Annotated in this window: 39 protein-coding genes, 4 tRNA genes and 1 pseudogene; 1 reads left to right on the forward strand and 43 read right to left on the reverse strand. The window is 63.5% G+C overall.

Annotated features, from left to right (window positions below):
- Positions 1-349 precede the first annotated feature (349 nt).
- Positions 350-1,579: a TolC family protein gene (locus tag ACVOLI_RS07560; RefSeq protein ID WP_481534131.1), complete on the forward strand. Its 1,230-nt coding sequence runs from the start codon at positions 350-352 to the stop codon at positions 1,577-1,579.
- Positions 1,580-1,791: 212 nt separating this feature from the next.
- Here ACVOLI_RS07560 and istB read toward each other — a convergent pair whose 3' ends face one another.
- The 43 genes and pseudogenes from istB to accD form a co-directional block, all read right to left on the reverse strand.
- Complete coding sequence (gene istB / locus ACVOLI_RS07565; protein ID WP_003097544.1) at positions 1,792-2,583, reverse strand: IS21-like element ISPa36 family helper ATPase IstB; 792 nt, start codon at positions 2,581-2,583, stop codon at positions 1,792-1,794.
- A complete protein-coding gene (istA, locus tag ACVOLI_RS07570; RefSeq protein WP_003097546.1) occupies positions 2,570-4,069 on the reverse strand; it encodes an IS21-like element ISPa36 family transposase in 1,500 nt (499 codons plus the stop codon). The genes istB and istA overlap by 14 nt, the downstream gene beginning before the upstream one ends.
- A gap of 119 nt (positions 4,070-4,188) precedes the next feature.
- Positions 4,189-6,126 (reverse strand): tyrosine-type recombinase/integrase, encoded by a 1,938-nt coding sequence (locus ACVOLI_RS07575; RefSeq protein WP_014744326.1) that lies wholly within the window; start codon positions 6,124-6,126, stop codon positions 4,189-4,191.
- Between the two features lie 224 nt (positions 6,127-6,350).
- Positions 6,351-6,426, reverse strand: a tRNA-Gly gene (locus ACVOLI_RS07580).
- 60 nt (positions 6,427-6,486) lie between these two features.
- Positions 6,487-6,562, reverse strand: a tRNA-Gly gene (locus ACVOLI_RS07585).
- 48 nt (positions 6,563-6,610) lie between these two features.
- Positions 6,611-7,225: a CDP-diacylglycerol--glycerol-3-phosphate 3-phosphatidyltransferase gene (gene pgsA, locus ACVOLI_RS07590; protein ID WP_481534132.1), complete on the reverse strand. Its 615-nt coding sequence runs from the start codon at positions 7,223-7,225 to the stop codon at positions 6,611-6,613.
- A gap of 7 nt (positions 7,226-7,232) precedes the next feature.
- Positions 7,233-9,080: an excinuclease ABC subunit UvrC gene (gene uvrC, locus ACVOLI_RS07595; RefSeq protein WP_481534133.1), complete on the reverse strand. Its 1,848-nt coding sequence runs from the start codon at positions 9,078-9,080 to the stop codon at positions 7,233-7,235.
- On the reverse strand, positions 9,077-10,492 hold the full coding sequence (locus tag ACVOLI_RS07600) for a hypothetical protein (RefSeq protein ID WP_481534134.1): 1,416 nt from the start codon (positions 10,490-10,492) through the stop codon (positions 9,077-9,079). Before ACVOLI_RS07600 ends, uvrC begins: the two co-directional genes overlap by 4 nt.
- Positions 10,489-10,980 (reverse strand): low molecular weight protein-tyrosine-phosphatase, encoded by a 492-nt coding sequence (locus tag ACVOLI_RS07605; RefSeq protein ID WP_481534135.1) that lies wholly within the window; start codon positions 10,978-10,980, stop codon positions 10,489-10,491. Before ACVOLI_RS07605 ends, ACVOLI_RS07600 begins: the two co-directional genes overlap by 4 nt.
- Positions 10,977-11,750, reverse strand: coding sequence for a 3-deoxy-manno-octulosonate cytidylyltransferase (kdsB, locus tag ACVOLI_RS07610; protein WP_481534136.1), 774 nt, complete (start codon positions 11,748-11,750; stop codon positions 10,977-10,979). The genes ACVOLI_RS07605 and kdsB overlap by 4 nt, the downstream gene beginning before the upstream one ends.
- Positions 11,751-11,786: 36 nt before the next feature.
- Positions 11,787-12,809 (reverse strand): tetraacyldisaccharide 4'-kinase, encoded by a 1,023-nt coding sequence (lpxK, locus tag ACVOLI_RS07615; protein ID WP_481534137.1) that lies wholly within the window; start codon positions 12,807-12,809, stop codon positions 11,787-11,789.
- Positions 12,809-14,554 (reverse strand): lipid A export permease/ATP-binding protein MsbA, encoded by a 1,746-nt coding sequence (gene msbA, locus ACVOLI_RS07620; protein WP_481534138.1) that lies wholly within the window; start codon positions 14,552-14,554, stop codon positions 12,809-12,811. Before msbA ends, lpxK begins: the two co-directional genes overlap by 1 nt.
- On the reverse strand, positions 14,551-14,973 hold the full coding sequence (locus ACVOLI_RS07625) for an ExbD/TolR family protein (protein WP_481534139.1): 423 nt from the start codon (positions 14,971-14,973) through the stop codon (positions 14,551-14,553). Before ACVOLI_RS07625 ends, msbA begins: the two co-directional genes overlap by 4 nt.
- Positions 14,974-14,977: 4 nt before the next feature.
- Positions 14,978-15,640 carry a MotA/TolQ/ExbB proton channel family protein gene (locus tag ACVOLI_RS07630; protein ID WP_282270584.1) on the reverse strand — a complete coding sequence of 221 codons (663 nt, stop codon included), beginning with the start codon at positions 15,638-15,640 and terminating at the stop codon, positions 14,978-14,980.
- A pseudogene (locus ACVOLI_RS07635) lies at positions 15,534-18,058 on the reverse strand (DNA internalization-related competence protein ComEC/Rec2). The gene ACVOLI_RS07630 and the pseudogene ACVOLI_RS07635 overlap by 107 nt, the downstream one beginning before the upstream one ends.
- Before the next feature lie 719 nt (positions 18,059-18,777).
- Positions 18,778-20,886, reverse strand: a complete 2,109-nt coding sequence (pnp, locus tag ACVOLI_RS07640) for a polyribonucleotide nucleotidyltransferase (protein ID WP_481534140.1) — start codon at positions 20,884-20,886, stop codon at positions 18,778-18,780.
- A gap of 146 nt (positions 20,887-21,032) precedes the next feature.
- Complete coding sequence (rpsO, locus tag ACVOLI_RS07645; protein WP_057626688.1) at positions 21,033-21,293, reverse strand: 30S ribosomal protein S15; 261 nt, start codon at positions 21,291-21,293, stop codon at positions 21,033-21,035.
- Positions 21,294-21,475: 182 nt separating this feature from the next.
- Positions 21,476-22,387 carry a tRNA pseudouridine(55) synthase TruB gene (gene truB, locus ACVOLI_RS07650; protein WP_481534141.1) on the reverse strand — a complete coding sequence of 304 codons (912 nt, stop codon included), beginning with the start codon at positions 22,385-22,387 and terminating at the stop codon, positions 21,476-21,478.
- A gap of 112 nt (positions 22,388-22,499) precedes the next feature.
- Positions 22,500-22,889, reverse strand: a complete 390-nt coding sequence (gene rbfA / locus ACVOLI_RS07655) for a 30S ribosome-binding factor RbfA (protein WP_481534142.1) — start codon at positions 22,887-22,889, stop codon at positions 22,500-22,502.
- 170 nt (positions 22,890-23,059) lie between these two features.
- Positions 23,060-25,684 carry a translation initiation factor IF-2 gene (infB, locus tag ACVOLI_RS07660; RefSeq protein ID WP_481534143.1) on the reverse strand — a complete coding sequence of 875 codons (2,625 nt, stop codon included), beginning with the start codon at positions 25,682-25,684 and terminating at the stop codon, positions 23,060-23,062.
- A 95-nt stretch (positions 25,685-25,779) separates the two neighbouring features.
- The gene (gene nusA / locus ACVOLI_RS07665) at positions 25,780-27,291 is read right to left on the reverse strand and encodes a transcription termination factor NusA (RefSeq protein WP_282268424.1); all 1,512 of its coding nucleotides are present in this window, start codon (positions 27,289-27,291) and stop codon (positions 25,780-25,782) included.
- Between the two features lie 4 nt (positions 27,292-27,295).
- Positions 27,296-27,883 (reverse strand): ribosome maturation factor RimP, encoded by a 588-nt coding sequence (gene rimP / locus ACVOLI_RS07670; RefSeq protein ID WP_481534144.1) that lies wholly within the window; start codon positions 27,881-27,883, stop codon positions 27,296-27,298.
- A gap of 197 nt (positions 27,884-28,080) precedes the next feature.
- Positions 28,081-28,157: transfer RNA gene (locus ACVOLI_RS07675), tRNA-Met, on the reverse strand.
- A gap of 202 nt (positions 28,158-28,359) precedes the next feature.
- The gene (gene nuoN / locus ACVOLI_RS07680) at positions 28,360-29,817 is read right to left on the reverse strand and encodes an NADH-quinone oxidoreductase subunit NuoN (RefSeq protein WP_282268420.1); all 1,458 of its coding nucleotides are present in this window, start codon (positions 29,815-29,817) and stop codon (positions 28,360-28,362) included.
- A gap of 36 nt (positions 29,818-29,853) precedes the next feature.
- Positions 29,854-31,365, reverse strand: coding sequence for an NADH-quinone oxidoreductase subunit M (locus tag ACVOLI_RS07685; protein ID WP_481534145.1), 1,512 nt, complete (start codon positions 31,363-31,365; stop codon positions 29,854-29,856).
- A gap of 19 nt (positions 31,366-31,384) precedes the next feature.
- Entirely contained in the window at positions 31,385-33,499 is a 2,115-nt protein-coding gene (nuoL, locus tag ACVOLI_RS07690) for an NADH-quinone oxidoreductase subunit L (protein ID WP_481534146.1), read from the reverse strand.
- A 7-nt stretch (positions 33,500-33,506) separates the two neighbouring features.
- Positions 33,507-33,812, reverse strand: coding sequence for an NADH-quinone oxidoreductase subunit NuoK (nuoK, locus tag ACVOLI_RS07695; RefSeq protein WP_054656949.1), 306 nt, complete (start codon positions 33,810-33,812; stop codon positions 33,507-33,509).
- Positions 33,809-34,462 carry an NADH-quinone oxidoreductase subunit J gene (locus ACVOLI_RS07700; RefSeq protein WP_282268411.1) on the reverse strand — a complete coding sequence of 218 codons (654 nt, stop codon included), beginning with the start codon at positions 34,460-34,462 and terminating at the stop codon, positions 33,809-33,811. Before ACVOLI_RS07700 ends, nuoK begins: the two co-directional genes overlap by 4 nt.
- A gap of 9 nt (positions 34,463-34,471) precedes the next feature.
- A complete protein-coding gene (gene nuoI, locus ACVOLI_RS07705; RefSeq protein ID WP_282268409.1) occupies positions 34,472-34,960 on the reverse strand; it encodes an NADH-quinone oxidoreductase subunit NuoI in 489 nt (162 codons plus the stop codon).
- Between the two features lie 3 nt (positions 34,961-34,963).
- A complete protein-coding gene (nuoH, locus tag ACVOLI_RS07710; RefSeq protein ID WP_282268407.1) occupies positions 34,964-36,058 on the reverse strand; it encodes an NADH-quinone oxidoreductase subunit NuoH in 1,095 nt (364 codons plus the stop codon).
- Complete coding sequence (nuoG, locus tag ACVOLI_RS07715) at positions 36,055-38,289, reverse strand: NADH-quinone oxidoreductase subunit NuoG (RefSeq protein ID WP_481534147.1); 2,235 nt, start codon at positions 38,287-38,289, stop codon at positions 36,055-36,057. Before nuoG ends, nuoH begins: the two co-directional genes overlap by 4 nt.
- Positions 38,286-39,623 (reverse strand): NADH-quinone oxidoreductase subunit NuoF, encoded by a 1,338-nt coding sequence (gene nuoF / locus ACVOLI_RS07720; RefSeq protein WP_481534148.1) that lies wholly within the window; start codon positions 39,621-39,623, stop codon positions 38,286-38,288. Before nuoF ends, nuoG begins: the two co-directional genes overlap by 4 nt.
- A gap of 3 nt (positions 39,624-39,626) precedes the next feature.
- Complete coding sequence (gene nuoE, locus ACVOLI_RS07725) at positions 39,627-40,154, reverse strand: NADH-quinone oxidoreductase subunit NuoE (protein ID WP_282268404.1); 528 nt, start codon at positions 40,152-40,154, stop codon at positions 39,627-39,629.
- Between the two features lie 91 nt (positions 40,155-40,245).
- A complete protein-coding gene (locus ACVOLI_RS07730) occupies positions 40,246-41,475 on the reverse strand; it encodes an NADH-quinone oxidoreductase subunit D (RefSeq protein WP_481534153.1) in 1,230 nt (409 codons plus the stop codon).
- 89 nt (positions 41,476-41,564) lie between these two features.
- Positions 41,565-42,317: an NADH-quinone oxidoreductase subunit C gene (locus tag ACVOLI_RS07735; RefSeq protein ID WP_282268403.1), complete on the reverse strand. Its 753-nt coding sequence runs from the start codon at positions 42,315-42,317 to the stop codon at positions 41,565-41,567.
- 31 nt (positions 42,318-42,348) lie between these two features.
- Entirely contained in the window at positions 42,349-42,903 is a 555-nt protein-coding gene (locus ACVOLI_RS07740) for a NuoB/complex I 20 kDa subunit family protein (RefSeq protein ID WP_017354657.1), read from the reverse strand.
- A complete protein-coding gene (locus ACVOLI_RS07745) occupies positions 42,894-43,250 on the reverse strand; it encodes an NADH-quinone oxidoreductase subunit A (protein WP_282268401.1) in 357 nt (118 codons plus the stop codon). Before ACVOLI_RS07745 ends, ACVOLI_RS07740 begins: the two co-directional genes overlap by 10 nt.
- 112 nt (positions 43,251-43,362) lie before the next feature.
- Positions 43,363-43,447: transfer RNA gene (locus ACVOLI_RS07750), tRNA-Leu, on the reverse strand.
- Positions 43,448-43,495: 48 nt separating this feature from the next.
- The gene (secG, locus tag ACVOLI_RS07755) at positions 43,496-43,942 is read right to left on the reverse strand and encodes a preprotein translocase subunit SecG (protein ID WP_481534149.1); all 447 of its coding nucleotides are present in this window, start codon (positions 43,940-43,942) and stop codon (positions 43,496-43,498) included.
- 29 nt (positions 43,943-43,971) lie between these two features.
- Positions 43,972-44,727, reverse strand: a complete 756-nt coding sequence (tpiA, locus tag ACVOLI_RS07760; RefSeq protein ID WP_481534150.1) for a triose-phosphate isomerase — start codon at positions 44,725-44,727, stop codon at positions 43,972-43,974.
- Positions 44,728-44,883: 156 nt separating this feature from the next.
- Positions 44,884-45,822 (reverse strand): isopenicillin N synthase family dioxygenase, encoded by a 939-nt coding sequence (locus ACVOLI_RS07765; RefSeq protein WP_282268395.1) that lies wholly within the window; start codon positions 45,820-45,822, stop codon positions 44,884-44,886.
- A gap of 73 nt (positions 45,823-45,895) precedes the next feature.
- Positions 45,896-47,254 carry a phosphoglucosamine mutase gene (gene glmM / locus ACVOLI_RS07770; protein WP_481534151.1) on the reverse strand — a complete coding sequence of 453 codons (1,359 nt, stop codon included), beginning with the start codon at positions 47,252-47,254 and terminating at the stop codon, positions 45,896-45,898.
- Entirely contained in the window at positions 47,254-48,135 is an 882-nt protein-coding gene (gene accD, locus ACVOLI_RS07775) for an acetyl-CoA carboxylase, carboxyltransferase subunit beta (protein WP_481534152.1), read from the reverse strand. The genes glmM and accD overlap by 1 nt, the downstream gene beginning before the upstream one ends.
- Positions 48,136-48,388 lie beyond the last annotated feature (253 nt).

Genomic DNA, 48,388 nt, shown 5'->3' on the forward strand with positions numbered 1-48,388 from the left:
TCCAGCAATGGCCGGATCACCTCGAACTGCTCGCGCTTGATGTCGCTGGGGTAGCCTTTTCTCACCCAGCGAGCTTCTCACATCAAGAGGGCGAGACTTTGAACACGTTCTCAGGCGGCACGTTACCTACATTCCTCCCAATCCCCGCGCGGGCTTTCCGCCGATCTACCTCACGTTCCAAGTCCTGCGGAATTGATTTATGTGTCCGTGCTCGCCGCGCACCGATGCGGCAGACCACGTGATTTCGTGAATACCAATTCCGAGGACAACCATGTTTACTCCCTTTTTTGGCGCCCCCGAGGGGCGCCCGTCGGCGTACGGCCGAGGCACAACGCCGGCCTCGATGCGAGTGCATCGTCTGAAAGCTATCAGCATCGCGTTGGCGGGCAGTGCGCTTGTCTCGCCTGTAGCCTACGCCCTCGATTTTGCTGAGGCACGCCTTATCGCGGAGCAGCAGAGCCCACGCATAAGCGCGCAGCAGTTGCAGGTTAACGTCGCCGAATCCGTGCAGAAGGCAGCAGGCTCGCTGCCCGACCCCAAGCTCTCGCTCGGCATCGAAAACTACCCCATCAGCGGCATGGATCGCTGGAGCATGACGCGCGAATCCATGACGATGCAGCGCTTGGCGCTCATGCAGGAAGTGCCCAACAGGGCCAAGCGCGACGCCCAGGTCGCCAGCGCGCAGGCGCGTGTGGATCGAGAACGCGCGGCGCTGGTTTTGCAGCGATTGCAGATCCGCCAGGAACTCAGCCTGGCGTGGATCGCCGCGCAGGCGGTGGAGCAACGGGAGATACTGCTGACGGAACTGCTCGCGGAGAACCAGCGCCTGCAAGACAGTCTCCCCGCTCGCGTCGCCGGCGGCACCGCCCAGGCTGGCGATCTGTTGGTCGCGGAACAGGAGGCGCTGACACTCACGGACCGCCGTGACGATCTACAGCGGGACCGGGCCAAGGCCAGGGCCGCGTTGCGGCGCTGGGTGGGCTCCAGGGCCGACGAAGCACTGCAAGGCGATCCAGGCCCGCTCACTCGCCCCGTCGCGCAACTGCGCACAGAACTGGCGAATCACGCGGAGCTTGAACTCTATCCGGCGATGCAAAGCATGGCCCGGGCCGAGTCCCGCGAAGCCCAATCAGAGACCCGCGGCGATTGGGCCTGGGAGATAGCCTATAGCCGGCGTGATCGCCGATGGGGCGACATGGTGTCATTTCAGGTGACATTCGATCTGCCTTGGCAGAAGGATCGACGCCAAGTGCCCATGATCGAGGCAAAACGGCACGAGTTGGAACGTCTGGACGCCGAACGCGAAGACGTGGCGCGGCGGCATTTGCAGGAGCTGGACGACAGCGCCGCCGAACTCCAAGCGTTGAACAGCCAGATCGACCGCCTGCAGACCGCCGGCTTGCAACTGGTACGGAACCGAGCGGCGCTTGCATTGAGCAACTACCGATCCGCCAAGGGGGACCTGAGCGCTGTGCTCAGTGCACGCGCCCAGGTGCTGGAGACGCGCATGCGTCTGATCGACCTTGGAGCGCAGCGCGACAGCCTCGTCGCCCGACTGAACAGCCTGATCGCGGACTGAGTGGAGACCCTCGCCATGAATACCTCTTCGAGAAACATCCTTGCCGGCTTGACGCTGGTTGCTGCCGGTATTGCCGTTGGATGGGGCGTCGCCCAATGGCGCGCCGGCCACCTCAGCGGCTCCCCCGCTGCCAACGTCTGTTGGCGCGCACTTAAAACTGACCCAGGCTGCGCGTTGAACTTTGACCCACCCGGTGTACGGGGCTGAGGGTATCAGTTGGTGGTCTGGGTGGTGGCCTCCTTTGCCCTGATTCTGGCTTTGGTCTTGTTGGCGGCGGTGCTGTTGCGCAGCCGCCAGGAGTCGTTGCCGGTCTCCAGGATGTGGCAGTGGTGGGTGATGCGATCCAGCAGCGCGGTGGTCATCTTGGCGTCGCCGAACACCTGACCCCATTCGGAGAAGGCCAAGTTGGTGGTGATGGCGAGGCTGGTGCGCTCGTAGAGCTTGCTGATCAGGTGGAACAGCAGCGCGCCGCCTGAGGGGGTGAACGGCAGGTAGCCCAGTTCATCGAGGATGACCAGGTCGGCATAGGTCAGGCGCAGGGCGATCTGCCCGGCCTTGCCCTGGGCCTGTTCCTTCTCCAGCGCATTGACCAGTTCGATGGTGGAGAAGAAGCGCACGCGCAGGCGATGCTGGCGCACGGCCTGGATGCCGATGGCGGTGGCCAGGTGGGTCTTGCCGGTGCCCGGTCCACCGACAAGGACGACGTTCTCGGGGGTGTGGATGAAGTCACCCTGGTGGAGTCGTTCGACCAGTGCGCGATCAACGGGACTGGCCGCGAAGTCGAACCCGAGCAGGTCACGATGGACGGGGAAACGTGCGGCCTTCATCTGGTTGGCCTGGGCACGAACCTGCCGTTCGGCGGACTCGGCCTGCAGCAGTTCGGCCATCCAGTGTTCGGGCTCCATGGTGTGCAGGCGCATCTTGGCCAGCAGTTCGGGCCACTGGCTGGCCATGCCGTGCAGCTTGAGCTGCTGCATGCGCAGCGGCAGGTCAGGCGTCGACATGATCTGCCTCCCGCAGGGCGTCGTAGCGGGCCGGATCGGACACCGGCGGATGACGCAGCGTCACTCGCGAGGCGACCGTCTCGATCGTGCGGTCCGGATGCTGCAATCGCCCCAGCACGTTGAGCACGTGGTCGGCGCGCACCAGGCCGGACTCGAGTGCCAGTTCCACCGCCACCAGTACCGCTTCGAGCCCGTGCACGGGTACGGCGGCCAGCACCTGGGCCATGGCGCGGTCGCCGTGAGGCTGGCGCAGCAACACCTGCTGCAGCTTGCGCAGCGGATCGGGCATGGACAGGAACGGCGCGCCGTCACGCAGTGCCCCCGGCTTGCGCTGGACCAGGGCGATGTAGTGCTGCCAGTCGTAGTGGACCCGATCACGCTCGAAGCTGCGCCGGTGGCGGGCGACCTCGGCCTCGCCGACCACCACGGCCAGTTCGAAGGGATACACGCGCAGGCTGGCGACGGCGTGGGCGTGTTCGCACGGCACGCTGTAGCGGTTGCGCTGGAAGCTGACCAGCGCGGTCGAACTGACCCGCACCGGCCGCTCGATGTAGCCGTCGAAGGGCGCGGGCATCGGCATCAGGTGGGGCTGTTCGTCCTCCAGAGCTTCGGCCACGGTGATGTCGGAGGCATCCGGATGCGCCTGCATCGGCCAAGCGGCGCGGCACTCGCTGGCGAGCCAGGCATTGAGGGTGTCCAGATCTGGCCAGTGGCGGGCCCCGGCCTCGATCCAGATCTGTCGGCGCCGGTCCTGCACGTTCTTCTCGACCCGCCCCTTCTCCCAACCCGCGGCGCGGTTGCAGAACTCCGCGGCGAACAGGTAGTGGCTGGTCATGGCGTGGAAGCGGGCGTTGACCCGCCGTTCCCGGTGCTGGCCGATCCCGTCCACCGCCGTCTTCATGTTGTCGTAGATGCCGCGGCGCGGCACGCCACCGAAGGCGGTAAACGCCTGGGTATGAGCATCGAACAGCATCTCGTGGCTCTGGGTGGGATAGGCCACCAACCAGAAGGCGCGGCTGCAGGCCAGCTTCACGTGGGCGAGATCCAGCGGCATCTTGGCGTGGCTGCCGACGAAGGCGTACTCGCGGCTCCAGTCGAACTGGAAGGCTTCACCCGGAGGAAAGTGCAACGGCACGAAGGCCGGGCGGCGGCTGGCGCCGCCGGCCGCCTTCCACTGGCGGATGAAGGCCGTCACCCGGGTGTAGGTGCCCGGATAGCCGATCGCCTGCAACTGCGAGAACAGCACCTTGGCGGTGCGTTGTTCCCGCCGGGGACGATGGCTGTCGGCACGCAGCCACGTCTCCAACTGGGACCGGTAGGGATCGAGCCGGGAGGGCGAGGCTCGCCTGGGATAGACCGGCTCGGACTGGCCGCTGCGCAGCCATCGCCGGATGGTATTGCGGGATAGGCCCGTGCGCTTGGCGATCTCGCGCAGCGGCAGGCCATCGCGGAAATGCATCCGCCGGATCTTGGCCAACATGACCATGGTGATCACTCCTGAAATCCCCCGAGCAAAAGATGCTCAGGATGTGGGCTTCAGGTGGGTCAGTTTTACCCGCGCATCACCGCCGAAAGTGGGTCAGTTCTGGATGCGCGCCAACAGCGTCAGGCACTTTCGAGCATTGCCGCATCATTTAGCAACCGTTGAATGCGCTGGCGAGTCTCCTCTGGAATACCTTGCACAGACGAGTCAGGTCCGGGCCTGTTTGGCTGCTGCTGGGTGCCCGCGATGACCCGCACGACCATGCCCAAATTTCCTGGTGTCACGATGTCGATGGCTGCGCGATCACCCAGGTCCGGATGTGGGCGGGTCAGCATCCGGTACAGGTCCCACGGATCCGCATGCGGGCACTGGTTCATGAGCACCTGTGCCAGCTTGTGCTTGAGGGGTACCAGCTGCCAGTCGGGCACGCGTTGCCCGCGGTTGCCCAAGCTGATGGACAGCAGCTTGCCCGCCTTCAGCTCGCGGTTGATCTGGTCCTTGGACTTCCCGGCCAACTTGCCGAACAGCGGGACCGGCAGACTGCTCGGCGATTCGTAGATGACCAGCATTTCCTCGCGCTCGCGCTGGATGACAGACACCTCCGGCTCTGGCGCATGCGTCGGGGGCGGTGGTACCTGCGACAGTCGCTGGAATGTGATTCCCCCGTCGTTTGGCGTCACGACGATGGGTTCGGCCACCACAGGCGGAACGGATGCCGCAGAAGCAGCAGCGACGATGGTGTTGGGCTTGTCCTCCTCTGCCATGGCCGGCACGCCCTCGATATGGATCGTGAGGTGCGCGCTGGCCGCTTCCACTTGGCCCTGTTCGAGCAGATCGAGACGATCCGCCCAGTCCTGCATCATCCGGCGGCGCGGCTCAACATACTTGGCGTGGTTGTAGGCCGAACTCACCTTGTTCGGGTCCGAGTGCGAAAGCTGCGCGTCCACCCAAATCTTGGGATAGCCGATCTCGTTGAGCGCCGTCGAGATGGTTCCGCGGATGCCGTGACCGGTCAGTTGATCCTCGTAGCCCATTCGTTTCAAGGCCGCGTTGAGGGTGTTCTCGCTGATGCGCTTCTTGAGTTCGCTGCGGTGCGTGAGCAGATGGACCTGGGCCGGCCTCATCACACCCAACAGGTAGCGCACGATCTCGATGGCCTGCACGGACAACGGCACGATGTAGGGCGGAACGTCCTGCGGGCGCTTGCCGGCCTTGCGCATCTCGTCTTGGAGTTGCTTGACGATCTGCGGCGGGATGATCCACAGGCCACGGTCGAGATCGAACTGGTCCGGGGTCGCCAGCCGCAGCTCGCCGGTACGCACGCCGGTCAGGAACAGCAGCCGGATGCCGAGTTGGGTCTGCCAACCACGAGGGTTGTAGAGCCTGAGCTTGTGCAGGAACTCGGGAAGCTCCGGAAGATGCAGGTAGGGGTTGTGGTTCACCGGGGGCTTGGGCTCGGCCACCACGTCCAGGTCGGAGGCCGGATTGGCTTCCAGCCCCTCCACGATGACGAGGGCATAGCGGAACAACTGCCCCAGCCAGGTGCGGACCTTCTCGGCAGTGGTGAACGCCTTGCGCTCCTCGATCCTCGCCAGGACGCCCAGGAGTTGGGGCCGGCGAATGTCGTAGATCGACATCTGCTTGAGGCTAGGCAGCACGTCCTTGTTGAAGATCCGCAGGATTTGCGACAGCGTGCTGTTCCTGCCCTCCTTGATTTCCTTGCGGCGATGCTCGACCCACGCATCGAAGACGGCCTTGAAGGTGTAGTCGGCCGCAAGCTTGACCGCGTGTCGCTTCTGTTTCCGATCGGTATGGGGGTTGACGCCCTTTGCCAGAAGCGCCCGGGCTTCGTCGCGCAAGGTGCGCGCTTCGCGCAAACCGATCTCGGGGTAGTTCCCCAGGGAGATGCGCTTTTGCTTGCCGAGCCAGTAATAGCGCAAATGCCACGACTTGCCGCCGGTGCGGGCGACCACCAGGCCGAGGCCATCGGTGTCGGGGATGCTGTAGGTTTTCTCGGCGGCCTTGGCTTGCCGCACGGTCAGATCAGAGAGTGTCATCATCAAGCTCCTAAGTCTTGGACTTAGGCCCGATGCTGCTTGTCATCCCGATCCAACCCCAGCAACAACCCGGAACCGGCACGACCCGCATTCTTTGGCCTTGTTTTTGGCCTCAAAAATGGTGGCTGTCAGTGGACTTTCGTGGCTTTCGCTGGAATGAAAAAAGGAGCCGAAGCTCCTCTTTTCAATGACTTACAGACGTCAGTGGAAGTCTGTAGATCATAAATTGGAGCGGGAAACGAGACTCGAACTCGCGACCTCAACCTTGGCAAGGTTGCGCTCTACCAACTGAGCTATTCCCGCAGGCTTGCTACATCTATTTACTCATCAAGCCACGAATGAACACGGATCGATGTTTGAAACTGGAGCGGGAAACGAGACTCGAACTCGCGACCTCAACCTTGGCAAGGTTGCGCTCTACCAACTGAGCTATTCCCGCTTGGGAGGCGAAATTCTACATGCATTGGGCGCAGTGTCAACAGCCTGTTCACTTTTTAACTGCACCATTCCTTGCGGCTTTTTCGTCTTCACGCAGGCTCGGCCAGGCAGCTCGCAGGTACTGCAGTGCAGACACCAGAGTCAGCAAAGCGGCGATGGCCAACATCCAGTCACCAATGTGGAAAACCGGCTCGCCCATCCAGATGGTTTTGTACGAGGTATTGGGCGACACCGAGTACAGCAGGCACAGCAGCGCCACCATCTGCGCGGTGGTCTTGACTTTGCCGATCATCGCCACCCGCACCTTGGCGCGCTGGCCGATCTCGGCCATCCACTCACGCAATGCCGACACCGCGATTTCACGGCCGACGATCACCGCCGCCCAGAACGCCATCCACGGCGTCGGGTGCCCCTGCACGATCAGGAACAAGGCCACCGCCACCATCAACTTGTCCGCCACCGGGTCCAGGAACGCGCCGAACGCCGAATGCTGCTCGTACTTGCGCGCCACCCAGCCGTCCAGCCAATCGGTGATCGCCGCCAGGCCGAAGATCGCCGCCGAGGCGAAATTGGTCCAGGCATAAGGCAGGTAGAACACCAGCACCAGCACCGGGATCATCAAGATCCGCAGCAGCGTCAGCCAGGTGGGGATGGTCAATTTCATTACAACATTACTCCGCCGCCGGATCGGGTACCGACAGACCATGAAGGTTAGCGTAGATACGCGCAGCGAGGGCGGCATTGATGCCTTCCACGCGGGCGATTTCAGCCTCGCCCGCCGCCTTCAAGCCGGTGATACCGCCAAAATGCTTGAGCAGGCTGGCGCGCCGACGCGGGCCGATACCGGGAATATCCTCGAGTTTGCTGGTCATGCGCGCCTTCTGGCGACGCCCGCGGTGGCCGGTAATGGCAAAGCGATGGGCCTCGTCACGCACCTGCTGGATGAACTGCAGGGCCGGTGACGCGGCGCCGGGGCGCAACTCGCGGCCATCGGGCAGCACCAGTGCTTCATGGCCGGCACGGCGCTCCACGCCCTTGGCCACGCCCACCAGCATCACCCCTTCCACGCCCAGGTCAGCCAGCGCTGCCTGTGCCTGCGCCAACTGTCCGGCACCACCGTCGATCAACAACACGTCCGGCAGCACCCCACCCTCTTCCACCGCGCGGCGGAAACGTCGGTCGATGGCCTGGCGCATGGCGGCGTAATCGTCGCCCGGCTCGATGCCGCTGATGTTGTAGCGCCGGTACTGCGCGCGCACCGGGCCGGCCGCATCAAACACCACGCAGGAGGCCACTGTGGCCTCACCCATGGTGTGGCTGATATCGAAGCACTCCACGCGCTTGACCGGCTCGGCCAGGCCCAGCATCTCGCGCACGGCCTCACTGCGCGCCTGCTGTGCGCCCGCACTGTCCATCTCGGCGACCAGGGTGATCTGCGCGTTGCGACTTGCCAGTTCCACGTAGCCGGCGCGTTCGCCGCGCACGTTCCACTTCAAGGCGACCTTGCGCTCGGCCGATGCGCTCAGCGCGGCCTCGATCATCTCCGCATCCGGAATCTGCCGATCCAGCAGCACTTCGGCGGGCGGCTCATGTTCGACGTAATACTGCGAGACAAACGCCGCCAATACTTCTTCGGCACTGTCTTCGCCATTGGTGCGCGGGAAGAACGCGCGCGTGCCCAGATTGCGGCCATCGCGGAAGGCCAGCAGCATCACGCAGGCGCTGGCACCCTGGGTTGCACAGGCCAGCACGTCCAGATCGGCTGCGCGCCCATCCACGTACTGGCGGTTCTGCATGCTGCGCAACGAGGCCACCAGATCACGCAAGCGCGCGGCGCGCTCGAACTCCAGCGTGTCGCTGGCCTGCTGCATCGCCTGCATCAGTTCTTCGGCGAGCTGATCGCTCTTGCCTTCCAGGAACATCGCCGCGCGCCGCACCGACTCATCGTACTCGGCCTGTGGCACCAGCTCCACGCAGGGCGCACTGCAACGACCAATCTGGTACTGCAGGCACGGCCGCGAGCGGTTACGGAACACGCTGTCCTCACAGCTGCGCAGTTTGAACAGCTTGTGCATCAGGTTCAGCGTTTCGCGCACCGCGCCCACGCCCGGATACGGCCCGTAATAGCGGCCCGGTATCGCACGCGGGCCACGATGCAGGGCGATCCGCGGCCACTGCTCGCGGGTCAGCAGCACCTGCGGGTAGGTCTTGTCATCACGCAGCGAGACGTTGTAACGCGGGTTCAGCGACTTGATCAGCTGGTTTTCCAGCAGCAGCGCTTCTGACTCGGTGCGGGTCACGGTGACATCCATCCGTGCCACCTGCGACAGCATCATCATGATGCGCCGGCTCTTCGGCGAGCCGTTGAAGTAGCTGCCTACGCGCTTGCGCAGCGCGCCGGCCTTGCCCACATACAGCAAGGTGTCATCGGCAGCGTACATCCGGTACACACCTGGTGCGGTACTCAGTGCCGCAGCGAAGGCCTTGCCATCGAATTCATTGGCAACTACGGCGGTCATCCTTCAATCGGCACTTCACTCAGTTCGCCGCTGAGTGGATCAAAACGCAACACGGCATGCGCGTCAGCCTCGGCAATCCAGATGGCACCGGCCGCCACAGCCAACGCGGCAGGGCCATGCAGACGACGCGGTAGATTGACGGTCGAAAGGTCACCACCGCCCAGCCGCAAGGTACGCAGCGAGCCATTGCCTGCATCGGCAATCCACAGCAGCGGCGAATCCGGCCCCATCGCCAGCGCCAACGGGTACTGCAGCCGTGCGCGCAGGCGCGGGCCATCGACATTGCCCGACTCCCATGGCCCCTGCCCGACCAGCGTCTGCACCAGATCCCCCCGCAACTGCACCGAACGGATTGCTGAACCCAGCGCGTCGCAGACATACAGCGTCTGCTGGACCGCAACCAGGCTGCTGGGCTGCGCAAACGCCGCCAGGTGACCACTGCCGTCGCGCACTTCCATCACACCGGCACCCGCCCGCCAGCGCAGCTCGCGCGTGCCCAGGTCATAGCTCCAGATGTGGTTGTCACCGGCCATCGCGATGTGGACCTGGTTGTCCGCCACCGCAACTGCCGCAGGGTGATTGAGCGGGCTGTCCCAGGGCTGGGCCAGCACGCCGGCGCGAGGATCACCGGCACGGCCATTGCCACACAAGGTCCCGACCTGCCCGCTGATCAGGTTGATGCTGCGCAGGGCGTGGTTGCCGGTGTCAGCCACGTACAGTATCTCGCGCACCAAGGCCAAGCCTTGCGGGCGATTGAACGCCGCCTCGCCGGTACCGCCATTGATCAGGTCGGCGCTGCCCAGGCCGAACTGACGCAGAACGCGGCCGTCATGATTGCATTCGAGAATTCGATGGTGGCCGGTGTCGGCCACATACAGGCGATCTGCCGTGGCTACCAGTCCGCCCGGGAACAACAGCGGCAGACGAGGCTCGGCGTTGATCTCACGGATGCCGTAGGCATCGTCGTCCAGCGGACGCATCATGCCCTCGCCCAGGCTGTTCAAGGCCCGTTCCAGATCACCAGTCGCGCCCACCAGCCGCTCCTGCTCCTGCCCGTAAGCATCGAGCAGCAGCAGGGTTGGCCAGGACTGCACCTCAAACCGGCGCCAGGCATCCCACTGCGCGTCCAGCACGATGGGCGCGCTGATACCCTGCCGGCGCAGCAGCTTCAAGGCTTGCTGCGGTTCGCGTTCGAACTCGAAGCGCGGCACCTGTACCACCAGCAACTGCACCCGACCGGGGTTGCGCGCCTGCCAGCGCATGACCTCGGCCAGCCGCTGCATGCACCACACCGAGGCGCCATTGACGAAGGCCAGTACCAGCGGGCGACCGCGCATGTCCTGCAAGGTCGCCGGCGCTGCATTCAGCCAGATGCCGGAGGTGGGCAGTTCCGTTACACGGTTTTCGTTCATGCCGGGATTATGCCGGAGTCGTCGCGCCGCGACAGGCGGCGCACTGTGGCCTGGGCCGCAGTATCGAGCAGCGCCCAGCTGTGCTCGAAATCTCCCACATCACCGTAATAGGGGTCCGGCACCACATCGGCCCCGTCAATGCCTGCCCACGGCAGCCACAACACCGCACGCGCCTCGAACCCGGCCGGCGCCAGCTCCCGGGCCTCACGCAGATTGTCGGCATCCGCGCACAGGATCAGGTCGTATTCCTCGAAATCCTCGGCCAGCAGCTGGCGGGCCCGCTGGGCGGCTATGTCCGCCCCATGCTGGCGGGCACAGGCAACGGCACGCGGATCGGGGCTGCGCCCGGCATGCCAATGGCCCGAGGTTCCAGCCGAATCGACCTGCACCCAACTGCCCAGCCCCGCCTCGACAATCCGCGCGCGCAAAGCCCCTTCACCCATCGGCGAGCGGCAGATATTGCCCAGGCAGACCACCAGCAGCTTCATTGCCCCGCCCTCATCTGCGCCTCGGCGCGATGCAGGTCTTCCGCGGTGTCGATACCCGGCGGGAATGGCGCGGGTGACAAGCCCACCGCGATACGGAAGCCAGCCTCCAGCACCCGTAGCTGCTCCAGCGATTCGATCTGCTCCAGATTACCCGGCGGCATGCCGGCGAACTGCTGCAGGAAACCGGCCCGGTAGCCATAGATGCCGATATGCCGCAGCCACTGGCCGGCCGGCAGCACATCACGACTGACGGCGAAGCCATCGCGGTGCCACGGAATCGGCGCGCGGCTGAAGTACAGGGCATCGCCCTGCGCAGTCCGCACCAGCTTGACCACGTTGGGATCAAACAAGGTCTGGGCATCCTCCACCTGCGTTGCCAGCGTCGCCATCGGCGCGCCGCTGTCGGCAAGAATTGTCGCCACTGCCTGGATGCCTGCCGCCGGGGCGAAGGGCTCATCACCCTGCAGGTTCACCACGATCACATCGTCGGCCCAACCAGCCTGGCGCGCACATTCGGCAAGACGGTCGGTACCGGAGGCATGCGCGGGGTCGGTCATCGCCACATGGATGCCGGTCAATCCCGCCACCGCTTCCGCAATCCGCGCGTCATCGGTGGCCACCCACACCTCGCGGGCGCCCGCGTCCAACGCGCGACGCGCCACGTGCAGCACCATTGGCTCCCCGGCAATCAGCGCCAACGGCTTGCCCGGCAAGCGGGTGGAGGCATAGCGGGCCGGAATGGCCACCACGAATTCGGGAACCCTGCTCATCTCAACTCCTTCCAACACGTACGACAACAGCATGCATCAACCGCGGGACAGCTTACCCAGACGGTCGAGCAGGGCCACCCAGAATGCTGCCGGCAACTCAGCCTGCAGCGGCACGGCGTAGTGCCACGCGGTAGCGAAGCCCTGGCATTTGACCGCGTCTTTTTCGGTCATCAATACCGGCAACTCGCTGCCGAAGGACAGGTCTTGCGGCGTGTAACGATGATGATCGGCAAAGGCATGCGGCACCACGCCGATATCGCGGCTGCGCAGCATCTGGAAAAACCGTTGCGGATTGGCGATGCCTGCCACCGCGTGCACGCGCAGGCCGGCAAATGTCTTCAAGGGTTTGTCGCGACCGCCCTTCAGTGGCCGCGCCGATTCAATGGACAGACGCATCGCCCACTCACCGAAACCGGAGTCACCTGCCTGAGTGGGCGCATCACTGGTCTGCCCAAGGTTGACCACGCGGAAGTCACACTGCGCGGCGCGCGAGGCCGGCTCGCGCAGCGGCCCGGCCGGCAGCAACCGTCCGTTGCCATAGCGGCGCACTGCATCCACCACTTCGATTTCGATATCCCGCGCCAAGCGGTAGTGCTGCAGACCGTCATCGCAGACCACCACATCGCAACCGGCATCCAGCAGCGCCTTGGCCGCGGCGACCCGGTCCTTGTCTACCCGTACCGGCACGCCGGTCTTCCAGGCGATCAGCACCGGCTCATCCCCGCCCAGGCCCACGTCCATATCGGCGGTGACCCAGCGCGCAGTATCAGCCTCGTCGCGGCCATAACCGCGGCTGGCGACACCGGGTTTCCAGCCCGCTTCACGCAGACGGTTGACCAGTTCAATCGTCAACGGTGTCTTGCCGGTACCACCGGCAGTGATATTGCCGACCACGATCACCGGCAAAGGTACCTGCCGGGCACGCAGCCAGCCACGGCGGTAGAGGCTGCGGCGCAGGCCGGTTATCGCGCCATACAGCGGCGCCACCAGTCGTGCCGCCAGCGGCACCGGTGCATCGCCATACCAGTAGGCCGGCGTTTGCGGTCCTTGCTTGGCCATCATTCCTGCCTATCGCGGAACTGCATGCTGTGCAGATGTTCGTACACACCGCCCAAGGCAAGCAGCTCGGCATGGGTGCCACGCTCGACGATGCGCCCCTGGTCCATCACCAGCACCTGGTCCGCGTGCTCGATGGTGGACAGACGATGGGCAATAACCAGTGTGGTACGGTCGGGCATCAGCTTCTGCAGCGCATCCTGCACCAGCCGCTCGGACTCGTTGTCCAGCGCAGCGGTTGCCTCATCGAGGATGAGGATCGGTGCGTCCTTCAGCATTGCGCGGGCAATGGCCAGACGCTGGCGCTGCCCGCCGGACAGGCGACCGCCCTTGGCACCGACCGGCGCATCCACGCCCTGTGGCAACTGCTCGACGAATTCGCTGGCATTGGCACCGTCGATTGCCTGTTGCAACTGTTCGGCGCTGCGCTCCTGCAACTCACCGTAGGCCACGTTCTGGGCGATGCTGCCATTGAACAAGGTGACCTGCTGGCCGACCAGGGCGATCTGCCGGCGAAGATCGGCCAGTTTGTAGTCCCGCAACGGGTGACCATCGAGCAGGATTTCGCCGGCCTCGATCTCATAGAAACGCGGAATCAGCTTGATCAAGGTCGATTTGCCACTGCCCGAGCGACCAACGATGGCGGTTACCGTGCCCGGCTTGGCAATGAAGCTGATGTCTTCCAGCGCCGGCTTGGCCTGCCCCGCATAGCGGGCGGTGACGTGGCGGAATTCCAGCAGGCCATTGGCGCGCTGCAGCGGCAGGTTGCCCGCGTCCACTTCGTCCTTGGAATCAAGTACGTGGAACAGGCGCTGTGCGGACGCGATGCCTCGCTGTGTCATGTTCTGTACGTTGGTCAGCTGCTTCAGCGCCGGAATGATCGCCAGCATCGCCATCAGCAGACCAACGAAGTCGCCCACCGTCAAACGCCCGGCAGCGGCCTCATGCCCTGCGATGAGCAACAGCGCGGCCAAGCCGACCGCACCGATCAACTGCACCATGCTGGAAGAAATGCTGCGCGTCGCTTCGACCTTCATCGCCAGCCGCAGGTTGGTGTTGGCCAACCCGGTATAGCGGTCCAGCTCAGCCGGCTGCGCACCGTAGATCTTCACTTCCTGCTGGCTGGACAAGGCCTGATCGGCAGCCTGCAGAAGATCCGCGCCACTTTCCTGGATGCGATGACTGATGCGCCGGTAGCGCTTGGCGACGATGTTCATCACCCAGGCCAATGGCGGTGCCAGCACGAAGATCGCAAGGGTTACCTGCCAGCTGTAGTACAGCATCACCGCCAACGAACCCAATGCCTGCAGCGATTGCTGCAGCACGACCTTCATCGCATCGATCGCAGCCTGCGCCACCTGATCGCTGTCCGAGCCCAACCGTACCAACATCGATGGCACCGGCTCGGAATCGAAACGCTGTCCAGGCAGCCGCAGGTACTTGCCCAGCACCAGCACCCGGAAATCACGGGCGATGCTGCGTGCGGCCTTGCCCATGCCGATATCGGTCAGATAGCCAGCCACACCACGCAACAGGAACAACCCAATGACAGCCAAAGGCATCCATTGGTTGATGTCTTTCGGGTTCACCAGGCTATTGGTGATCGGGCTCATCAGGACCAGGAAACCACTGCCTGCGGCCGCCTCGATCAACATGCCAAGGCCCGCCATCAACAACAGCGGCCGATAGGGCTTGGCGGAGGCAAGCAAGCGCCTGTAGATCTTCCAGGCCGAGTCGTTGTCACTCATTGTTTGGCTTCCGGTGCGGTTGCAATCGCGATCCGGCGGAAACCGAGCTGACCGAGGGCATCCTGCGCAGTGACCACAGCTTGGTACGGCGTACGCGCGTCAGCACGCAGCAGCACGCTCTGCTCGCGGTCGGCACCAGCCAACTGGGCGATGATCTGCTTCAACGATTCGATGTCGGTGCGCAGCACTTCCTGGTCGTTGACGAAGTAGCGGCCATCGGCATTGACCAGCACGCTCAGCGAAGTCTGCGGCGCGCTGGTCTTCTGGTCGCTGGCCGTGGGCAACTGCACCTGCAGCGTCGAACGCGCATCAAAGGTGGTGGTGACCACGAAGAAAATGATCAGCACCAGGATCACGTCGATCAAGGGCACCAGATCGATATGCGGTTCATCCTGGGTGCGATTGCTACCAATCCGCATGGGCTCAGGCCTTCTCGGTTGCCGCCGGCCGCGGCGCGGCGGCCTTGCTGGCCGCCATGACCGCCGGGCGACCATCCAGTGCATCCAGCAGCGCGCTGGCTTCCTGCTCCATCTCGATCACGTAGCCATCGATCAGGCCACGGAAGTAACGATGGAACATCAAGGCCGGAATCGCGACCATCATGCCGGTCGCGGTACACACCAGCGCCTTGCCGATACCACCAGCAAGCTGGCCGACGTCGCCGACGCCGTGATCGAGAATGCCCAGGAACATCTGGATCATGCCGACCACCGTACCCAACAGGCCGAGCAACGGGCCAGCCGAGGCGATGGTGCCAAGTGCATTGAGGAAGCGCCCCATCCGGTGCACCAGATGGCGACCGGTGTCTTCAATGCGCTCACGGATCTGGTCACGCGGGCGATTGCGCGCTTCGAGCGCAGCAGCCAACAGCGCGCCCAGCGGCGAATTGGCACGCAGGGAATCAATATGGGAAGCATCCAGCTTGCCGCGCGCGGCCCAGTTGCGGACCTCCTGGCCCAGGCCTGGCGGCAGCACCTCGTTACGGCGCAGGCTCCAGAAACGCTCCAGGACGATCGCCAGCGCCAGCACGCCCAACAACAGCAACGGCACCATCGGCCATCCGCCGGCTTTGACCAATTCCCACACGTTTCAACCCTCCGGCGCCGTGGCCGCGTATTTGATGTCAGATAGGATAGCAGCCGCCCGCGCCCGCTCAGCGGCATCCCATGACCTTGAGCGCCAGATTCTGCGCTCGCGCAGCTGCAAGCCCTGCCTGCCCAACCAGACGTGCAGCGCCCCGCTGCCGGCCGTGGTCAGCACCTCGGCCCCGGAGCGCTGCCAGCGGGCCACCACGTCACCGCGCGGGTGACCAAAACGATTGCCGTGGCCACTGGAGATCAGCGCCAGCCGCGCGTCGGTTGCCGCCACGAAGCGATGGCTGGAGGATCCGCCGCTGCCGTGATGTGCCACCAGCACCACCTCCGCGCGCAGCTTTGCCGGCACGTGCTTGAGCAGGCGCTGCTCGATCACCTCGCCAATGTCGCCGGTCAACAACGCCGTTCCATGGGCGCCCTGGACCCGCAACACGCAACTGGATTCATTGCCCAGATAGGGAAAACCTGGCGTCGGATGCAGAAACTCAAGCAGCACCCCGTCCCATCGCCATGCCTGACCTGCCTCACAGGCCGCTGCAGCAGCTGCGCCCACTGCCAGTCCCGGCGGCATCAACAGCTCCGAAGGCGGTAGAACACCCTGCACCGCCGCCAGTCCGCCAGCATGATCATGATCGCCATGACTGACCACCAGCCGGTCCAAGCGCGGTACACCCAAGGCTCTCAGTGCGGGCACCACTACCCGCTCGCCGGCATCAAAACCGTCCGTTACCGCCGGCCCGGTGTCGAACAGCAAGGCGTGGTGCCGGGTACGCAATAACACTGCCAAACCCTGCCCGACATCCAGCGTGACCAGCTCGAACTCACCCGGCCCGGGCCTGTCGCGCCATGGCAGACACAGCGGCAGCCACAGCAACACCGCCAGGCCCTTGCCCGCAACCCCGGCCGGCAACAACAGCCACACGGCGCCGAGCAGCGCCAGAGGCAAGGCGAACCACGCCGGCTCAGGCAGCCACCACAATGAATAGCGAGCACTGCCCAGCATCTGGAACAACGGCCAGCTCAGATCGAAGCACCATGCCGAGGCCCGCCAGGCCAGGCCGCCCGCGCCGCTGCATATCGCTTCCAGCGCCGTACCGACAAGCGCCAGCGGCACCACCACCAGGCTCCACCAGGGAATGGCGACCAGGTTGGCCAACGGACCGATCGCCGAGGCCTGGCCGAACAGCATCACGGTCAGCGGCAACAGTCCCAACGTCGCCACCCGCTGCGCGGATAGAAAACTGCGCAGCCAATGCGCGCGCTCGGGCAGACACCACAGCAACCACGCCACCCCGGCAAAGCTGAGCCAGAAGCCAGCGGTCAGCACCGACAACGGTGCCAGCCACAGCACAGCCAAGGCCGCCAACGCCAAGGCGCCAGCCACATCGACCGGCCTGCGGCCAAGCCGTGCCAGCACCACCACCGCAACCATCAGCACGGTGCGCACCGTTGGCAGACCAAACCCGGCCACCGCCGCATACGTCGTGGCCCCAAGCAACGCACCAAGGGCAACCGCCTGCGGCCGTGGGCAATATCGGCCGCACCACGGCAACAAGCGCCAGAGTCCAGCCACCAACCACGCTGCGCACAGTGCAACCATGCCGACGTGGAAGCCCGAGATCGCAATCAGATGGGTCAGGCCGGTTGCGCGCAGCACCTGCCAGTCGCCTTCGCCGAGACCGCGTGTGTCGCCCAGCGCCAAGGCCTGCACATAGCGCGAAGATGCAGCCGGCACCTGCGCCGCGATCCGCGCGGCCATGCGTTCACGCCATGCGCCCAGGCCCGCAGCAGCCTCCAATCGTTGTGGTGCAGGCGATTGGCGCACGACTCCGCTGGCGGCAATGCCCTGTGCCAAGGCATGTCGCTCGGCATCAAAGCCACCGGGATTGACCAGCCCGCGCGGCGCACGCAGGCGCAGGTTCAACCGCCAACGTTCGCCCGCGTGCACGTGCAGCCGCGGACCGGGCGTTGTTGCACCAAAGTCGTCGTACCAGGACACCTGCACCGTCTCGCCCCGCAGGTCTGGCGGAAGGCTGGCTTCTGCATCCAGGCGTAGTTGAAAACGCGTGCGACGAACCTCGTGTTGGGGAAGGCTGCTTACAACGCCTGTCACCGTGATTTCCTGCGCCTCCCGGCGTGCGGCCAGCTGCTGTTCCAGGCCCCAACCCACATGCAGGAAAGCCCAGCCCAAACCGGCCAGCGCTGCCCCCAGCCAGCGCCAACGCGGGGCTGTGAACCACAACAGCACGCCCGTGGACAATGCCGCCCAGCGCACCCACGTTGACGGCAAGGCCGGAGCCAGAATGGCCGCACAGATACCGGCCATAAAGCATGCCGCTACGGCTTTTCCGGCGAAGGCGAGGGTTGAGTGGTGTTGAAGCGCGTCACCCGCGTTTCGCTGAGCTGGCATATCCGTCCCCGTTTGCGCCTTGGGGAATGCTGGCAGGCTTGTGCTCACCTTCCATCGGAGGAAGCAGGTGGTGGCAGGTCAGGAAGAGTGGGTCACGGCTGTCGAGCGCAACCATGCTGCGCCGGGGCGCCCCATCATTGCCTTGTGGGAGCGGCATGAGCCGCGAAGCTGGCTGCAATGAAACGCTGACCATGCCTGCAATCTGATCGACTACCTGCTTCGCGGCTGACGCCGCGCCTGCATGGTCGGGGGGTTGTCCGGGAAAGCTTCTGCCGAGCATGGCTCGGCACTACGGCTGCACAAGCACCATGCTCTGTGGGAGTGGTGTCAGCCGCGAAGCTGGCAGTGGTGAAACGCCGGCCATATCTGCAATCCGATCGACTGCGAGCTTCGCCGCTGACGCCGCGCCTGCAAGGTCGGTTGGTTGTCCGGGAAAGCTTCTGCCGAGCATGGCTCGGCACTACGGCTGCATGGGCACCATGCTTTGTGGGAGCGGTGTCAGCCGCGAAGCTGGCGACAATGAAACGTTGGCCTTGCCTGCAATCTGATCGACTACCTGCTTCTCGGCTGACGCCGTGCCTGCAAGGTCGGTGGGTTGTCCGGGAAAGCTTCTGCCGAGCATGGCTCGGCACTACGCGGCTGTTCTTCTGCTGTTTTCCGGGCAAAAGAAAAGCGGGCACGAGGCCCGCTTTTCTTCTCAGCGATACAACACCGCAGCCTTATTCGGCCGGGGTGCCCTCGCCTTCTTCAACGGCCTTCATCGACAGGCGGATACGGCCCTGCTTGTCGACTTCCAGCACCTTGACCTTGACCACATCGCCTTCCTTCAGCACGTCGCCGACCTTCTCGACGCGGTCGCTGGAGATCTGCGACACGTGGACCAGACCGTCCTTGCCCGGCAGGATGGTGACGAACGCACCGAAGTCCATGATCTTGGCGACCTTGCCTTCGTAGATGCGGCCCGGCTCGACGTCCGAGGTGATCTGCTCGATGCGGGCCTTGGCGGCCTGGGCAGCAGCGTTGTTCACCGAAGCGATGGTGATGGTGCCATCGTCCTGGATGTCGATCTGGGTGCCGGTTTCCTTGGTGATGGCCTGGATGGTGGAACCACCCTTGCCGATCACTTCGCGGATCTTGTCCGGGTGGATCTTGATGGTCAGCAGACGCGGCGCGTAGTCCGACAGCTCGGCACGCGGGGAGGTCAGGCCGTGGGCCATTTCACCCAGGATGTGCAGACGGCCAGCCTTGGCCTGCTGCAGTGCCTGCTTCATGATCTCTTCGGTGATGCCTTCGATCTTGATATCCATCTGCAGGGCGGAGATGCCCTCGGCGGTACCAGCGACCTTGAAGTCCATGTCGCCAAGGTGATCTTCGTCACCCAGGATGTCGGACAGGACGACGAAGCGCTCGCCTTCCTTGACCAGGCCCATGGCGATACCAGCAACCGGCGACTTGACCGGCACGCCGGCGTCCATCAGGGCCAGCGAGGAACCGCAGACCGAAGCCATCGACGAGGAGCCGTTGGATTCAGTGATTTCCGACACCACGCGAATGGTGTACGGGAAGGCTTCCAGCGACGGCATCACAGCCAGCACACCGCGCTTGGCCAGACGGCCGTGGCCGATTTCACGACGCTTCGGCGCACCGAAACGACCACACTCACCGACCGAGTAGGGCGGGAAGTTGTAATGGAACAGGAAGTTTTCCTTGTACTCACCGGCAACGGCGTCGATCACCTGGCCATCACGGGCGGTGCCCAGGGTGATGGTCACGATGGCCTGTGTTTCACCGCGGGTGAACAGCGAGGAACCATGGGTACGCGGCAGCACGCCGGTCTTCACGGCGATCGGGCGGACGGTGTCCAGCGCACGGCCGTCGATGCGGACCTTGGTGTCCAGCACCGAGTTGCGCATCGTGCTGTATTCCAGCTCGCCGAATTCCTTCGACAGCTCGGCCGGGTTCCAACCTTCAGCGGCAACACGGCCAGCCAGGGTCTCGACCACGTCCTTCTTGATCGCCGAGATGGCGTCACGACGCTGCAGCTTGTCACGCACCTGGAACGCTTCGGCGAGCTTGCCGCCGACGGCTTCCTGCAGGGCGCTGATCAGCGCGGTGTTCTTGGCCGGGGCAACCCAGTCGCTCGGCTTGGTGCCGGCTTCAACGGTCAGCTCGTTGATCGCGTTGATGACCTTCTGCATTTCGCGGTGACCGAAGGTCACGGCGCCCAGCATCACGTCTTCGGACAGCAGTGCGGCTTCGGATTCCACCATCAGCACGGCGTTGGCGGTACCAGCGACCACCAGCTCCAGCTGCGATTCCTTCAGCTCCGACACGGTCGGGTTGAGGATGTACTGGCCGTCCTTGTAACCGACCTTGGCAGCGCCGATCGGGCCCTTGAACGGGGTACCGGCCAGCGACAGTGCGGCCGAAGCACCGATCAGGGCGGCGATGTCGCCGTCCACTTCCGGGTTCAGCGACATCACCGTGGCGATGATCTGCACTTCGTTCTTGTAGTCTTCCGGGAACAGCGGACGGATCGGGCGATCGATCAGGCGCGAAATCAGCGTCTCTTTTTCGGTCGCACGGCCTTCACGCTTGAAGAAGCCACCCGGGATACGGCCACCGGCGTAGAACTTCTCCTGGTAATCGACGGTCAGCGGGAAGAAGTCCTGGCCTTCGCGCGCGCTCTTGGCGGCGACGGCAGTGACCAGCAACACGGTGTCGTCCATCTTGACGATGACTGCGCCGCCGGCCTGACGGGCGATTTCGCCGGTTTCAAGCGTGACGGTGTGTTTGCCGTACTGGAAGGTTTTGGTGATTTTTGCCACGGGGGATCCTTGAAATGCTTTCTTCGATTGGTCCGTTGCCAACCCATGCCGGCAACGGCTGGCCGGGCGGTTCCGGCCGGTCTACTACGATTTTGAAGCTCTAAAAACAAAGCCGCGGCGCATCGCTGCGCCGCGGCGGGTATCGATTAGCGGCGCAGGCCGAGCTTTTCGATCAATGCTTTATAGCGTGCGACATCCTTGTTCTTCAGGTAGTCGAGCAGGCTACGGCGGCGATTGACCATCTGCAGCAGGCCACGGCGGCTGTGGTGATCCTTCTTGTGTTCCTTGAAGTGGCCGGTCAGCAGTTCAATGCGAGCGGTCAGCAGGGCGACCTGGACTTCCGGGGAACCGGTATCAGCAGCGCCGCGCTTGTTTTCTTCAATGACTTTCTGGGTGTCGATCGACATGGTTTTTCTCTTCAGATGCGGGGCCAGCAGGAACGTCTCAAGACGCACCGCACAGCTCGCCGATTAATAGGCTGCCCACCGGGGCGGGCAGTTGCCCTTTCTAGGGCCGCAAAATTGTAACGGTCACAACCATCCGGGACAAGGCGGTAGTGACTTGAAAGGTACTGTCCGCTCCTGCCCGTTCAGAGATTGAAGCGCCGCTGCGGGCTCAGCCGCCCGCCCTCCTCCACCTGGCCCAGTCCCAGCGGCTGGCCGCCTTCGCCGTAAACCACCACCAGGCCAACCGGCCAGGCCGGATTGCGCAGGCGCTGGCCAACGCAGAAGCGCGCAGCCTGGGCGGCATCCAGCTCGACCCGGGCAAACTGGCTCAAGCCCTGTTCGATCGGCAGCAACCAGTCCAGCAGCGCGGCTTCGTCGCCGGATTCAGCGACTGCGCGCAGTGCATCCAGGCCGATCATCTTCGGCGCCATGAACGGCTCCACCCACAGCCGGCGCAGCGCGGTGACATGCGCGCCGCAGCCCAGCAACTCACCCAGGTCGCGGGCGATACTGCGGATATAGGTGCCAGAACCGCAGGTCACGCGCAGCGACAGGCGCTCGCCTTCACGGGCCAGCACTTCAATCGCCTGCACCTGCACTTCGCGTACGGGGGCTTCAATGGCCTCACCACGACGCGCCTTGGCATACAGCGGTTCGCCCCCTTGCTTCAGCGCCGAATAGATCGGTGCCCGCTGCAGGATGGTGCCACTCAAGCTGGCCAAGGCCGCCCGCAACTGCGCATCACTGAACTCAGGCACCGGCCGCTCGCGCAGCACCGCGCCGTCGGCATCATCGGTATCGGTGGTGCTGCCGAGCCGGATCTCGGCGTCATAGGCCTTGGCCGAGCCCAGCAACAAGCCGGCGATCTTGGTCGCTTCGCCAAAACACAGCGGAAGAAGACCGGTGGCCAGCGGATCAAGGCTACCGGTATGACCGCCCTTCTCGGCACGGAACAGCCGACGCGCAACCTGCAGCGCGGTGTTGGAGCTCATGCCGGCCGGCTTGTCGAGCAGAACGATGCCATCCAGGCGGCGGAATTGGATTCTGGGACGCATGCAACACCATGGGCGGGCTGGCGTGCGATCAGCACGCCGAGCATAAAACGGGAAAGCCGCCTGCACCAACGCACAGGCCATACATGACAACAGCCCTTACGGGCTGCTGCGATTACTCTTTGTCGGTGCCTTTGTCGGCGTCGGATTCGGGTTCCGGCGGTGGCGCCAGGTCGCGCAACAGATTGTCGATGCGCTCACCACGATCGACCGAATCGTCGTAATGGAAATGCAGCTCCGGCACATGCCGCAACTTCATCGCCTTGGCCAGCGACATGCGCAGCTCAACAGTGAGCTCGCGCAGGCCCTTCATCGCCTCATCCGCACGTTCCGGCATCAGCGCGGTCACGAAGATCTTGGCATGGGCCATGTCACGGGTAACTTCCACGTCCGACACACTGACCGAAGGCAGGCCGAATTCACGCACGGCGGCATGCACCAGCGTGCCCAGATCACGGCGAATCTGCGCAGAAACACGGTCGGTACGATGGAAAGTCTTAGGCATCAGGCAAGTATCAGCAATAAAGAGTGAATTTCAATGAAACCGGAAGGGAACCGCGCGCAGCAACCGCATCCACGGCCACAACTCGCGATTCCCCGACCCGGCTGCTGGAGGTTCCGCTCGTCAGGACCCGCCTTGGCGAATCCCGACTCCCGATACCTCGATCGCAGCCGTTACAGCGTGCGCGGCACTTCGATACGTTCGAAGCACTCGATCTGGTCGCCCGGCTTGACGTCGTTGTAAGCCTTCACGCCAATACCGCACTCGGTACCATTGCGAACTTCCTCGACGTTTTCCTTGAAGCGACGCAGCGATTCCAGCTCGCCCTCGAACACCACCACGCTGTCGCGCAGCACGCGGATCGGCTTGTTCCGCTTCACCACGCCTTCGATGATCATGCAGCCTGCAACCGCGCCGAACTTGGAGCTGCGGAACACATCGCGGACCTGCGCGATACCGATGATCTCTTCGCGGATTTCCACGCCGAGCAGACCGGATGCCACCTGCTTCACCTGGTCGATCACGTCATAGATGATCGAGAAGTAACGCAGGTCAACGCCGTTGGATTCAATGATGCGACGGGCCGAAGCATCCGCACGCACGTTGAAGCCGATGACAGTGGCCTTGGAAGCCACGGCCGAGTTGGCGTCGGACTCGGTGATGCCGCCCACGCCGGAGTGGATCACGTTGATGCGGATGTCGTCGTTGGACAGCGCAACCAGCGCCTGGCTCAGTGCCTGCACCGAACCCTGCACGTCGGCCTTGATCAGCAGGTTCAGCACCTGCTGGCCATCGCCCTTGCCCAGCTGCGACATGATGTCTTCCATGCGGCTGCCGGCGGTGGCAACCAGGCGCGACTCGCGACGCTTGGTTTCACGCGTCTGCGCAACGTCCTTGGCCAGACGCTCGTCTTCAACCACGACGAAGTCATCACCGGCTTCCGGCACACCCGACAGACCCAGCACCTGCACCGGGATCGACGGACCAGCTTCGCCAACCTGGCTGCCGGTTTCGTCGAACAGCGCACGCACACGACCGTACTGGATACCGCACACCAGGTAGTCACCCTTCTTCAGCAGACCCTGCTGCACCAGCACCGTCGCGACCGGGCCACGGCCCTTGTCCAGCGAGGATTCGATGACCACACCGTTGGCGCGGCCGTCGGCCACGGCCTTCAGTTCCAGCACTTCGGCCTGCAGCGAAATCGCATCCAGCAGATCGTCGATGCCCTGGCCAGTCTTGGCTGAGATCTCCACCATCTGCACGTCACCGCCGAAGTCTTCAGCAACGACCTGTTCGGCAAGCAGTTCGTTCTTGACACGCATCGGGTCGGCGGACGACTTGTCGATCTTGTTGATCGCCACCACGATCGGCGCATTGGCGGCGCGAGCGTGCTGGATCGCTTCCTTGGTCTGCGGCATTACGCCATCGTCGGCGGCGACAACCACCACCACGATGTCGGTCAACTGCGCACCACGGGCACGCATCGAGGTGAACGCGGCGTGGCCCGGGGTATCGAGGAAGCTGATCACGCCCTTCGGCGTGGTCACATGGTAGGCACCGATGTGCTGGGTGATGCCACCAGCTTCGCCATTGGCAACCTTGGTGCGGCGCATGTAGTCCAGCAGCGAGGTCTTGCCGTGATCGACGTGGCCCATGATGGTCACGACCGGCGCACGCGGCACCGCCACGCGCTCATCAGCGCCAGTGATGGCCAGCAGTGCGTCTTCGGCGTCGTTGGCGTTGGCGCGAACCACGTTGTGGCCGAGCTCTTCGACAACCAGTGCCGCGGTGTCATGGTCGATGGTCTGGGTGATGGTCGCCATCACGCCCATCTTGAATAGCGCCTTCACCACCTCGCCGCCCTTGAGCGCGAGCTTCTGCGCCAGATCGGCGACGGTGATGGTGTCGCCAACGGCGACTTCACGCACCACCGGTGCGGTCGGGCGTTCGAAGGCGTGGCTGCCGCCACCGCTACGCGCTGCTTCATTGCCGCGGCGGCCCTGCGGTGCACGCGCACCCGGACGACCGCGCGAATTCGTATTGCTGCTGTTGCCGCGACGGGCACGGTCAGACGCCGACAGGTGCAGCTGGCCGCCGAAACGGTTGCCATCCCCACCTTCGTTGCGCTTGCCCGACTTTGCATTGGCATTGGCGTTGTTGCCACGCTCCTCGCGGGCAGGCGCGCGGGCCGGTGCAGCAGCGGCCGGGCGTGCGGCGCGCGGCGCCGGCGCTTCGACTTCCGGTGCCGGCTTTGCAGCAGCAGCCTTGGCAGCCGCTTCAGCAGCGGCCTTCTCAGCCTCGATGCGCGCGGCTTCGGCTTCTTCGGCGGCCTTCTTGGCAGCGATGCTTTCGTCGCGGGCGCGATCCTTCTCGGCCAGCATGCGCTGTTCGTCGAGGTTGCGCTGACGCGACTCTTCGAGCTTGCGCAGGATATCCGCGCGCTCTTCGTCCGGCGTCATCGCAGGCTTGCCACCTTCCGGCTTGGTGTAGGTGCGCTTCTGGCGCACTTCCACATTGACGGTGGTCTTGCTGCGGCCGGCGTTGACGGTCACTTCCTGATGCTTGCGGCGGTTCAGGGTGATCTTCTTGGCTGCGGCCTCGGCGTCTTCGGCCGGCTGCTCTTCCTTGCCGTGCGAACGGCGGAGGAAGCCCAGCAGCTTCACTTTCTCGGTACTGGTCACGACCTGGTCGGGACCGCTGAACTTCATCCCGGCCTGGGACAGCTGTTCAAGCAGTTTCTCGACCGGCGTGTTGACCAGTTCGGCGAGCTTGCGGATGGTGGTTTGCTGCGACATTCGGATCCTATGATCTTGTTTGCGCCCCCTCGTCACGAACGAAGGCAGCGCGGAGTCTACGCCCTGAGCGGCTCAGGGCACTGTTCATCGCTGGCTCATTCGCCGCGCTCCAGGCGGGCGATCTCCTCGGCGCGGGCTGCCAGGACCAACGCCGCGGCGCGCTCCAGATCCATGCCCTCGATGCCGAACTCCAGAACCTCGTCGGCAGCCAGATCCGACAGATCCTCACTTGTGCGCACGCCGTGGCCAGCCAGCGCGTACGCGGTCGCCTCATCCATGCCCTTCAGTGCCAGCAGATCTGCTGCCGGCACACCGCCGTCAGCACCCTCTTCCACCGCCAGCGCTTCGTTGAGCAGCGCATCGCGGGCGCGGGCGCGGAGTTCTTCGACGATATCTTCGTCGAAGCCTTCCACTGCCAGCAACTCACCAACCGGCACGTAGGCGATTTCTTCCACCGTACCAAAACCTTCGGACACCAGGATGCCGGCGATTTCCTCGTCCACTTCCAGCTTGTCCATGAACAGCTGGCGAGCGACGCCCTGCTCGGCTTCCGACTTGGCGGTCACCTGGTCCTGGGTCATCACATTCAGCTGCCAACCGGTCAGGCGGCTGGCCAGGCGCACGTTCTGGCCGCCCTTGCCGATTGCCTGGGCCAGACGGTCTTCCGCCACGGCCAGGTCCATCGAATGCTTTTCTTCATCAACGATGATCGACTGGACTTCAGCCGGCGCCATCGCGTTGATGACGAAGTTGGCCGGGTTTTCGTTCCACAGCACGATATCCACGCGCTCGCCATTGAGCTCGTTGGAGACCGCCTGCACGCGCGAACCGCGCATGCCGATGCAGGCGCCGATCGGATCGGTGCGGCTGTCATGGGCCAGCACGGCGATCTTGGCGCGGTCGCCCGGGTCACGCGCACAGGCCTTGATCTCAACCAGGCCCTGGCCGACTTCCGGCACTTCCAGCTTGAACAGCTCGATCATGAATTCCGGCGCAGCGCGGCTGATGAACAGCTGCGGGCCACGCGGCTCCGAACGCACTTCAGCCAGGTAACCGCGCACGCGGTCGCCGGCACGCAGCACGTCGCGCGGAATGCCCTTGTCCTTCGGAATGAAGGCTTCGGCATTGCCGCCCAGATCGACATAGATGTTGCCGCGCTCAGCGCGCTTGACCACACCGGTGACCAGTTCGCCAACGCGGTCCTTCCACGCATCCACCACCTGCTGGCGCTCGGCTTCGCGCACACGCTGGACGATGACCTGCTTGGCAGCCTGCGCTGCAATACGGCCGAAATCGGGGTTTTCAATCTGCTCTTCGATGTAGTCACCGACTTCAACGCCGTCGGCTTCGTCCACCGCATCCATCAGACGGATCTGGCGGTCCGGCGACTCCATCACCACGTCATCAGCGACCACTTCCCAACGACGGAAAGTTTCGTAGGTGCCGTCTTTGTGGTTGATCGAAACGCGCGCCAGGACTTCTTCCTCGGCGTAACGCTTCTTCGCGGCAGAAGCCAGTGCGGCCTCGATCGCGTCAAAAATGACCTCACGCGGCACGCCCTTCTCGTTGGCGACTGCGTCAACTACCAGCAAAAGTTCCTTGCTCATCGGCTCACTCCGCGCGCGGCTTTTTGGCCGCCGTTTCGTTATTGGAATTATTCTTGGTCTTGCCCTGCTTGGGGGCCGGACCCGTCGGTTTGGTCGGCGCCAGGCCCAAAGCGGCCCAGTCCGGAATGATGCGTGCCTTGTCGATGTTGTCGAACGAAGCCACGAAGGGCTTGTTGTCGACCACGAAGGTCACCGTGCCCTGCTCCAGGTCAACCGCGACGATGTCACCCTGCAGGCGACGGCGGTTTTCCTGCGGCAGCTTCAGGCCGACCTTGGCGGATTCACCAATGGCGCGCTCGAACTGCTCCAGCGAGAACAACGGGCGGTCCACGCCCGGCGAAGACACTTCCAGCGTGTAATTGCCGCTGATCGGGTCCTCGACGTCCAGCTGCGCGGAAACCTCGCGGCTCACCCGCTCGCAGTCTTCGACATTGACCATGCGCTCAGGCTGCTCAGCCAGCGGCACATCGATATACAGGCGCAACGTTGCGCCGCCCGGGGCCGGCAGATATTCGGCGCCAAGCAACTCGAGCCCCAACGCCTGCACGGTGGGGCCCAGCAGATTCGCGATTTCAGTAGCCTTGTCGCTCACAGCCAGCCTTGATTCGTAAGTTAGAGAACGGTTGTCACCCAACCGGGGTTTCTGATTTCCAGAAACAGCAAAGGGCCCACATGGGCCCTTTGTCCGTTTGGATCCGATGACCGGATCCCGGTTGCAAGAACGGAAGCAGCCGTTCTTGCGAGCCCAACTTTTGCCTCATCAACACATCGTGTTGCAAAGACCGAAGCTGGTAGCGGGGGCAGGATTTGAACCTGCGACCTTCGGGTTATGAGCCCGACGAGCTGCCAGACTGCTCCACCCCGCATCAGAAGCGGAATTATGAAGTAACCAAGCCGATAATGCAAGACTTATTTACTTCGCGTTTCTCTCAAGAAGCTGGAGAAACCCGGAAAAACCCTTCCGGTTGAACCACTTATCAAGTGGTTCCGACCTTTCCGCTGAGCGGTGAGGCCGTCAACTCAGGAGATGAATAATACACACTTCGCGCAGATTTGTAACGTTTTTTATTACAAATGTGCAAAAGAATTGCGCATCCACTCCATGATCGGGCCCAAACCGAGCGGCAGGAACAGCAACAGCACGGAGTTCACGCCCAGCACGATACCCAGGATGCGGTCATTGTTTCGCGGCAGCGGCTCACCTACCGGCTCATCAAAGTACATGACCTTGATGACGCGCAGGTAGTAGAAGCAGCCAATCACCGCACACAACACGCCGACCATCGCCAGCCACAGCAGGCCGCCATTGACGGCCGCGCTCAGCACCGACAGCTTGGTCCAGAAGCCCAGGAACGGCGGGATACCGGCCAGCGACGCCATGATGCACAGGACCAGGCCTGCCATCCACGGGCTGCGTGCGTTCAGGCCCTTGAAGTCTTCGATGTTCTCGGCCTCAAAACCGGCACGCGACATCGCGATGATCGCGCCGAATGCCGCGGTCGACATGATGGCGTAGGCAATGGCGTAAAACAGCGCGGCCGAATAGCCCGCCTCGCCGCCACCGGCGATGCCCATCAGCAGGAAGCCGATGTGCGACACGGTCGAGTACGCCAGCATGCGCTTCAGGTTGGTCTGGGCGATGGCCATCAGGTTACCGATGACCAGCGACAACGCGGCCAGGCCGGCCAGCACGTACTGCAGCTCGGTCGACAGCGGGCCAACGCCCATTTCCAGCAGGCGGTAGGCCATGCCGAACGCGGCCAGCTTCGGTGCCGAACTGATGAACAACGCGATCGGCGCCGGTGCACCCTGGTAGACGTCGGGCAGCCACATGTGGAACGGTGCCGCGCCCAGCTTGAAGGCAACGCCAGCGACCATGAACACCGCGCCGGTCAACAGCAGCAGGCGCTCATCGGAATGGGCGATGGACGCGTGGATCACGTCCAGGTGCAGCGAGCCGGTGGCGCCATAGATCAGCGACATGCCGTACAGCAACAGGCCCGAGGCCAAGGAACCCAGCACGATGTACTTCATGCCGGCTTCGGCCGCGAGCTTGTTCTCGCGATTGCTGGCAACCAGCGCATAGGAACACAGCGCCAGCAGTTCCAGGCCCAGGTAGACCATCAGCAGGCTGCCGGCCGAAACCAGGATCATCATGCCGGCAGTGGCGAACAGGATCAGCACCGGGATCTCGCCCTGGTACAGATTGCGCTCGCGCAGGTAGCTCCAGCCGTAGATCAGGCTCAGGCCACTGACCAGCACCACGACGGTTTTCATCACGTCGGCAGCGTTGTCACGGATGAACATCCCGTGGAATACCTCGCCCTGCCCGCCCACGCCGTTCAACAGCATGATGAAGGCGACAGCGAGGATCGCCACCGAAATGAAGTGGGTCCAGACCTTGTGCCTGGTGCTGATGAACAGATCAAGGATCAGCAGGGCAAAGGCACCGCCAATCACTACCAGTTCGGGCAGCAACGGCAGCAGGTCGGTCGTGGTCAACGGCAGAGGCGTCGGCGTGGTCATCATCAAATCCTGGAATCAATACTCTCGACGAGCCGCTTACAGCAGCTTGCTTGAAGCGATCTGCATCGCCAGATGGGCGATGGAGGGCTCCATCAGATCGGTCAGCGGCTTGGGATAGAAGCCCAGCACCAGCGTACCGACCGCAAACACGGTCATTACCAGCCACTCGCGACCATTCATGTCCTTCAGCTCGGCGACGTGGGCATTGCCCACTTCACCGAAGAACACGCGCTTGTACAGCCACAGCGAATAAGCAGCACTGATGATCAGCGTGGTAGCAGCGCCCAGAGCAACCAGCGGATTCCACTGGAATGCGGCCAACACGATCATGAACTCACCAACGAAGCCGCTGGTACCCGGCAGACCGGAATTGGCCATGAAGAACAACAGTGCGAACGCCGCAAACCAAGGCATCACATTCACCACGCCGCCGTAATCGGCGATGCGGCGACTGTGCATGCGGTCATACAGCACGCCCACGCAGGAGAACATCGCGCCGGAGACGAAACCGTGCGAAACCATCTGCACCATGGCGCCCTGCAGGCCCAGGCGGGCTGCGTCGGCACTGCCGGCGTCACGTACCAGCCACAGCGCGATGAAGGTACCCAGGGTAACGAAACCCATGTGTGCGACCGACGAATAAGCAATCAGCTTCTTCATGTCGTCCTGCACCATCGCCACCAGGCCAACGTAGATCACCGCCACCAGCGACAACGCGATCACCAGCCAGGCCCACTCGTGGCTTGCGTCCGGAACGATCGGCAGGTTGAAACGCAGGAAACCATAGCCACCGATCTTCAGTGCGATCGCCGCCAGGATCACCGAGCCGGCGGTCGGCGCTTCAACGTGCGCGTCCGGCAGCCAGGTGTGCACCGGGAACATCGGGACCTTGACCGCGAAGGCGATCAGGAAGGCGAAGAATATCCAGGTCTGCTCCTTGGCCGACAGCTGCAGCTGGTACAGGTCAACCAGCTGGAAGCTGCCACCCTTCAGGTACAGGTAGATCAGTGCCACCAGCATCAGCACCGAGCCGAGGAAGGTGTACAGGAAGAACTTCATCGCCGCGTAGATGCGACGCGGACCGCCCCAGACGCCGATGATCAGGAACATCGGGATCAGCATGGCTTCGAAGAACACGTAGAACAGCATCGCGTCGGTGGCGGCGAAAATGCCGACCGTCACGCCTTCCAGGATCAGGAAGGCCGCCACGTACTGGTTGACGCGCTTGTCGACCACGCCCCAGGCACCGATCAGGGCCAACACGCCGATCAGCGTGGTCAGCAGGATCAGGGCAATGGCGATGCCGTCGACGGCGAGGTTGTAGCCGATGTCGAACGCCGGGATCCACGGGTGCTGTTCGACGAACTGCATCACATCGGCCGCGCCGCGGTCATAGCCGCTGAGCAGACCGAGGCTGAGCAGGAAGGTGAGCAATGCGACCGCCAGGGATGCCCAACGGGCAGCCTGGGCGTTACGCAAGGCGAGGATCAATGCACCGCCGATGATCGGCAGCCAGATGAGAATGCTAAGTAGAGGCCAGTTCGACACGTCTTCTATTCCGTACAGGTCAACGCCAGAAATGCATCAGCACGCCCAACAGGGCAATCAGGCCGATGATCATCGCGAACGCGTAGTGGTAGAGGAAACCGGATTGGGTGCGGCGCAACAGGTTGGCAGCCAGGTCGACCAGACGCGCCGAACCATTGACCATCACCCCATCAACGACCGTGCTATCAACGGCACGGGCGGCCTTGCCGAGCTGCACACCACCGCCGGCAAAGCCGTCGATCCAGAGCTTGTCGAAGCCGTACTTGTTTTCCAGCACCGAAACCACCGGTGCCAGGGTCTTGCGAGCCTGTCCTGCCAGTTCCGGCTTCCAGATGTAGAACACCCAGGCCAGCGCGAAACCTGCAACCGTCAGCCAGAACGCAGGCATCTGCATGCCGTGTATCGCATAGGCCACCGAACCGTGCCAGAACTCCTTGCCGACTTCGGCAATGGTGTCACGCGCAGGGTCGTAGAAGTCGACGATGCCGGTGAAGAACGACATGGCCTGGCCGGGGATGCCGCCAGCGGCAGCATGGCCATCCCAGCCGGTACCAAACAGCATCGGGCCGATGGTGAAGAAGCCGATCAGGATGGACGGAATAGCCAGCAGGATCAGCGGCACGGTCACCACCAGCGGCGACTCGTGCGGCTCGTGCGCACCATGACCGTGGTGGTCATCGTGGCCGTGGCCATGATCGGCGTGGTGATCATCATGTGCGTCGCGGAAGCGTTCCTTGCCGAAGAAGGTCAGGAACAGCAGGCGGAAGCTGTAGAAACTGGTGACGATCACGCCACCGAGCACCGCCCAGTAACCGTACAGGGCAACCCAGCCAGCATCGGCAGCATGCGCGTGCATCGCGGCCGCTTCGATGATGGTGTCCTTCGAGTAGAAACCGGCGAAGAACGGCGTACCCACCAGGGCCAACGTACCGATCCACATGGTGATGTGGGTGATCGGCATGTACTTGCGCAGGCCGCCCATCTTCATCATGTTCTGCTCATGGTGCATGCCCATGATCACCGAACCGGCCCCCAGGAACAGCAGCGCCTTGAAGAAGGCGTGGGTCATCAGGTGGAACACGGCGCCCGAGTAGGCCGACACGCCCAGTGCAACCGTCATGTAGCCCAGCTGCGACAAGGTCGAATAGGCAACCACGCGCTTGATGTCGGTCTGCACGATGCCGATCAGGCCGGTGAAGAACGCGGTGGTGGCACCGATGAACAGGATGAAGTCCAGCGCGGTCTGAGACAGCTCGAACAGCGGCGACATGCGGGTTACCATGAAGATACCCGCGGTGACCATGGTCGCGGCGTGGATCAGTGCCGAGATCGGGGTCGGGCCTTCCATCGAGTCCGGCAGCCAGACGTGCAGCGGCACCTGTGCCGACTTGCCCATCGCACCGATGAACAGGCAGATGCAGATGATGGTCGCCACGCTCCACTGGTTGTCGCCGATCAGCTGCACCATGGCGTGACCGGTCGTGTCGGTACCCAGCACCGTGCTGGCATTGGCGAACACGGTGGCGTAGTCCAGCGAGCCGAAGGCCCACAGGATGCCAGCGATGCCGAGCAGGAAGCCGAAGTCACCAACGCGATTGACCAGGAAGGCCTTCATGTTGGCGAAGATAGCCGTGGGCTTCTTGAAGTAGAAACCGATCAGCAGGTACGACACCAGACCCACCGCTTCCCAGCCAAAGAACAGCTGCAGGAAGTTGTTGCTCATCACCAGGGTGAGCATCGAGAAGGTGAACAGCGAGATGTAGCTGAAGAAACGCTGGTAGCCGTCATCTTCGGACATGTAGCCGATCGAGTAGACGTGGACCAGCAGCGACACGAAGGTCACCACCACCATCATCATCGCGGTCATGCGGTCGATCATGAAACCGACGTGGGCCGCGTACTGGCCGACTTCAAAGAAGGTGTAGACGTTCTGGTTGTACGGCTGCGCCCCGCCCCACAACAGCTGGGAGAAGATGTAGGCCGACAGGCCGCAGCTGATCGCCACGCCCAGGATGGTGATGTACTGGGCGCCCTTGCGCCCCACCTGACGACCGAACAGGCCGGCGATGATGCTGCCGAACAGTGGTGCAAGCACCACTGCAATCAACAGACTCTTGGAGAGAGTGATTTCCATCTTCGGATCAGCCCTTCAGCGAATCGACTTCGCCCACGTTGATGGTGTGGCGAGTACGGAACAAGGTCACCAGGATCGCGAGGCCGATTGCAGCTTCGGCCGCGGCCACGGTCAGGATGAAGAACACGAACAGCTGACCGGCGGTGTCGCCCAGCTCACGCGAGAAGGCGATGAAGTTGATGTTCACCGACAACAGCATCAGTTCGATCGACATCAACAACACGATGATGTTCTTGCGGTTGAGGAAGATGCCGGCAACGCTGATGCAGAACATCACCGCGCCCAGCGCAAGCATATGGCCCAGGGAAATCATGGCTTGGCCTCCTCGCCACCGTCATGTTGCGTATCGACCTGCACCACCGGCTTCTCGGCGGCCATCTTGACCATGCGCAGGCGGTCTTTTGCCTTGGTCATAGTCTGCTCGGTCGGGTTCTGCGTCTTCAGGCCTTCGCGACGGCGCAGGGTCAGCATCACGGCTGCAACCACGGCGACGGTCAGGATCACGGCCGCGAACTCGAACGGCAGCAGGTATTCAGTGAACAGGCTGCGTGCCAGCCAGGTGATGTTGGACGTATCGGCGGCCACCGCAGCGGCGTTGTCCACCGGGAACGGCGCGGTACGTGCCTTGACCCCGATCAGGGTCAGCATCTGCACCAGCATCACCACCGCGACCACCAGGCCGACCGGCAGGTAACGCACCCAGCCTTCACGCAGGTTGGTGGTGTCGATGTCCAGCATCATCACCACGAACAGGAACAACACCATCACCGCGCCGACATAGACCAGCACCAGGGTGACGCCGAGGAACTCCGCCCCCACCAGCAGCCATACGCAGGCGATGGAGAAGAAGGTCAGGATCAAGCACAGCACGGCGTACACCGGGTTGCGCACACTGATCACCGCTGCCGCGGAAATGCCGGCAATGATGGAGAAGAACCAGAAACAAATATTTACCCAATCCATCTCAAGACCTCAGCGGAAGGCGGCGTCGGCGGCACGGCGCTCGGCGATTTCGGCTTCAAGCCGGTCGCCAATTGCCAGCAGCTGCGGCTTGGTGATGACGTTCTCGCCACGCTTCTCGAAGTGGTACTCGAGAATGTGGGTCTCGACGATCGAGTCCACCGGGCAGCTTTCTTCGCAGAAGCCGCAGAAGATGCACTTGAACAGATCGATTTCGTAACGCGTGGTACGGCGGGTGCCGTCTTCGCGCTTGGCCGAGTCGATGGTGATCGCCAGTGCCGGGCACACCGCTTCGCACAGTTTGCAGGCGATGCAGCGTTCTTCACCGTTGGGGTAACGGCGCAGGGCGTGCAGGCCACGGAAACGCGGTGACTGCGGGAACTTCTCCATCGGGTACATCACGGTGTACTTGGGCTTGAACGTGTATTTCAACGTCAGCCACAAGCCGCCGAGCAACTCCAGGAGCAGCAGGCTTTTGAAATAGTGGGTGATCTTATTCATGAATCAAACGCCCTTCTGGATCACGCCGTAGAACACCATCAGTGCCGTCACCGCGATCCAGAAAATGGTCAGCGGGATGAACACCTTCCAGCCCAGACGCATGATCTGGTCATAACGGAAGCGCGGGAAGCTGGCACGGAACCAGATGTACGCACTGGCGAAGAACAGCACCTTGAGCAGCAGCCACGGCCAACCGCCGGTCCAGATCCAGTTGATCCACGGCGAGATGTCGGCCGTGATCCAACCCTGGAGCGGGCTCAGCCAGCCACCGAGGAAGAAGATCGAGATCAGGAAGCTGACCAGGATCATGTTGGCGTACTCGGCCAGGAAGAACAGTGCGAACGCACCGCCGGAGTACTCCACCATGTGACCGGCAACGATTTCCGACTCGCCTTCGACCACGTCGAACGGCGCGCGGTTGGTTTCGGCAACGCCGGACACCCAGTACACGACGAACAGCGGGAACAACGGCAGCAGGAACCAGTCGAACAGACCCGAATTGCCCTTCTGCGCCAGCACGATGTCGGTCAGGTTCAAGCTGCCGGCGGCAATCATCACGCCGACCAGGGCGAAGCCCATCGCGATTTCGTAGCTGACCACCTGAGCGGCCGAACGCATCGCACCGAGGAAGGCGTACTTGGAGTTGGAAGCCCAACCCGCGAGGATCACGCCGTACACGCCCAGCGAGGTCATCGCCAGCAGGTACAGCAGACCAACGTTGGCGTTGGACAGCACCAGCTTGTAATCGAACGGAACCACCGCCCACGCCGCGAACGACGGTGCCAGCACGATCAGCGGCGCGATGATGTACATCGCCTTGTGTGCGCTGGCCGGGGCAATGATTTCCTTGAACAGCAGCTTGGTGACGTCGGCGAAGGCCTGCAGCAGGCCGCCCAGACCGACATACATCGGCCCGTGGCGCACGTGCATCCAGCCGATCAGCTTGCGCTCCCACAACACGTAGAAGGCAACCGAAATGATCACCGGCATGGCGATCAAGAGGATCTTGATCACCGTCCACAGCACGATGCCGATGTCACCCAGCGACATGAACCACTGGAACAAGGGGTCGATCGCGTTTAACAGCAACTCGTTCATGCAGCCACCACCGTTACCCGAGCGGCACCCAGCGGCGCGGTTGCGCCGTGGCCCGATTCAATCCACACCGTACCGGCGGCGACGCGTGAGTCGACCACGACCGACAGCGTGGCGCGACCAGCGTCGGTACCGACCTTGGCCATCTGGCCTTCGCTCAGCTGCAGACGCGCAGCGTCGTCGGCATTGAGCACGATGCGCGGATCGTTGTTGAGCGGATGCGACTGCAGCGCCTGCGCACGACGCACGACGGCATCGGTACGGTAGATCGCCGGGGTCGAAGCCACTTCGAAGCCCTCGCCTGCCAGCTGCGGCTGCGCCGAAGCGGCAACCTTGACCGTGACCGGCTGCAGGCCAGCACGCAGGCCTGCCAGATCGGTGAAACCGAAACCGGCCAACTGCATGTCACCACCCAGCGCACGCAGCACGCGCCAGCCCTCGCGGGCCTCGCCCTGCAGCTTGCCGCCAGCACGGGCGACCTGGTTGCGGCCGTCCAGATTGGTCAACGTTGCGTCGATTTCCGGCAGCGCGCCGATCGGCAGGATCACATCGGCCACATCGCGGGTCGAGGTGCAGGCGAAGTGGCTGAAGGCCACGACCTTGGCACCGGCCAGCGCCTTGCGGGCAGCGGCGGTATCGGCGAAGTCCAGGCCCGGCTCGATGCCGTACAGGGCATAGGCCTTGCGCGGCTGCGCCAGCATTGCATTGACGTCCTTGCCGGCCGGCAGCACGCCAGCCTGGGCCAGGCCCACGGCATTCGCACCCTGCGGGATGCGGCACAGCTTGGCGCCGGTGGCAGCGGCAAACGCACTGGCAGCGGCACGGATGGCAGCGGCCTGCGGGTGATTCTCGGCAATCGCGCCGACGATGATGACGGTGTTGTTGCCGCCCTTCACCGCGTCGACCAGCTGCGCGTTGCCCAGCGTCTCGACGAAGCGCGACGGTGCAACGATGTGCTTGCCAGCCAGCTTGAACGCGAAGTCGAAATCAACCGGGTTGATCGAATGGATCTTGGCGCCGTTGCTGGTCTGCGCCTTGCGCAGGCGAGCGTGCAGCAGCGGCAGTTCATGGCGGATATTGCTACCCAGCACCACGATCTGATCCGCGTGCTCGATGTCGGCAAGCGACATGCCGAACGCTTCGGCAACCGGCGCATCGGAGAAGTCGCGGTTGTTGATGCGATGGTCGATGTTGTTCGAACCCAGGCCAGCGGCCAGGCGGGCCAGCAGTGCGCCCTCCTCGTTCGAGGTTGCCGGGTGCACCAGCACGCCGAGCTCGTCGCCACGGTTGGCTTCGAAGATTTCGCGGGCAGCGGCCAGACCTTCGGCCCAGCTCACTTCCTTCCACTCGCCATTGACCTTCTGCAGCGGCTTGACCGCGCGGTCGGCCGCATACAGGCCCTGGTGCGAATAACGATCGCGATCGGACAGCCAGCACTCGTTGACCAGCTCGTTGTCACGCGGCACCGCACGCAGCACTTCGCCGCGACGGGTGTGCAGGAACAGGTTCGAGCCCATCGCGTCGTGGTAACCCAGCGACTCGCGTGCGGTCAGTTCCCACGGACGCGCCTTGAACTGGAACACCTTGTTGGTCAGCGCGCCGACCGGGCATACGTCGATGACATTGCCGGACAGCTCGGTGGTCAACGGCTTGCCGTCGTAGGTACCGATCTGCAGGTTCTCACCACGCGACATGCCACCCAGCTCGTAGGTGCCAGCGACTTCAGCGGTGAAGCGCACGCAACGGGTGCACTGGATGCAGCGGGTCATCTCGGTGGCGACCAGCGGCCCCATGTCCTCGTCGACCACGACGCGCTTGCGCTCGTTGAAGCGGCTGACCGAACGGCCGTAGCCCAGCGACACGTCCTGCAGCTCGCACTCGCCGCCCTGATCGCAGATCGGGCAGTCCAGCGGGTGGTTGATGAGCAGGAACTCCATCACCGAGCGCTGGTACTTGAGCGCCTTTTCGTTGCGGGTCTGGATCTTCATGCCATCCATGACCGGGGTAGCGCAGGCCGGCGACGGCTTGGGCGACTTTTCAACGTCGACCAGGCACATGCGGCAGTTTGCGGCGATCGGCAGCTTCTCGTGGTAGCAGAAGCGCGGAATCGGGATGCCAGCCTTGTCGGCGGCCTGGATGATCATCGAACCCTTGGGTACGACCAGGGACTGACCATCGATATCGATGGTCACGTGATCCGGCGGTACATTGGGATTTACCGGTTGCGCGCTCATGCGGCAGCAGTCTCCACCTTCTTGCCGCCAACCATCGAATGACCGTTGACGATGTAGTACTCGAATTCGTTCCAGAACTGGCGCAGGAAGCCTTGAATCGGCCACGCTGCCGCCTCACCGAACGCACAGATGGTGTGGCCTTCGATCTGGCCGGCAACCGTCTTCAGCTGATGCAGGTCTTCCATCGTGGCCTGGCCGGCGACGATGCGCTCCAGCACACGGTGCATCCAGCCGGTACCTTCACGGCACGGGGTGCACTGGCCACAGGATTCCTTGTGGAAGAACTGGCTGATGCGGCAGGCGAACTTGACGCAGCAGACGCTGTCATCCAGCACCACGATGGCACCCGAACCCAGGCCCGAGCCCAGTGCGCGGATGGTGTCGTAGTCCATCGCCAGCCCATTGAGCTGCTCGGCGGTCAGCACCGGCATCGACACGCCGCCCGGGATTGCGCCCTTCAGCTTGCGGCCCGGACGCAGGCCACCGGCCATTGCCAGCAGGTCGTCGAAGCTGGTGCCCAACGGCACTTCGAAGTTGCCGCCCTTGGTCACGCAGCCGGAGACCGAGAAGCACTTCGGGCCGCCGTTGTTGGTCAGGCTCAGGTTCTTGAACCACTCCGCGCCGTTGCGGATGATCGCCGGCACCGAGGCATAGGTCTCGGTGTTGTTGATCGTGGTCGGCTTGCCGTACAGGCCGAAGTTGGCCGGGAACGGCGGCTTGTAACGCGGCTGGCCCTTCTTGCCTTCCAGCGATTCCATCAGTGCGGTTTCTTCGCCGCAGATGTAGGCGCCGGCGCCGAGTGCGCCATAGATATCGATGTCGCAACCGCTGCCCAGCACGTTCTTGCCGAGCCAGCCGTGCTTGTAGGCATCGGCCAGGGCCTGCTCGAAGTGCTCAAACGGCTCGTGGTGGAACTCACCGCGCAGGTAGTTGTACGCCGCAGTCGAGCCGGTGGCGTAGCAGGCAATCGCCATGCCTTCCACGACCGAATGCGGGTTGTAGCGCAGGATGTCGCGGTCCTTGCAGGTGCCCGGCTCGGATTCATCCGAGTTGCAGAGGATGTACTTCTGCACATCACCCTTGGGCATGAAGGACCACTTCAGGCCGGTCGGGAAGCCTGCACCGCCACGGCCACGCAGGCCGGACTGCTTGACCATCTCGATGACGTCGGCCGGCGGGATCTTCTCTTCGAGGATCTTGCGCAGCGCGGCGTAGCCACCGGTCTTCAGATAGCTTTCGTACGACCACGGGGTGTCGTAATGCAGCGTGGTGTAGACCACGTTGTGCGGAAGCGGCGCCGGTCCGACCGGGCCCTTGGATTCGTGGTGTGCCATGCCTTACTCCAGCCCGTCCAGCAGCGCGTCGACCTGGTCCAGCGTCAGGCGCTCGTGGTAATGGCCGTTGATGACCATCATCGGCGCACCGGCGCAACCAGCCAGGCACTCTTCCTCTTTCTTGAGGTAGACGCGGCCGTCAGCAGTCGATTCACCGTGCTTGATGCCCAGTTTCTTCTCGCAATGGCGGACGATGTCGTCGGCGCCATTGAGCCAGCAGCTGACGTTGGTGCAGATGGCGACGTTGTTGCGGCCAACCTTCTCGGTCTCGAACATCGAGTAGAAGGTTGCAACTTCGTACGCCCACACGAACGGCAGGTCCAGGTACTTGGCCACGCCGGCGATCAGCTCGTCGCTCAGCCAGCCCTGGTTCTGCTCCTGTGCGGCATGCAGGCCCTGCAGCACCGCCGAACGCTTGCGGTCCGGCGGGAACTTGGACAGCCAGTGATCGATGTGAGCGCGCGTCTTGTCGCTCAACACCACCATCGGGTCGACGTTGCGCGCCGCCTCGAAATTACCCGTCGCCTTCATAGGCCGACCTCAACGAATACCAAAAGCTGAAAAACCGATGCCTGCGGCGGCAGGACCGCGCAGGCAACGGACGATGTCTGATCCGCCGGCATTACCGGTCAACCTCACCGAACACGAGGTCGTAGGTGCCGATCATTGCCACCACGTCGGCCAGCATGTGGCCGCGCACGACCGAGTCGATCGAGGACAGGTGGGCGAAGCCCGGCGCGCGCAGGTGGGCGCGAAACGGCTTGTTGGCACCGTCGGAGACCAGGTAGCAACCGAATTCACCCTTGGGCGCTTCAACCGCCGCATAGGTTTCACCGGCCGGCACGCAGTAGCCTTCACTGAACAACTTGAAGTGATGGATCAGCGCTTCCATGTCGTCCTTCATCTCGGCGCGAGCCGGCGGGGCGACCTTGAAGTTCTTGACCATCACCGGGCCCGGATTGGCCTTCAGCCAAGCCACGCACTGCTTGATGATGCGGTTGGATTCACGCATTTCGGCGACGCGGACCAGGTAACGGTCGTAGCAGTCACCCTTGGTGCCCAGCGGCAGGTCGAAATCGACCGCGTCGTACTTGGCGTACGGCTGCTTCTTGCGCAGATCCCAAGCAATACCCGAACCACGCAGCATCACGCCGGTCATGCCCCAGGCCAGCGCATGTTCCGGGGTGATCACGCCAATGCCGACGGTACGCTGTTTCCAGATGCGGTTGTCGGTCAGCAGGGTTTCGTATTCGTCAACGCGACCCGGGAATTCCTTGGTGAAGTTCTCCAGGAAGTCGAGCAGCGAGCCTTCGCGCGAAGCATTCAGGCGCTTCAGCGCATTGCCCTTGTGCCAACGCGATTCCTTGTACTTCGGCATCGTGTCCGGCAGGTCGCGATAGACGCCACCCGGGCGGTAGTACGCCGCATGCATGCGCGCGCCGGAGACTGCTTCGTAGCAGTCCATCAGCTCTTCACGCTCACGGAAGGCATACAGCATCACCGCCATCGCGCCCAGATCGAGCGCGTTGGAACCCAGCCACATCAAGTGGTTCAGGATGCGGGTGATTTCATCGAACATGGTGCGGATGTACTGCGCACGCTCGGGCACCTCGATACCCACCAGGGTTTCGATCGCGCGGACATAAGCGTGCTCGTTGCACATCATCGAGCAGTAATCCAGGCGATCCATGTAACCGATCGACTGGTTGAACGGCTTGGATTCGGCCAGCTTCTCGGTCGCGCGGTGCAGCAGGCCGATATGCGGATCGGCGCGCATGATGGTCTCGCCGTCCATTTCCAGGATCAGGCGCAGCACACCGTGCGCGGCCGGATGCTGCGGGCCGAAGTTCATGGTGTAGTTGCGGATTTCCTGCTTGGCTTCGGCAGGATTGCTCGCAAAGGCCTGCGAAGCCTGGTGGAATTCCTTCTTTACGTCCGCACTCACTTGCTTGCCTCCGTCTGCGCGCGCTCGCCTTCAGCGGTCTGGAAACGGGCATCGTCGCGGATAACACGCGGCACGCCTACGCGCGGTTCGACCGAAGTCACCGGCTCGTAGACCACACGCTTCTTTTCTTCGTCGTAGCGCACTTCGACATTGCCGATCAGCGGGAAATCCTTGCGGAAAGGATGGCCCACGAAACCGTAGTCGGTCAGGATGCGACGCAGGTCCGGGTGACCTTCGAAGATCACGCCATACAGGTCGAACGCTTCGCGCTCGAACCAGTTCAGGCCCGGATAGATATCGGTCAGCGAGGCCACCACTGGCAGCGATTCGCTGGGTGCGTAGCAACGGATGCGCAGCAGCTGGTTGTGCTGGTAGGAGCGCAACTGGCAGACCACCGCGAAACGCTGCTTCGGCAGTGCGTCCGGCTGCGCGCCTTCGGCGGTTTCGTGGCTGGGGAATTCACCCCAGGCGAAACGACCTGCGCCACTGCCTTCCACACCACGACTGAAGCCGTGCGAGGAAACGTCCGAGGTATCCCACTCGTCGCTGCCGTAACCGAGGTAATCGACGCCGCACAGGTCGGTGGCGTGCTCGAAGCCGAGTTCATCACGCAGCGCCAGAGCGGTTGCGTGCCAATCGGCAACAGCCACTTCCAGCGTTACTTCGCCGCGCGGTTCGACCACCACAACCTGCGCACCGGCAAAACGGGCGCGAAGTTTATCGATGAGAGAAGGTGCTTGCTGGGCCATGGGGCTGGCGTGCTCTTGATTTGAAAGGGGGTCAGCGTGCGATGGTCTGGGTGCGCCAGATCTTCTTCTGCAGCTGCAAAATGCCGTACACCAGCGCCTCGGCGGTCGGCGGGCAGCCCGGGACGTAGACGTCCACCGGCACCACACGATCGCAACCGCGCACCACTGCATAGGAATAATGGTAATAACCGCCGCCGTTGGCGCAGCTACCCATCGAGATGACCCACTTCGGGTCCGGCATCTGGTCGTAGACCTTGCGCAGCGCCGGGGCCATCTTGTTGACCAGGGTGCCGGCCACGATCATCACGTCGGACTGACGCGGCGAGGGACGGAACACCACGCCATAACGATCAAGGTCCAGACGCGCCGCACCGGCGTGCATCATTTCCACCGCGCAGCAGGCCAGACCGAAGGTCATGGGCCACATCGAGCCGGTACGTGCCCAGTTCAACAGCGCGTCAACGCTGGTGGTCACATAGCCCTTCTCGAGCAGGGGGTTATCGCCTTCAGGCCGCAGAATGTCATCAACCCGCCCTTCCGGGACGGGGTTGTTCATCAGGCCGTCGAGAGTTTGGATCACTCCCATTCCAGCGCTCCCTTCTTCCACACGTAGATAAAGCCGAGGAACAGCATGCCCACGAACAAGCCCATGGTGACCAGCGAACGGGCGCCGAGCTCCATGAACACCTGGGTCCAGGGCACAATGAAGATGATTTCCAGGTCAAAGACGATGAACTGGATGGCGATGAGGTAGTAGCGCACGTCGAACTTCATGCGCGCGTTCTCGAACGCCTCGAAGCCACACTCGTAGGCGGAGAGTTTCTCGGTGTCCGGCGAACGCGGAGCGAGGAACCGACCGATCAACATCAGCGCAACGCCAATGCCGGTGGCGACGATCAGAAACAGCAGAGACGGCAAATATTCGGCCAGCACAGCGATTCTCTCTTGCCTCTGCCCGGGACACCTGCAGGTGCCAAGGCATGGGGGATGAACGGGACTTGCCACGACGGGAAGCTGCTGCAACCCGTGTACCCGCATAAAACAATGGTGCCCAAGAGGGGACTCGAACCCCTACGACTCTCGTCGCTACCACCTCAAGGTAGTGCGTCTACCAATTCCGCCACCTGGGCTTACGTCAGCGCAGCTGCTTCGCAGTGCGCCGCGTATTGTAACCGTCTTCAGTCTTTCTGTGCGGGTTCAGCGGGCTTTTCTTCGCTCTTGGCCGGAATATTTTCCGCCGGAGCCGCTGCCTGCGGCACTTCACCCACGGCAGCGGCAGCTGGAGCCGCCGGAACGGCCTGCAACTCACCTGCCGGAACCGCCGGCGCAGCAGCCGGAGCCGCCGTCTCAACCGTACCCATCAGGCCCACGCCCTGGTCCGCCGGACGCGAACCGTGGCTGGCGTACCATGCCATGAACAAGCTGATGCCGAAAAACACCACGGCCAGCCATTTGGTGCTCTTGGACAGGAAGTTGGACGCGCCACGCGCGCCAAACACCGTACCCGACGCACCGGCACCAAAACCCGAACCAGCGGCAGCACCAGAGCCACGCTGCATCAGGATCAGCGCGATCATCGCGAGCGCCACCAGCACATAGACCACATTGAGGATCAACATCAGCATTTTTGAAATCCGTCCCGGACAATTACCCGTTAGCGACTGGCGGCCGCCCTCGCGATGGCCAGAAAATCAGCCGCCACCAGCGAAGCGCCACCTACCAGCCCGCCATCGACGTCAGGCTGTGAAAACAGCTCTGCTGCGTTGTCGGGCTTGACGCTGCCGCCATAAAGGATCGACAACGAATCGGCAATTCTAGCATCGCGCTCGGCGACTACGCCACGAATGAACGCATGCACGGCCTGCGCCTGCTCCGGCGTGGCGGTACGACCGGTGCCAATTGCCCAGATCGGCTCATACGCCACCACCGCCTTGGCGAAGGCCTGCACCCCGGCCAGGTCCAGTACTGGCGCCAGCTGCGAGGCAATCACCGCCTCGGTCTGCGCGGTCTCACGCTGCTCCAGCGTCTCACCTACGCATAAGACTGGGATCAGACCAGCATTGATCGCAGCAACGAACTTGCGCGCAACCAGCTCACTGCTTTCGTTGTGATACTGCCGGCGCTCGGAGTGGCCGACCAAGCCGTGGGTGGCACCGACGTCCACCAGCATGCTGGCCGAAACCTCACCCGTGTAGGCGCCCTTTTCGTTGCTGCTGACATCCTGCGAGCCAAAAGCCAGCTCCGTCTCCTCGAAATCCTCGACCAGATCCCCCAGGTAGGGCAACGGCGGCAGGATCACCAGACTCACACCAGGCAGCGGCAGGCCCGCGGCCACCTGCCCGACCAGATCGGTGGCGAATTGCCGGCTGCCATGCAGCTTCCAGTTACCAGCAACGATTTTTTGGCGCATTCAGGCATAACTCCCCGGTAAAAAGTATCGGCAAAGGATAGCCGATATGCGGACATCGGCAGGACAAGCTGCAGACAACGGAAGACAAGACGCAAAAACGCCGCCGGGCCTGGGCCGCGGCGGCGCGATAGGACAGCTGGCGAAACCAGCGCCGGCTTACTTCAGCTTGATTTCGCGCAGGCGCTCTTCCAGGAAGCCATGGGCGGTGATCGCCTCCGGATAGCGGCTCGGATTCTCCGCGGTGATGCACGAAGGCAGCACGTCGATCAGGAAATCCGGGTTAGGGTGCAGGAAGAACGGCACCGAGTAACGCGGCTTGCGCGCCAGCTCGCCCGGAGGATTGACCACGCGATGGATGGTGGACGGGTACACATGGTTGGTCAGGCGCTGCAGCATGTCGCCGATGTTGACCACGATGGTGTCGGCGTCGGAGGTGAACGGGACCCACTCACCTTCATGCGACTGCACTTCCAGACCGGCCGCACTGGCACCGACCAGCAAGGTGATGAAGTTGATGTCGCCATGTGCGCCCGCGCGCACGTTGGGGATGTCATCGGTGGTGATCGGCGGATAGTGGATCGGGCGCAGGATCGAGTTGCCGTTGTTGGTCTTGTCGGCAAAGAAGGTCTCGGGCAGGCCAATGTGCAGGGCCAGGGCCGACAGCACGCGCGAGCCCAGCTGGTCCAGCTTCTGGTACAGGCCGTACCCATGCTCCTTGAAGCCGGGGACTTCGCTCGGCCACAGGTTCGGCGGCATCACCTCACGGTACTTGGAGTCATCGGCGATCTCGCGGCCGATATGCCAGAATTCCTTCAGGTCGAAATGCTTGGAGCCCTTGGCGGTTTCCACGCCGAACTGGGTATAGCCACGCGCACCGCCGCCGCCAGCGATGTGGTACTGCTTCTTCACATCTTCAGGCAGCGCGAAGAATGCCTTGAACACGTCATACGCGGCGTCGATCTCCGCCTGCGGGATGCCGTGGTTGCGAATACCCGCAAAACCCCACTGACGATACGCCGCGCCCAGTTCGGCCACGAAGGCCTCACGGTCGGTATCGAAACGGGTGATGTCGAGGGTGGGAATGCGGGAACTCATACAAAACTCCAAGGAAGGGAACGGAATGCCGGCTATTGGAACCGACATCCCGGCAACACCACTATGATCCAGCTCAAACCTGTGCGGCAGCCGAACGAACCGCCTCGGCCAGCGCCTCAAGCGTAGCGCTCATCAGCCCGGCCTCATCGGCCTCGACCGTGACCCGCACCACCGGCTCGGTACCCGACGGCCGCAGGAATGCCCTGCCCCGCCCGGCCACCGCCGCTTGTGCGGCCGCCAGTGCTGCCTGCACCGGCGCACTTGCAACCACTTCGCGCGCCCCGCTTTCCAGGCGCACATTGATCGTCTTCTGCGGCACCATCACCAGCCCCTGCAGCGCCTGCCGCAGGTTCACACCGGCACCCCCAAGCACTTCCAGCACCTGCAAGGCACTGACAATGGCATCACCGGTGGTAGCCCGGTCCAGGCACAGGATGTGACCAGAGGCTTCGCCGCCGAGCACGCCATTGCCCTCAACCAGGGCCTGGTGCACGTAGCGGTCGCCAACGTTGGCGCGGACAAACGGAATGCCCAGACGCTCCAGCGCCTGCTCCATTCCGTAATTGGTCATCAACGTACCGACCACCGGGCCACGCAGGCGACCATTGGCCTGCCAGGCCTTGGCCAGCACATACAACAAGCCATCGCCATCCACTGCAGCACCGGTGTGATCGACCATCAATACGCGATCACCATCACCATCGAAGGCGATACCAACATCGGCACCGACCTCGACCACCTTGCGCGCCAGACTGTCGATGTGCATCGAGCCCACGCCATCATTGATGTTGATGCCGTTCGGCTCGGCGCCGATCGCGGTCACCTCCGCCCCCAGCTCACGGAACAACAGCGGCGCGACGTGATAAGTGGCGCCGTGGGCGCAATCGAGCACGACCTTGAGTCCACGCAGATAGAAATTGCGCGGCACGCTGGCCTTGCAGAACTCGATGTAACGGCCGACCGCATCACGCGCGCGCACCGCCTTGCCGAGCTGCTCGGATTCCACCGTCGAGAACGGCTGATCCATCGCCGCCTCCAGCGCCAGCTCGGTGGCGTCGTCGAGCTTCTCGCCTTCGGCGGAGAAGAACTTGATTCCGTTGTCGTAATGCGGGTTGTGCGAGGCACTGATGACAATGCCGGCATCGGCACCCAGCGTATGCGCAAGGAAAGCCACCGCCGGGGTCGGCATCGGCCCGATCAACTGCACGTTGGCACCGGCGGCAACCAGGCCCGCTTCCAATGCCGACTCAAACATATAGCCCGAGATACGCGTGTCCTTGCCGATCACCACGGTCGGCTGCTGGCCGCCGCTGCGGGCGACCAGCACACGACCCAGCGCATTGCCAACGCGCAGCACGAAATCAGCGGAAATGACGCCCTTGCCGACCCGGCCACGGATGCCGTCGGTGCCAAAATACTTGCGTGTACTCATCAGGCAGCGGCTTCCTCGTGCTGCGGCTGGCGGCCCAGCATGGCCAACAGCTCGGCCAGCCGGTCCCGCATTTCGCGGCGGTCACAGATCTGGTCGATGGCGCCATGCTCGAGCAGGAACTCCGAGCGCTGGAAGCCTTCCGGCAGCTTTTCGCGCACGGTCTGTTCGATCACGCGCGGGCCGGCAAAGCCGATCAGCGCCTGCGGCTCGGCGATGTTGATGTCGCCCAGCATCGCGAACGAGGCCGACACGCCACCGGTGGTGGGGTGGGTCAGTACCGAGATATAGGGCAAGCCGGCTTCACGCAGCTTGGCCAGCGCGGCCGAGGTCTTGGCCATCTGCATCAGCGAGAACAGGCCTTCCTGCATGCGGGCACCGCCGGAGGCGGAGAAGCACACATAGGGGGAACCGATTTCCAGCGCCGTCTCTGCAGCCAGCGCGAAGCGCTCGCCAACCACCGAGCCCATCGAACCCCCCATGAAGGCGAAATCGAAGGAAGAAGCCACCAGCGGGCGGCCCTTCAGCAAGCCGCGCATGGCGACCAGCGCGTCGTACTCGCCGGTGTTCTTCTGGCTGGCCTTGATGCGTTCGACGTATTTCTTCTGGTCCTTGAACTTGAGCACGTCGGTCGGCCCGAGGCGGGCAGCGATCTCGCTGGTGCTGTCAGCGTCAAACAACGACGCCAGGCGCGCACGCGCACGGATGGCCATGTGGTGCCCGCACTTCGGGCAGACCTCCAGGTTTTCTTCCAGCTCCGGGCGGTACAGGGCCGCGCCGCAGCTACTGCATTTTTCCCACAGCCCCTCGGGGACGCTGCGTTTTTTGGAGGGCGTGTTGTCGGTACGGATGCCGGACGGCATCAACTTGCTGAGCCAACTCATGCGGGATGACAATTCCGTTCAGGGTGGCCTCGCGGCCACGACAGGGCCCACAGTCTAGCTCACCACTGCGACCAAGTCGCAGCACCAGATCTGGCGCAATCCCTACTGCCGCGTATGTTTGCAGTGCAATGCCAGGACACTGTAGTGGGGGGGGGGGGGGGGGGGGGGGGGGGGGGGGGGGGGGGCGGGGGGGGGGCCGCGCGGGGGGGGGGGGCGGGGCGGGGGGGGCGGGGCGCGCCCGCGCGGCGCCGGG

The organism is Stenotrophomonas sp. STEN029, assembly GCF_056760015.1.

Bases quoted from the DNA above. Each gene is read 5' to 3' on its own strand.
- istB (WP_003097544.1), bottom strand. From the start codon at position 2,583: ATGTCGACGCCTGACCTGCCGCTGCGCATGCAGCAGCTCAAGCTGCAC.
- istA (WP_003097546.1), bottom strand. From the start codon at position 4,069: ATGGTCATGTTGGCCAAGATCCGGCGGATGCATTTCCGCGATGGCCTG.
- ACVOLI_RS07575 (WP_014744326.1), bottom strand. From the start codon at position 6,126: ATGATGACACTCTCTGATCTGACCGTGCGGCAAGCCAAGGCCGCCGAG.
- pgsA (WP_481534132.1), bottom strand. From the start codon at position 7,225: ATGAAATTGACCATCCCCACCTGGCTGACGCTGCTGCGGATCTTGATG.
- uvrC (WP_481534133.1), bottom strand. From the start codon at position 9,080: ATGACCGCCGTAGTTGCCAATGAATTCGATGGCAAGGCCTTCGCTGCG.
- ACVOLI_RS07600 (WP_481534134.1), bottom strand. From the start codon at position 10,492: ATGAACGAAAACCGTGTAACGGAACTGCCCACCTCCGGCATCTGGCTG.
- ACVOLI_RS07605 (WP_481534135.1), bottom strand. From the start codon at position 10,980: ATGAAGCTGCTGGTGGTCTGCCTGGGCAATATCTGCCGCTCGCCGATG.
- kdsB (WP_481534136.1), bottom strand. From the start codon at position 11,750: ATGAGCAGGGTTCCCGAATTCGTGGTGGCCATTCCGGCCCGCTATGCC.
- lpxK (WP_481534137.1), bottom strand. From the start codon at position 12,809: ATGGCCAAGCAAGGACCGCAAACGCCGGCCTACTGGTATGGCGATGCA.
- msbA (WP_481534138.1), bottom strand. From the start codon at position 14,554: ATGAGTGACAACGACTCGGCCTGGAAGATCTACAGGCGCTTGCTTGCC.
- ACVOLI_RS07625 (WP_481534139.1), bottom strand. From the start codon at position 14,973: ATGCGGATTGGTAGCAATCGCACCCAGGATGAACCGCATATCGATCTG.
- rpsO (WP_057626688.1), bottom strand. From the start codon at position 21,293: ATGTCGATCGACACCCAGAAAGTCATTGAAGAAAACAAGCGCGGCGCT.
- truB (WP_481534141.1), bottom strand. From the start codon at position 22,387: ATGCGTCCCAGAATCCAATTCCGCCGCCTGGATGGCATCGTTCTGCTC.
- rbfA (WP_481534142.1), bottom strand. From the start codon at position 22,889: ATGCCTAAGACTTTCCATCGTACCGACCGTGTTTCTGCGCAGATTCGC.
- infB (WP_481534143.1), bottom strand. From the start codon at position 25,684: ATGTCGCAGCAAACCACCATCCGCAAGCTCGCCGAACTGGTCAACACG.
- nusA (WP_282268424.1), bottom strand. From the start codon at position 27,291: ATGAGCAAGGAACTTTTGCTGGTAGTTGACGCAGTCGCCAACGAGAAG.
- nuoN (WP_282268420.1), bottom strand. From the start codon at position 29,817: ATGACCACGCCGACGCCTCTGCCGTTGACCACGACCGACCTGCTGCCG.
- nuoL (WP_481534146.1), bottom strand. From the start codon at position 33,499: ATGGAAATCACTCTCTCCAAGAGTCTGTTGATTGCAGTGGTGCTTGCA.
- nuoK (WP_054656949.1), bottom strand. From the start codon at position 33,812: ATGATTTCCCTGGGCCATATGCTTGCGCTGGGCGCGGTGATGTTCTGC.
- ACVOLI_RS07700 (WP_282268411.1), bottom strand. From the start codon at position 34,462: ATGGATTGGGTAAATATTTGTTTCTGGTTCTTCTCCATCATTGCCGGC.
- nuoI (WP_282268409.1), bottom strand. From the start codon at position 34,960: ATGAATAAGATCACCCACTATTTCAAAAGCCTGCTGCTCCTGGAGTTG.
- nuoH (WP_282268407.1), bottom strand. From the start codon at position 36,058: ATGAACGAGTTGCTGTTAAACGCGATCGACCCCTTGTTCCAGTGGTTC.
- nuoG (WP_481534147.1), bottom strand. From the start codon at position 38,289: ATGAGCGCGCAACCGGTAAATCCCAATGTACCGCCGGATCACGTGACC.
- nuoF (WP_481534148.1), bottom strand. From the start codon at position 39,623: ATGGCACACCACGAATCCAAGGGCCCGGTCGGACCGGCGCCGCTTCCG.
- nuoE (WP_282268404.1), bottom strand. From the start codon at position 40,154: ATGAAGGCGACGGGTAATTTCGAGGCGGCGCGCAACGTCGACCCGATG.
- ACVOLI_RS07730 (WP_481534153.1), bottom strand. From the start codon at position 41,475: ATGAACTTCGGCCCGCAGCATCCGGCCGCGCACGGTGTGCTGCGCCTG.
- ACVOLI_RS07735 (WP_282268403.1), bottom strand. From the start codon at position 42,317: ATGGCCCAGCAAGCACCTTCTCTCATCGATAAACTTCGCGCCCGTTTT.
- ACVOLI_RS07740 (WP_017354657.1), bottom strand. From the start codon at position 42,903: ATGGGAGTGATCCAAACTCTCGACGGCCTGATGAACAACCCCGTCCCG.
- secG (WP_481534149.1), bottom strand. From the start codon at position 43,942: ATGCTGATGTTGATCCTCAATGTGGTCTATGTGCTGGTGGCGCTCGCG.
- tpiA (WP_481534150.1), bottom strand. From the start codon at position 44,727: ATGCGCCAAAAAATCGTTGCTGGTAACTGGAAGCTGCATGGCAGCCGG.
- ACVOLI_RS07765 (WP_282268395.1), bottom strand. From the start codon at position 45,822: ATGAGTTCCCGCATTCCCACCCTCGACATCACCCGTTTCGATACCGAC.
- glmM (WP_481534151.1), bottom strand. From the start codon at position 47,254: ATGAGTACACGCAAGTATTTTGGCACCGACGGCATCCGTGGCCGGGTC.
- accD (WP_481534152.1), bottom strand. From the start codon at position 48,135: ATGAGTTGGCTCAGCAAGTTGATGCCGTCCGGCATCCGTACCGACAAC.